The organism is Prevotella sp. HMSC073D09, assembly GCF_001814145.1.
Taxonomy (GTDB): domain Bacteria; phylum Bacteroidota; class Bacteroidia; order Bacteroidales; family Bacteroidaceae; genus Prevotella; species Prevotella conceptionensis.
Genome location: NZ_KV815118.1, coordinates 91711 through 138424 on the forward strand (window position 1 = coordinate 91711; position 46714 = coordinate 138424).

At 47.4% G+C, this 46714-nt stretch carries 29 protein-coding genes and 1 riboswitch; of the genes, 16 read left to right on the forward strand and 13 right to left on the reverse strand.

Annotated elements, in window-relative coordinates; translation table 11 throughout:
* Positions 1–849: 849 nt before the first annotated feature.
* Complete coding sequence (locus HMPREF2955_RS10560) at positions 850–1287, reverse strand: hypothetical protein (RefSeq protein WP_070723384.1); 438 nt, start codon at positions 1285–1287, stop codon at positions 850–852.
* 841 nt (positions 1288–2128) lie between these two features.
* On the opposite strand from HMPREF2955_RS10560, the gene HMPREF2955_RS10565 reads away from it, so the two are divergent.
* The 5 genes from HMPREF2955_RS10565 to HMPREF2955_RS10585 all read left to right on the forward strand — a co-directional run bounded on the left by HMPREF2955_RS10565 (position 2129) and on the right by HMPREF2955_RS10585 (position 11488).
* Positions 2129–4165, forward strand: coding sequence for an Ig-like domain-containing protein (locus HMPREF2955_RS10565; protein ID WP_070723386.1), 2037 nt, complete (start codon positions 2129–2131; stop codon positions 4163–4165).
* A gap of 190 nt (positions 4166–4355) precedes the next feature.
* On the forward strand, positions 4356–5171 hold the full coding sequence (locus tag HMPREF2955_RS10570) for a DUF3108 domain-containing protein (RefSeq protein ID WP_070723388.1): 816 nt from the start codon (positions 4356–4358) through the stop codon (positions 5169–5171).
* A 129-nt stretch (positions 5172–5300) separates the two neighbouring features.
* The gene (gene mutS, locus HMPREF2955_RS10575; RefSeq protein ID WP_070723389.1) at positions 5301–7925 is read left to right on the forward strand and encodes a DNA mismatch repair protein MutS; all 2625 of its coding nucleotides are present in this window, start codon (positions 5301–5303) and stop codon (positions 7923–7925) included.
* A 384-nt stretch (positions 7926–8309) separates the two neighbouring features.
* A complete protein-coding gene (locus tag HMPREF2955_RS10580; protein ID WP_070723391.1) occupies positions 8310–9263 on the forward strand; it encodes a PCMD domain-containing protein in 954 nt (317 codons plus the stop codon).
* A 521-nt stretch (positions 9264–9784) separates the two neighbouring features.
* The gene (locus tag HMPREF2955_RS10585; RefSeq protein ID WP_070723393.1) at positions 9785–11488 is read left to right on the forward strand and encodes a phosphoethanolamine transferase family protein; all 1704 of its coding nucleotides are present in this window, start codon (positions 9785–9787) and stop codon (positions 11486–11488) included.
* A gap of 299 nt (positions 11489–11787) precedes the next feature.
* On the opposite strand, the gene HMPREF2955_RS10590 is transcribed toward HMPREF2955_RS10585, so the two are convergent.
* From HMPREF2955_RS10590 to HMPREF2955_RS10625, 8 genes are all read right to left on the reverse strand, one after another.
* Positions 11788–12792 carry a 2-oxoacid:ferredoxin oxidoreductase subunit beta gene (locus HMPREF2955_RS10590; RefSeq protein ID WP_070723395.1) on the reverse strand — a complete coding sequence of 335 codons (1005 nt, stop codon included), beginning with the start codon at positions 12790–12792 and terminating at the stop codon, positions 11788–11790.
* A 248-nt stretch (positions 12793–13040) separates the two neighbouring features.
* Complete coding sequence (locus tag HMPREF2955_RS10595; protein ID WP_070723397.1) at positions 13041–14888, reverse strand: 2-oxoacid:acceptor oxidoreductase subunit alpha; 1848 nt, start codon at positions 14886–14888, stop codon at positions 13041–13043.
* Positions 14889–15693: 805 nt separating this feature from the next.
* Positions 15694–17268: a RagB/SusD family nutrient uptake outer membrane protein gene (locus tag HMPREF2955_RS10600; protein WP_070723479.1), complete on the reverse strand. Its 1575-nt coding sequence runs from the start codon at positions 17266–17268 to the stop codon at positions 15694–15696.
* A 24-nt stretch (positions 17269–17292) separates the two neighbouring features.
* Positions 17293–20445, reverse strand: coding sequence for a SusC/RagA family TonB-linked outer membrane protein (locus tag HMPREF2955_RS10605; RefSeq protein WP_070723398.1), 3153 nt, complete (start codon positions 20443–20445; stop codon positions 17293–17295).
* A gap of 1542 nt (positions 20446–21987) precedes the next feature.
* Positions 21988–22851 (reverse strand): SIR2 family NAD-dependent protein deacylase, encoded by an 864-nt coding sequence (locus tag HMPREF2955_RS10610; protein ID WP_070723401.1) that lies wholly within the window; start codon positions 22849–22851, stop codon positions 21988–21990.
* The gene (locus HMPREF2955_RS10615; RefSeq protein ID WP_070723403.1) at positions 22826–23572 is read right to left on the reverse strand and encodes a protein-ADP-ribose hydrolase; all 747 of its coding nucleotides are present in this window, start codon (positions 23570–23572) and stop codon (positions 22826–22828) included. The genes HMPREF2955_RS10610 and HMPREF2955_RS10615 overlap by 26 nt, the downstream gene beginning before the upstream one ends.
* Positions 23573–23579: 7 nt before the next feature.
* Positions 23580–24029: a pyridoxamine 5'-phosphate oxidase family protein gene (locus tag HMPREF2955_RS10620; protein ID WP_006952084.1), complete on the reverse strand. Its 450-nt coding sequence runs from the start codon at positions 24027–24029 to the stop codon at positions 23580–23582.
* A gap of 8 nt (positions 24030–24037) precedes the next feature.
* The gene (locus tag HMPREF2955_RS10625; RefSeq protein ID WP_246830124.1) at positions 24038–24844 is read right to left on the reverse strand and encodes a nuclear transport factor 2 family protein; all 807 of its coding nucleotides are present in this window, start codon (positions 24842–24844) and stop codon (positions 24038–24040) included.
* A gap of 226 nt (positions 24845–25070) precedes the next feature.
* Here HMPREF2955_RS10625 and HMPREF2955_RS10630 point away from each other — a divergent pair, with 226 nt between their 5' ends.
* Positions 25071–25430, forward strand: a complete 360-nt coding sequence (locus tag HMPREF2955_RS10630) for a winged helix-turn-helix transcriptional regulator (protein ID WP_070723406.1) — start codon at positions 25071–25073, stop codon at positions 25428–25430.
* Between the two features lie 229 nt (positions 25431–25659).
* Here HMPREF2955_RS10630 and HMPREF2955_RS10635 read toward each other — a convergent pair whose 3' ends face one another.
* Both HMPREF2955_RS10635 and HMPREF2955_RS10640 read right to left on the reverse strand, forming a co-directional pair.
* Positions 25660–26499, reverse strand: coding sequence for a hypothetical protein (locus HMPREF2955_RS10635; RefSeq protein WP_070723481.1), 840 nt, complete (start codon positions 26497–26499; stop codon positions 25660–25662).
* A 286-nt stretch (positions 26500–26785) separates the two neighbouring features.
* Positions 26786–31000 (reverse strand): right-handed parallel beta-helix repeat-containing protein, encoded by a 4215-nt coding sequence (locus tag HMPREF2955_RS10640; protein ID WP_070723409.1) that lies wholly within the window; start codon positions 30998–31000, stop codon positions 26786–26788.
* Positions 31001–31171: 171 nt separating this feature from the next.
* A riboswitch (cobalamin riboswitch) is annotated at positions 31172–31359 on the reverse strand.
* A 304-nt stretch (positions 31360–31663) separates the two neighbouring features.
* On the opposite strand from HMPREF2955_RS10640, the gene HMPREF2955_RS10645 reads away from it, so the two are divergent.
* The 3 genes from HMPREF2955_RS10645 (at position 31664) to HMPREF2955_RS10655 (ending at position 35551) form a co-directional block, all read left to right on the forward strand.
* Complete coding sequence (locus tag HMPREF2955_RS10645) at positions 31664–32584, forward strand: carbohydrate kinase family protein (RefSeq protein ID WP_070723411.1); 921 nt, start codon at positions 31664–31666, stop codon at positions 32582–32584.
* Between the two features lie 219 nt (positions 32585–32803).
* A complete protein-coding gene (locus tag HMPREF2955_RS10650) occupies positions 32804–33991 on the forward strand; it encodes an FprA family A-type flavoprotein (protein ID WP_070723413.1) in 1188 nt (395 codons plus the stop codon).
* Between the two features lie 381 nt (positions 33992–34372).
* Positions 34373–35551, forward strand: coding sequence for a dicarboxylate/amino acid:cation symporter (locus HMPREF2955_RS10655; protein WP_070723415.1), 1179 nt, complete (start codon positions 34373–34375; stop codon positions 35549–35551).
* Between the two features lie 247 nt (positions 35552–35798).
* On the opposite strand, the gene HMPREF2955_RS10660 is transcribed toward HMPREF2955_RS10655, so the two are convergent.
* Positions 35799–36074, reverse strand: coding sequence for a Txe/YoeB family addiction module toxin (locus HMPREF2955_RS10660; protein WP_070723416.1), 276 nt, complete (start codon positions 36072–36074; stop codon positions 35799–35801).
* Entirely contained in the window at positions 36071–36322 is a 252-nt protein-coding gene (locus HMPREF2955_RS10665) for a type II toxin-antitoxin system Phd/YefM family antitoxin (protein ID WP_009230561.1), read from the reverse strand. Before HMPREF2955_RS10665 ends, HMPREF2955_RS10660 begins: the two co-directional genes overlap by 4 nt.
* 1616 nt (positions 36323–37938) lie before the next feature.
* On the opposite strand from HMPREF2955_RS10665, the gene HMPREF2955_RS10670 reads away from it, so the two are divergent.
* The 7 genes from HMPREF2955_RS10670 (at position 37939) to HMPREF2955_RS10700 (ending at position 46263) form a co-directional block, all read left to right on the forward strand.
* A complete protein-coding gene (locus HMPREF2955_RS10670) occupies positions 37939–38115 on the forward strand; it encodes a hypothetical protein (RefSeq protein ID WP_210401312.1) in 177 nt (58 codons plus the stop codon).
* Positions 38112–39494: an MFS transporter gene (locus HMPREF2955_RS10675; protein ID WP_070723418.1), complete on the forward strand. Its 1383-nt coding sequence runs from the start codon at positions 38112–38114 to the stop codon at positions 39492–39494. Before HMPREF2955_RS10670 ends, HMPREF2955_RS10675 begins: the two co-directional genes overlap by 4 nt.
* Positions 39495–39786: 292 nt before the next feature.
* A complete protein-coding gene (locus HMPREF2955_RS10680; RefSeq protein WP_070723420.1) occupies positions 39787–40965 on the forward strand; it encodes a TlpA disulfide reductase family protein in 1179 nt (392 codons plus the stop codon).
* 97 nt (positions 40966–41062) lie between these two features.
* Entirely contained in the window at positions 41063–42340 is a 1278-nt protein-coding gene (locus HMPREF2955_RS10685) for a M16 family metallopeptidase (protein WP_246830126.1), read from the forward strand.
* 87 nt (positions 42341–42427) lie between these two features.
* Positions 42428–43030, forward strand: coding sequence for a non-canonical purine NTP diphosphatase (locus HMPREF2955_RS10690; RefSeq protein WP_070723422.1), 603 nt, complete (start codon positions 42428–42430; stop codon positions 43028–43030).
* Between the two features lie 423 nt (positions 43031–43453).
* Entirely contained in the window at positions 43454–45469 is a 2016-nt protein-coding gene (locus HMPREF2955_RS10695) for a type IX secretion system anionic LPS delivery protein PorZ (protein ID WP_070723424.1), read from the forward strand.
* 215 nt (positions 45470–45684) lie between these two features.
* Positions 45685–46263 carry a DUF417 family protein gene (locus tag HMPREF2955_RS10700; RefSeq protein ID WP_070723484.1) on the forward strand — a complete coding sequence of 193 codons (579 nt, stop codon included), beginning with the start codon at positions 45685–45687 and terminating at the stop codon, positions 46261–46263.
* The last annotated feature ends 451 nt before the right edge of the window (positions 46264–46714 follow it).

Below are 46714 nucleotides of genomic sequence, written 5' to 3' on the forward strand. Positions count from 1 at the left end.
TTCTCGCGAAGGTTTGTTTCGATGCAAAAAGGGGTTGCATGTGAATGTCGGCAAAATGAATATTTATTTAAAGCAACCGCCATTTGCACCAGTTTCGGGGCTATTTACTACAAAATGCAGTGCGTTTTGGTGCTAAACACAGTGTATTTTGGTGCTAAATGCAGTGCGTTTTGCCGCTAAATGCAATGCGTTTTGGTGCTAAACGCAGTACGTTTTGCCGCTAAACGCATGGCAAAATGCTACTAAATGCAAGGCAAAAAGCATAAACATCCACCACAATTGTATAAACAAAACCTTTTAGAACCACGAAACACATGGCCAAAAAGGGCAAAATAGGCATTAAAAAGTGGGGTTTTAGGGGAAAAAAGTGGGTAATTGGAGTTGAAAAAATACGAGTTGGCAACCAAACTAGAAAGGTAAAATGGTGCTAAATGCAGGTTATTGGCTTAAAAATAGACAAAGCGCAAGGCGCAAAAGGGTAGAAAAAACGGCTTTTTACCTACTTTTTAACCAATGTTTTCGCTAGAACGGAACGAGAATTAGGTTCTTCCGTTAAATGGATAGATTTGTACAATAATTAACTTTTACGGGTAAACAGATTCGCCACCTAATAAGGCAACAACAGAAAATATAACTAACTAAAAATGAGGATAGTAGAAATGGCGAGAAATGATATTAAAAATTCATCCTTACTAAAAACAAAATTCCTCATCTACGCATTTAACGGAAGAACCGAGAATTAGAGCGACATTGTAAAACAAAAGATAACAATTTAAGTTTTCGAGTTGATGGTCGAACTTGCTAATCACTACCCTTCCCATATGGAAAGGGGCGTGGGGGGTGGGCCGTTTAATTCCTCCTCACGCTCCCAACCAACAAGCCAATTGCACCGCCCAACATCAGTTTTCCCCAAAGGGGTAAGAACTCTTCGTTGCAAAGCAGGCTGAAAACAATGGCAAATATCGTGGTTAGCACTATGGCAAGGACTAGCGAAAGGGGCTTAATGCGCCATTCTAAACGCACAGGACACCTCTTTAACGCCTGTTCCTCGTTGTCACCAACCCTATGCAGCAAACGTTCTTCCACAGGTTTGTTCTCTAATTGCGCAATCAGTTTCAAGGCTTGTTCCATATCCGTTTCGTAAACCGTTATGGCTATTCCTTGCCCTGGTTGTTCTTTGTTGGCGGTGTTGGGCAACACCATGATATGATGTTCGGCAAGCAATTGGCTTGTCGCCCACGCCTCATAAAAATTGTTGCAAAGCTTTATTGTCACTTTTTCTTTCATAGCCGTTCAACTTAAATACAGATGAAACAATACATTGCAAATGTAATAAATTTCGTTTACACCGCAATATCATGGTGTGTTAAATCACCTATAAAGGGGAAAGGGTGAAAAGGTGAAAAGGTGAAAGGGTGAAAAGATGGCTGCGCCCTTTTAAAGGTGAAAAGGGGAAAGGGTGAAAGGGTGAAAAGATGGCTACGCACTTTTAAGGGTGAAAAGGTAAAAAGGTGAAAGGGGGAAAAGGGGGAAAGGTGAAAAGGTGAAAAGATGGCTAACGCCCTTTTAAAGGTGAAAAGGTGAAAGAATGAAAAGATGGTTGCTCCACCTAGGCATTTGGCTTAACTCCATAACTCCACAACTACTTAACTCCTTAAAGCTAACGCCACCTAAGCATTTGGCTTAACTCCATAACTCCTTAAATGTAACGCCACCTAGGCATTTGGCTTAACTACTTAACTCCTTAACTCCATAACTCCTTAAGCCTTGGCTGTGGGGCATAGCCTGTTTAAAATCCAAATATTCCCTAACAACAAAGCCATATTCCATTTTTTATTACTAACTTTGCCAACGGCCCAATTATGCCGTTTACACAAGGAATACAGGCTAAATGCTGGCATAAGCGGCGTTATGGGCAAACGTTACTCGCAACGGTGCAGGCTTGCTTGCACGCTGTGAGACGCATACACCTACGCATAACAGTAACGACAACAATGCACACGTTGCCCGCACGCCTACATACAACCAAGGTTTAGCCCTTGCATGCAACGAGGCAAAGGCCATATATTAAGGAGTGAACACGACAATAAAGAATGTGCAAACAAGCAACAGCAGGTAAAAGGAAAATATGAAGGAACGCAACAATACGGACAAGGCGCACACCACGCAACGCACAAGCAGACTTAATTGGCAACTGTGCCGTTTCGCCCTGTTGCTATTTACACTTGCATTAGTGGCCGCTTGCGCCCGAATGGGCAACCCCGATGGGGGCTGGTACGACGAAACACCGCCGCGTGTGGTGGGTGCATCGCCTGCCGAAAAAGCCACTGGCGTGAAGACAAGAAAGCTACACATACGCTTTAACGAATTTATCAAGATTGAAAACGCAACGGAGAACGTAGTGGTTTCGCCTCCACAGCTTGAATCGCCCGACATTAAGGCCGGTGGAAAAAGCATCGACATCGAACTGAAAGACTCGCTCAAAGCCAACACCACGTACACGGTGGACTTTTCTGACGCCATTACAGACAACAACGAAGGAAACCCATTGGGAAACTATACATACAGTTTCTCTACGGGCGAACATATCGACACGATGGAGGTGAGCGGGTGGGTTCTTGCCGCCGAAAACCTAGAACCGGTGAAAGGCATACTGGTGGGACTGTACGCTAATCTTGCCGATAGCGCGTTTCGTACGCAACCCATGTTGCGCGTGGCCAAGACCGACGGGCGCGGACACTTTGTTATACGCGGCATCGCACCCGGAAAGTATCGCGTATATGCGCTGCAAGATGTAGACGGCGACTACCACCTCACGCAGAAAGGCGAACAAATGGCCTTTAACCGCGAGGTTATCGTACCTTCGTCGAAACCCGATGTGCGGCAAGACACGCTTTGGCGCGATTCGTTGCGCATCGATTCCATCTCGCGCGTCAGCTATACGCACTTCTTACCCGACAATATCACGCTGCGCGCGTTTACACATGTACAAACCGATCGCTTTTTTACTAAGGCCGAACGAACGCTGCCCGAATGTTTCTCGCTGGTGTTTACGGCTGGCAGCAACGAACTTCCACAGCTGCGCGGACTGAACTTCAACAACGCCGAGCGCGCGTTCATCGTAATGCCCACGGCTAAAAAGGACACCATAACCTATTGGATTAAAGACTCCGCGCTGATTAATCAAGACACGCTGCGCATGCAGATGCAATATTGGAGTACAGACACCACGGGGCAGCTGCGCATGAAACAAGATACGATTGAAATTCTTTCGAAAACGCCTTACGCCAAAAGGCTGAAAGAAAAGCAAAAGAAAGCGGAAGAATGGAAGAAGGCACAAGACAAGGCGCAAAAGAAAGGAGAACCGTTTGAAACGATAATGCGCCCCGAGGCGTTGAAGGTGGAGGTGAAGGTGAACAACAGTATCGCTCCCGACGAGAACGTGCGGATAGACTTGCCAACGCCTTTGCAAAGTCTCGATTCGACAAAAGTACACCTTTACAGCAAGCGCGACACGCTGTGGTATGAGGCGCGTTACAGGCTCAGGGTGCGCGAGGGGGCCGACAGTTTGGCTCCCGTAGGAACCAATCTCTTGCACAAACGATGGTTGGAGCTGCAAGCCGAGTGGAAACCGGGCGTGGAATACAGCTTTGAACTCGACTCTTTGGCGCTCACCGACATCTACGGAACCACGTCGGGCAAGATAAAGCAAGGCTTTAAGGTAAGAGAAGACAAGGAGTTTGCCACGCTCGCCGTTTCGCTTACTGCGCTTACCGACTCTAATGTGGTGGTTCAGTTGCTCAACGGACAAGATGCTGTGGTGAAACAAACACGCGCCTTGGCTGGTACGGCCAACTTCTACTACCTGCAACCCGCAACGTATTACCTGCGTTTGTTCGTAGACCGAAACGGAAACGGTCGCTGGGACACGGGCGATTTCTATCGCGGAGAAGAACCCGAAACGGTGTATTACTTCCCCGAAGAAATAGAATGCAAGGCCAATTGGGATGCCACACGCACCTGGAACCCCACAGCCAAACCGCTGAACGAGCAAAAGCCCGGCAAGATTACCAAGCAAAAGCCCGATAAAGGCAAGAGCATAAAACGCCGAAATAGGGAACGTGCACGTGAATTGGGCATACCCTTACCGCCCGAATTAAAGTAAATGCCTTTGCCCGAAGGTCAAGGACTGAACGCCCCGAACTGCAAATTGCCACACGGCACATGCAGGAAACGGGGCGCAAACACATCATGAAACGTGAAAGCGGGGGAAGGATTAAGAGGCCTTTCACCATATAAATAACCCGCGATGCAAAGCCCAACGGCTGCGCACCGCACATTAAACACCTAACGAGATGAAGAAGATAAAGTTGGCACTGGTGCTGGTTGCGCTGCTGATGGCGGCACACATGCAGGCACAATGCACGTTTCGGAACACCGCTTTTAAGTCGGGCGAATTTCTCACTTACAACCTTTACTACAACTGGAAGTTTATTTGGGTGAAGGCCGGCACGGCATCCATGTCGGTAGTGCAAAGCGTTTACGGCGGCAAGCCCGCCTATCGGGGCAGCCTCATCACGCGTGGAAACAGCAAAGTGGACAATTTTTTCGTACTTCGCGATACGCTCATGTGCTATTCGTCGCTCGATATGGCACCGCTTTACTACCGAAAAGGCGCGCGCGAAGGCAGCAGATACACGGTAGACGAGGTGTTTTACAGCTATCCCGACGGCAGCAAGTGCCACGTTAAACAGCACTGCCAAACCCACGATGGAAACCATCTGTGGGACAATCGCACGCTAGACGAATGCGTGTTCGACATGATGAACATCTTTCTGAGGGCGCGTTCGTTCAACCCCGAAGGCTGGAAAAGTGGCAACGAAATACCTTTTACCGTGGCCGAAGGCGATGGTTTCATCCCTGCCACGCTTAAATATAACGGCAAAACGGTGGTTAAGGCAGACAATGGCGTGAAGTATCGCTGCCTGGATTTGTCCTACATCGAGCGCAAACCCAACAAAAAGCCCAAGGAAATTGCCCGTTTCTTCGTTACCGACGACAGCAACCACGTTCCTGTTCGCATAGACATGAACCTTAAATTCGGCAGTGCCAAGGCCTTTGTAGTGGGCATGAAAGGGCTGCGAAGTGCAGTGTCTTCGACCGAAAAATAAAGAATGCCGGGCTAGGAACAGGGAACAACTAGGCCACAAGAAAACCTAGAAACACGAGGGCAACAAGGCCTTAACCGAACAGCCTGCCTCGCCCCCAAATACGATACAACAAATAAAACCACCCATACAATGGCGCAAAACGATCAGGGGTTAACCCCCATGATGAAGCAATTTTACTCTTTCAAGGCCAAACATCCCGATGCCTTGTTGCTTTTCCGTTGCGGCGACTTCTACGAAACATACAGCGAAGATGCCGTAGAGGCATCGCGCGTGCTGGGAATAACCCTCACCAAACGCAACAACAAAGGCAATAGCGATGCCACAGAGATGGCTGGTTTTCCCCATCATGCGCTCGACACCTATCTGCCTAAGCTTATCAGGGCGGGCAAACGCGTGGCTATATGCGACCAACTGGAAGACCCCAAACTAACGAAAACGCTCGTGAAACGCGGCATAACCGAACTGGTTACGCCAGGAGTGGCAATGGGCGACAACGTACTTAACTATAAGGAAAACAACTTCTTGGCCGCCGTTCACTTTGGAAAAACAGCTTGCGGCGTGGCTTTTCTCGACATTTCTACGGGCGAATTCATCACCGGACAAGGCTCGTTCGACTATGTGGAGAAACTTCTGGGCAGCTTTGCACCCAAGGAAGTGCTGTACGAACGCAACCACAAGAAGGACTTTGAACGCTATTTTGGCAACAAACACATTGTGTTCGAACTGGATGATTGGGTGTTTACCGAACAAACGGCGCGCCAAAAGCTGCTTAAACACTTTGGAACGAAAAACCTAAAAGGCTTTGGAGTTGAGCATGTTCAAAGCGGAGTGGTGGCCGCCGGCGCCATCATGCAGTACTTGGAGATTACGCAACACACCAATATCGGGCACGTAACCTCGCTGGCACTCATAGAAGAAGACCGCTATGTACGACTGGATAAGTTCACCATTCGGTCGCTCGAACTCATACAACCCATGCAAGAAGACGGCGCATCGCTGCTGAATGTGGTGGACCGAACCGTAACGGCTATGGGTGGGCGCTTGCTAAGACGATGGTTGGTGTTTCCACTTAAAGAGGTAAAGCCCATCGAGCAACGCCTCGATGTGGTGGATTACATCTTCCGTTATCCCGAATTTCGCGCCCTACTCGACGAACAACTGCACCGCATTGGCGACCTAGAACGCATCATTTCGAAGGTTGCCGTTGGCCGTGTGTCGCCCCGCGAGATGGTTCAGCTTAAGAATGCGCTGCTAGCCATACAGCCATTGAAGATTGCTTGCTTGGAGGCCGACAATGAAACGATACGCAGGATAGGCGAACAAATGAACCTTTGCGAAAGTTTGCGCGACAGAATTGAAAACGAAATACAACCCGACCCGCCACTGGTTGTGAATCGCGGCAACGTTATTGCCGAGGGGTTTAGTCCTGAACTGGACGAACTGCGCAACATATCGCGTGGCGGACGCGATTTCCTCATCGACATTCAGCAACGCGAAGCCGAGGCAACAGGCATCAGTAGCCTTAAAATTGGCTACAACAACGTGTTTGGTTACTACCTCGAAGTGCGCAACACCTATAAAGATAAGGTACCGGAAGAGTGGGTTAGAAAACAAACTTTGGCCCAAGCCGAACGCTATATCACGCAAGAATTAAAGGAATATGAGGAGCGAATATTGGGTGCCGACGAGAAAATTCAGTCGCTAGAAGAACGTCTTTTCAACGAATTGGTTACGGCTACGCAAGAGTTTATCCCCCAAATACAAATCAATGCCAACGTTGTGGCGCGGCTCGACTGTCTGCTTAGTTTCGCCAAGACCGCCGAAGAGAACCGCTATGTGCGCCCCGTGATTGAAGATAGCGACGTGTTGGATATACGCCAAGGCCGACATCCCGTTATCGAAACGCAGCTACCACTAGGCGAACACTACGTGCCCAACGACATTCAGCTCGACACCGAACGACAACAGATAATCATTATCACCGGTCCGAACATGGCCGGTAAGTCGGCTTTGCTCAGACAAACGGCTCTTATCGTGCTCCTTGCGCAGGTAGGCAGCTTTGTTCCTGCCGAAAGTGCGCGCGTTGGACTGGTAGATAAAATCTTTACGCGCGTGGGGGCGAGCGACAATATTGCGCAAGGCGAGTCTACTTTCATGGTAGAAATGACCGAAGCATCGAACATTCTCAACAATGTTTCGCCCCGTTCGCTGGTTCTTTTCGACGAATTAGGGCGCGGAACATCCACCTACGACGGCATTAGCATTGCTTGGGCCATCGTGGAATACCTGCACGAGCAACCCAAAGCGCGCGCCCGAACGCTCTTTGCCACCCATTATCACGAACTAAATGAAATGGAAAAGAACTTTAAGCGCATTAAGAATTTCAACGTCAGCGTGAAAGAGCTTAACGGAAAGGTTATCTTTATGCGCCGATTAGAACGCGGAGGCAGCGAACATTCGTTTGGTATACACGTGGCCGACATCGCTGGAATGCCCAAAAGCATTGTGAAAAGGGCCAACACCGTGCTTAAACAGCTTGAAAACGACAACGCACAGGTGGGCGGAACCGTGAGTAAGCCCAGTGTTAAGCACTTAGACGAAAGTCGCGAGGGCATGCAACTAAGCTTTTTCCAACTAGACGACCCCGTACTTTCTCAAATTCGCGACGAGATTCTAGGTCTCGACATCAACAACCTCACGCCTATGGAGGCCCTTAATAAGCTGAACGACATAAAGAAGATTGTGGGCGGATAGGGAAAGGTGAAAGGGTGAAAAGGTGAAAAGATTGGGAAAGGTGAAAAGGTGAAAAGGTGAAAAGATGGGGAAAGGTGAAAAAGGTGAAAGGGTGAAAGGGTGAAAAGATGTCAGTATCAGCTGATGAAAAAGCATGTTTAGTTTGGGCTAGAAAAACTAGAATAACTAGAATAACTAGGAATACTAGAACAGCTAGGAATACTAGAATAACTAGAAATGCTAGATAGACTAGCCCACTAGCTTACTAAACCTAATACACGTAACTCCATTAACTCGTTAACATGTAAACTTGTCAACTCGTCAACTTGTAAACCTGCCAACCAACAAAGGCAAAAAGCCAGCCCTTTACATCTTACATAGGGCACAACTAAACAAGAAATCAACATGGATAAAGCAACATTAGTTATCGTCATGGCATCCCTTTTCGTACAGAGCGGGATGGCTCAAGAACGCGAAGAACCCATTCTATACGGCAATATGGACCATTGGGTTACACGTCGCATCACTGAAAGTACCATCATTGGCGGCAACGAAAAAACCCTTTACGAGATTGGACCCGACCGCACACTAACAGGAAACACACCTTATATTAACCTTGGACACTCGCCTTGGGCCACATCTAACGTCATGGCTAAGGTGATGGGCATAACAAAGACAAACCAATCGGTATATCGCGACGCACATGGAAAAGGCTATTGCGCCAAACTAACAACACATATCGAACACGTAAAAGTGCTGGGAATGATTAACATCAGCGTACTTGCAGCAGGGTCGGTGTTTTTAGGCGACGTGCGCGAACCTATTGGCGGAACTAAGGATGGCGAGAAAGCACTAAACTGGGGCATTCCTTACACGCAACGTCCCAAAGCCATACGGTTTGACTATCGAACCGCCCTATCTGCCGAAACCAACCGCATTAAACAAACTGGATTTAGTAAAGCCCAAACCATTGCCGGCCGCGACTGCGCCACGGCTTTGCTTATATTACAGAAAAGAACAGAAGATGCTAATGGTAATGTATCGGCCTTGCGCGTGGGAACAATGGCGGTGGAGTACAACAAAAGTACCAACGGATGGGTGAACAACGCCACTTATCCCGTACATTATGGCGACATACGCAACACATCTGGGTACAACGCCCGACTGATGGGACTTAGAGCCACCGATTATGTGCGCAACAGCAAAGGCAAAAGCGTACCGTTGAAAGAAACGGGATGGGCCGCAGCCAACGAAACGCCAACCCATCTTATCGTCCAATTCTCATCTAGCAACGGCGGAGCATTCATCGGTTCGCCCGGCAACACAATCTGGATAGACAATGTTCGGTTGGTTTTCTGATGTTCGTAAAGGAAGAACACTCGCACGCTCAGTGTCTTTCTCTACAACCAATACACTGACAATCAGCAAGACAATGCCCCACAACTGCTTACAGCGAACACGTCTAAAATGAGTCAAGGGCGGTGTACAAAGCCAGAAACCGACGTTCATGGAAGGCCTCTACAAGAAAATTGTGGCCTGTTTGAACCAAACAAATAAGGAGAAAAGTTGCTGTCGGGGGTGCTGTCGCTACATAAATAAGCTGGAAACACAAGGCTGTAAACTCGATTACCTCATACTCAATGGGTGCTGTCGCTACACAAATAAGCTGGAAATGCAAGTAGCAACCGTACCACCTCAAATGGTATAGCCACGTGGTTAGCCCATGTCTCGGTGTTACTTCGTTTCTCGGTCACGCACCTTTCGCACGTGCTGCACAACTGGGGCACTGGTTATCGACGGACATTTAAGAACAACAGCAACCCCACAACAAAACTACGACATGGGCAACCGTGGGCAGTGGGGCTTTATATTCAACACCAATGAAACCTTTTAAACAAATATGTAGCGGTGCACTTACACCGCAAACCGCGTTTTGGTTGGGCCTCTCCGTATTGGCCTTACCCAATGTTTGCTTGGCTTACACCGAGCCCTTGCCCTTGGTTTCGCGCCTTGTAGGCATAACATTGCCGCTCTCCGTCTACGCCGCCTTACTCACATTGTGGTGCAAACCGGGCCGAACACTGTGGTGGCTCTTTCCCCTGGTGTTCCTTTCTGCCTTCCAAATGGTGCTGCTTTATCTCTACGGCCATTCGGTTATCGCCGTAGACATGTTCCTAAACCTCGTTACCACTAACCCCAACGAGGCCGGCGAACTGCTCAACAACTTGCTGCCAGGAATGGTTTTCGTCATCGTTCTCTATGTGCCAACATTGCTCTTGACGGCCATATCGGGCTTTCGCGGTGGGTGTCTGTCGGCAAATTTCACCCACAAAGTACGCCGTTCGGCAGGCATTTTGGGCATTGTAGGCTTATGCTTAGCAGGCTTTGCGCTTGCCAACGGCTTTCGTCCTTCACTGCATCTCTATCCGCTTAACGTGTTCGAGAACATCCGTTTGGCCATAGTTCGCACTCAAAGGACGGCACACTACCAGCAAACCGCAGCCCAATTTAAGTTCCATGCCACACCCACACACCCCAATTCGGAGCGCGAGATATATGTACTTGTGATTGGCGAAACGGCTCGTGCACCTCAATTTAGGCTCTACGGCTATCCGCGCAATACCACTCCACTGCTCTCTGCCCTACCTTCTCTCTACGCGTTCGACCACGCTTTGAGCCAATCAAACACCACGCACAAGAGCGTTCCCATGCTGCTCTCGCCCGTATCGGCCATCAATTACGACAGCATTTACACGCGCAAAAGCCTCCTGACTGCCTTTCGCGAGGCTGGTTTCCACACCGTGTACCTCTCCAACCAACTGCCCAACCACTCGTTTATCGACTTCTTTGGGCAACAAGCCAACCAATGGCGGTTCATAAAAGAAGGCAAACCCGACACCTACGACGGCTACGACCAACGCCTTCTGCCATTGGTAGACAGTGTGCTGGCCTGCAAACGACAGAAACAACTCATCGTTTTGCACACATACGGGTCGCATTTCGAATACCGCAAGCGTTATCCGCACAACGAAGGTGCATTCTTTCCCGACGAAAACAGCGACGCCAAACCCCAAAATCGCGTTGAGTTGATAAACGCCTACGACAACACCATCTTGCAAACCGACCGCCTTTTGGCTGCGCTTATTAGCCGCATCAGTAGCACAGGCGCATCAGCAGCCCTGTTATATGCATCCGATCATGGCGAAAACATCTTCGACGACGCTCGTCGTTTGTTTCTCCACGCCTCGCCCGTGCCTAGCTATTACGAGTTGCACGTGCCGTTATTGGTGTGGCTTTCGCCGCGTTACGCCCAGTTGCAACCTGCTGTTGTTACAGCCTTACGTACCAATCTGCACCAACCCGTGTCCACTAGCGTAAGCGTTTTCCACACCTTTGCCCACCTTGCAGGCCTGCGTTCGTCCTGGGTCAATGTTCAAAGTTCGGTGGCATCGCCCACCTATCAACCCCAACCTTGGCTCTATCTCGACGACCACAACCGTGCCGTACCGCTCTTACAGATGCTGCGCTCGCCCTTAGACACCAACATTTTGCGGCAGAAAGGCTTTCTTAACAACAAACACTAAGCCTTAATCACAATGTCTTTCGCCAACTACCGCGTAGCGGTTCACCTGCTGAAATAACTATTAGAGCAACGTTAACCCATACGGCTAGCAAGAAAGATGTTGTTTGCTTGCCACAAACGCACGGCACTAACATACGTTATACATGGTTGCTAAGCACAGAATACAGGGCCTAGACACACAAAGCCCCTCTCCAAGGCGAGCGGGAGCAAACATGCCATGCGTAAACAAGGCATGCCACTCCCTTCTCTCCGTGGAGAGGGGGACGGGGGGTGAAACTTCTATTCTGAGGCAGTAGGCTGTTACTTCACCTCCCAAATATCGTTCGTTTCAAGCAGTTCCGTGAAGTTATGATAGGCGGCTTTGGCCTTCACATCCTCAATTTGCTGTTCAACGCAGGCCTCGTAAGTAGGCGATTCAACGTCGCGGATGATGCCTAACGCCACAGGGAACCCCTGTTCGTTGTTCATTAGCGCCAGTTTCATTTGCAGCGTGTGGTCTTCGGCATGTGCATCGTGCACAAGCACATCGTCTAATGTTGCGCCGTTTTCGCCCACTTTCACCACTTTCAGCCCAAACCCTTCTTGTGCCAAGCCATATTCGTTGTTCTCTCCGAAGAGCATTTTCTCGCCATGTTTTAGGTAAATGGCGTTGCTTTTGCGGCCAGGCGACGAGTAAACGGGGTCGTAAATGCCGTCGTTGAAGATAACGCAATGCTGCAAAATCTCGCAAACAGAAGTACCCTTGTGGCGTTGTCCGGCCTTCATCAGCTCCATAACGCCTTGGTTATCGGTAGCCACGGCACGCCCAAAGAAGTTGCCGCGTGCGCCAAATGCCAGTTCGGCAGGGCGGAATGGGTCTTCAACCGTTCCGTAAGGCGACGACTTCGACACAAATCCGCGTGGCGAAGTAGGCGAGTATTGGCCCTTAGTTAGTCCGTAGATGCGGTTATTCAGTAAGATAATGTTAATGTCTACGTTTCTGCGCAGACAGTGAATAAAGTGGTTTCCGCCGATGGCCAGACCGTCGCCGTCGCCGCTTACCTGCCAAATGGTGAGGTATGGGTTAGCAACCTTTGCGCCGGTGGCAATTGCAGCCGCACGTCCGTGTATGGTCTGCATGGCATAAGTCTTCATATAATAAGGCAAACGGCTCGAACAACCGATGCCGGAAATCACTGCTGTTTCGTATGGAGCGATGCCTAAGTCGGCCATCGCCTTCTGCAACGATGCTAAAAAGAAATGATCGCCGCAACCAGGACACCATCTCGGGGTGCCTTGTTTATAATCTTGTGCTGTATAAGTCATAACAGTTGTTTTGTTAGTTGACGAGTTAAAGCCTCACCCCCAACCCCTCTCCAAGGGGAGAGGGGATGGTATGCTTTGTTATTAGGTGGCTAAGATGAAAGAGAAAGTTGGTGGGTTTTGTGGGCTTTGTGGGTTTTTATTCAGTCTTGTTAGACTTGCCCCAGCTATCAGCTTGCTTATAAACCGACAGCCATTAGCAACACAACATACGGCTTAACTCCTTAACTTCTTAACTCCTCGTCGCCATTTTATTCCTCTATAATCTTCTTGAACGCCTCAACCAATTCGGTTACAACAAGCGGTTGTCCCTTCACCTCATTATACTGGTAAGGCACAAATCCGTCTATCTTTCCGCGCAGGTACATGGCAAACTGACCCATGTTTTGTTCGGCCACAACCACCTTTTTGTATTTACGCAGCACCTCTTCGGTGTTGGCGGGCAAGGGATTGATGTATCTGAACTGCGCCAAAGCCACCTTTTTGCCCTGCTTGCGCAAAGCTTTCATCGCCGAGAAAAGGTGTCCGTAGGTGCTACCGAAACCAACGATAAGCAAGTCGGCATCCTCATCGCCCTGCACTTGCACATCGGGCACCTTAATGCCAGCCACCTTTTGTGCGCGCAAATGCACCATGAGGTTGTGGTTTTCGGGCTCGGTAGAGATGCTACCTGTCTTTCCGTCCTTCTCCAATCCGCCTAAAATATGTTCGTAACCAGGCGTTCCGGGGATGGCCCAATAGCGTGCTAGCGTTGCCTCATCGCGGCGATAAGGGGTGTAGTTGCCGCGCATTTCTTCGGTTGCGAAGTGCGGATGGATGTCGGGTAGCTTGTTTATGTCGGGCAATTGCCATGCAGCCGACCCGTTTCCGAGAAATCCGTCGGTGAGAAGTATCACGGGTGTAAGGTATTCCAAAGCTATTTTGGCGGCCACGTAAGCCGAATCGAAACAGTCGGTAGGGCTTGTTGCGGCGATAACTGGCATGGGCGACTCGCCGTTTCTGCCGTACAAAGCCTGCAAAAGGTCGGTTTGTTCGCTCTTCGTTGGCAGTCCAGTAGATGGTCCGCCGCGCTGTACGTCTATTACTACAAGTGGAATTTCGTCGATAACAGCCAAGTTGATGGCCTCGCTTTTCAGGCAGATGCCAGGACCTGAGGTTGATGTGGCGGCCAGCGCACCAGCAAACGACGCGCCGATGGCGCTTGCACAGCCTGCTATTTCGTCTTCGCATTGCACCGTTTTCACGCCCAAGCTCTTGTGTTTGGCTAGTTCGTGCAGGATGTCTGTTGCGGGTGTGATGGGATAAGAGCCTAAGAACAGTTGCAAACCAGCCTTTTCTGCCGCGGCGATAAGTCCGTAAGCCGTGGCCTTATTGCCTGTTATGTCCATGTAACGTCCCTTCGTTTTCACCTTCGACTCGATGCGATAGGTAGCCGGAACCGATGCGTGCGTGTTGTGTCCGTAGTCGTATCCGGCCATCACCACCTTGATATTGCTTTCGGCCACATGCGGTTTCTTGTGGAATTTCTTACGCAAGAAGTCGAAGGCCAGCTCCATATCGCGGTTGAAAAGCCAGCATACGATGCCCAATGCAAACATGTTTCGGCACTTCAACATCGACTTATTGTCCATACCCGTGTCTTTAAGGCACTCTTTCACCATCGTGGTGATGGGGCAAGCCACCACGCAATCGGCATCTATGCCTAGTTCGGTGAGGTAGTCGTCGGTTTTAAACTCAGCTTTTTTAAGGTCTTTCGGGCCAAAGCTATCGGTATCGATGATGATTGTAGCCTGCGGACGGGCGTACTTGTACTGCGTTTTCAGGGCGGCGGCGTTCATCGCAACAAGCACATCGCAGAAGTCGCCGGGCGTAAGCACCTTGTCTTCTCCGATGTGTACCTGATAACCCGACACGCCGTTAAGCGAGCCTTGCGGTGCACGAATGTCTGCCGGGTAATCCGGAAAGGTTGAGATGTCATTACCAACGGTTGCAGAGATGGTCGAGAAGATGTTCCCCGCCAATTGCATTCCGTCACCCGAGTCCCCTGAGAAACGAACCACAACTTGGTCCAATTCTTTCACTTCCAATTCTTCGGACATAATATTAGCACTTATAGATTGTTTATAATTAGAATTGTGGCAAAAGTAAAACAAATAAAAGATAGTTACAAATTTTTGAGCATGAATTTTATTAAATCATTTTGTCGTCAGCGTGTTTTGCAGTGTTAGAAAGTAAGCTATGCCTTTCATTGCGTTGCAGAGATTAAGCAATGAACCGCAATTTATTGCAGATAGTAAGCGGCTTGTTGCCTATCATCCCTTTATGATATTATTTTAATGCCTATATATAAGGCGTCGGGCATTGCATAATTGTGGAATATATATGGGAAAAGATTGACAAGTAAAAGCGGCAACGGATGAACTGGTCACAGAGATTGAACTTGATTTGTCGGTGCTGATTAATCAAATTACCCGACCGAACCAGCCAAATCGTTCAAATGGATTAATCAAATTACCCAACAGAATTGTCCAAATCGCCCAGATTGACTAATCAAATTTCCCAACCGATTTTGCCAAATCGCCCGACAAACCAGTTCGATAAGCTGGTTATCAAACATTTCCAACAAGCCAGAATGGCTTATTCTTCTGCACACAACATAAAGACATCGCCACATCATCAGCGGTTGGGAGAGTGAGTATAAGAACGATATGCAATCATCATAACACCCTTGGAGTGGCCATACAACACAAGTATTGTATCGGTAGATACATGATATACAATCATTACCACACCCTTGGAGTGGCAATACCTGTGGGTGATACACCCCCTCCCAGCCGCAGATTATGTGGCGATGTCTATAAAATACGATGAGGTTATACGATTATACCAGACCCCATTGAGGCCCTATTTGCCGGCGTAACCCTCGTTTTGCGGACGCAATTGCGGGTTGCGTTGCATCTCGTTAAGCGATAGCGGCCACAGCAAATCTGACGATTTAATCACCGCACCCGAACCATTTGTGGCTCCAACGAGGTCCACATAGGTTACCTTTCCTAGCTCGGTGGCCGACACATCTGGGAATTTCTTCGTGCGCAAACAATCATCCCATATTTTATATTCCAATGGGAACTCGCGCAAACGCTCCGTCCAACAAGCCTCAATAAATGCTTCTTTCGACAAAGCCGACAGTTCTGTGGTGAGTTCTGCCTGCGTCTTACCCAGTGCCCTAGCCTGAACCATCGCCAAATATCCAGCAGCCTCAGCTGTAACAGCCCCGCCGCTCTGCACCAAACTCTCGGCTGCATCGAGCAGCGTTTCGGCATAACGGTAGATGTTCCAGTCCTTCGTGCCGCGCCCTGTTTTAAGAACAGCCTCCTCATCAAAGTAATACCAGCACCCACGCGCATCTGCACTGGGCGCAGTCCATACCGAATCGTTGTTCGGGTTCTTATACGTTGTGGCGAAAAACTGCTGTTCTTGTCCGCGCAAGTCGTCTGCCGTGTAGATGTTCAGATAGCGAGCGTTGGGCCCATACACGCGTTCAAAGATGTTATAACTCTTAAATACATTTATAGCCGACGAAGAAAAGGCGTAGGTTGGTCGCCAACTGGTGGTCGATATGTCAGCATCGTACTCCACGGCGTAAAGCACTTCGGGCAGGTCGTCTATGGTTCTCAGCTTGTTATAGGCGCTTTTCAGGGCCTTATCTTCATTTTCTGTGAGCGAGTATTTACCCGAACTGATAATCTGTTTGGCCGTTTCGCTTGCCTGTTGATACTTACCTTGCTGCATATACACCGCCGTAAGTGCCTGCAAAGCCACGTATTTGCTTATGCGATGCCCATTATTCTGCCATGTTTGGTCGGGAAGTGCGGCCACGGCTTCCGTCAAATCCTGTTCGATAAGCGTGTAGATGTCGGCCACAGGCGTGCGTGGCTTTTCCAAATCGGTAACGTTCTCAGAGGGTTGAGTGGGCATTGGCACGTCTCCGAACCACTTTACCAGCATGAAATAGTTGAAGGCGCGGAAGAATTTAGCCTCGCCCAACAACACTTTTCGTGCCTCATCGCTCATAGGTACTTCGGGCATGGCCTTCAAAGCAACGTTAGCAACGTTGATGGCTCCATAGCAACTACCCCAAATACCATCCACAAAACCCGATACATTGTTGGTTTGTTCCTGCCTCGTAAGCGTTCTTGCATACGCACAAACGCGCTCTTGACCTTCGTACGAGTTGCTAAAATAGCCCGTAAGCATACCAGGAATGGTCATGGCCGAACCGAAATAAGCGCTAGCGACCGACGAATGGGCAGTTACTGCCCCCCTACGATATAGTCCATTGATGTTAGAACGAATTTGAGCTTCGGTCTTATTGAAGTCGCGCGAGCTAAGGAGCGACTTGGGTCTTTCCTCCAAGAAGTCGTTACACGAAGCCAATGCCAAGCATGCGCAGGCTGCAAAAATCATTATTTTGTTCATTTCGTGTCTGTTGTTTAGGTTCATTTAAAACGTTACATTAACACCCAGAGTGAATACTCTTGAACGGGGAAGAGAGAAGAAAGCCATGTTTTGACCGAACTTGCTGCCCTGCGACGTCATTTCGGGGTCGTAACCCTTGAAGTCTTTTGAGCAAAGTAAGAAGAGGTTATTGCCACTTAGGTACAGGCGCAGTGCGTTAAGCCCCAACGCTTTCAACGTGGCGGGCGTAAAGGTATAACCCAGTTGCACCATGTTGCAGCGCAGATAAGAGCCGTCTACCACCCAACTGGAATCCACAGTCGTGTCTTGTCCTGCATGACTTTGCGAGTCGTATGGGCTATTGGTCAAGTAAAGCATCTGCTGCATGGTACGTGGATTGGTGCCATTGTAAGCATCATAGAGAATGCTTTTCAGTCCGTTGGTTATTCCAAAGCGGTCGTACACCGAGTGATAGAATTGTTGCATGGTCTGAACGCCCGTAACAAATTGCATTTCAACCGTCAAATCCCAGTTTTTATAGTTAAGGGTGTTGGTCCAGCTACCCGTCCAATCGGGTATTCCCTTACCCAAAATAGACTTTTTTTCTTCGCGTTTGGCTCTACCAACCATCTTTTTTGTGCATCGTCCTGCCGCTTTATCTTCTTCCGTCCACACGCCCAGTCGCTTGTATCCGTAAAAGCTACCCATGCTTTCGCCCACACGTAAGATACCTTCGGGGCCGCCAACCCATTCCAATATTTCGATGTCTTCGTTGTTCTTGCCCAGTTTCAGTATCTTATTCTTGTTGTAATTCAAGTTCAAAATGGAGGTCCAGGTAAAGTCTTTCGTGCGCACGGGATAGGCTGTGAGCATAAAGTCGATACCCGAATTCTTCACTTCGCCGATGTTCTTATATACACTTCCAAAGCCGCTAGAATGCGGAATGGGCGTATCGAGCAACAAGTCGGTGGTGTGCTTGTAATAATAGGAGAAGTCTAGGTTAACGGCATTGTTGAACAATCCGAGGTCGAAACCCACGTCAAATTGTGCCGTTTTTTCCCATTTCAGGTCGGGATTGGCCAACGAACTGATGTAAGCTGCGCCGGCCCGCTTGCCATCGAGCAGCACCGTTCCCGAACCAACGCGGGCCAACGAACGATAAGTTGCGATTTCCGAGTTGCCCGTTAGTCCGTAACTGGTGTGCAGCTTGAGGTTGCTCAGCCACGGATTGCCTTTCAGCCAGCTTTCTTCCGACACAATCCAAGCCAAACCGGCCGAGGGGAAGAAGGCGTACTTATTGTTCTTTCCAAACTTGGAAGAACCGTCGGAGCGTGCAGTAAACGTAGCCGAATAGCGGTCGTTGTAGGTGTAGGCCAAGCGTAAGAAGTACGAATTCATCTTCCACTCGTCGTAGTTAGAGCCTGGCGGGCGCGGATTTTTGCCCGTTCCCATGTTCAAGTCTTCAAACAAGTCGCTCTCAAAGCTTTGTGCCTCCGAGTAGTTGTATCTCGAAGCATACGCTTGCCACGACATACCCAGCATGGCATTCACGCGATGTAAGCCTTTAAGCGTGCGGTTATAGGTAAGGTATGTTTCTTCTTGCCAATACAAGTTGTTGTGTCGGCCGTTGGTTGCCACACCCTGTTCGGTTTGCGAAATGTTGTTCAATTCGCGCGATGCGTATCTCCTTCCTTCCTCTGCGTGCCAGTCGATACCCAGCTGCGTTTTCAAATCAAGCCCTGGCAGAATGTGGAACGTAAATGCAGCGTTACCAAACACCTGCGTGTTATAATACAGGCGTTTCTGCATGTCAAGTATCATTACAGGGTTCGACATGCCTTCAAAACCAAACTTACCCACCATCTCAGAGGGCGAATTAGAGGTGGTATAGCTGCCATCGGGTGTCCTTACAGGCAGCCACGGCAGCATCTCAATCATTGTTCGGCGTGCCTCTTGTCCGCCTCCGCCCTCGTCGGTATGCCTGTCCCACGTGTGGTTCACCATCAAATTAATGCCCGTGGTCAGCCATTTGGTGGGATTGGCATCGTAAGCCAACTTACCGCTTATACGCTTTGTCCACGTATTCTTCATTATTCCTTGGTAGTCGCTGTAATTCAGGAAAGCACCCATCGACGAGGTTTTCGTTCCTTGCTGAATGTTCAGCTGGTGGTTATGCCCAATGGCCGTGCGTGTAGCCTCCTTTTGCCAGTCGGTATCGTATAGCGGATTGCCGTTGGCATCAAAGTATCTGCGGTCGCTAAACCAGTAAGGACGTTCCAATTTCCAGCTGGTTCCTTGGTATTTGTTTTCGTTTTCAAGTCCTTTCATAAAGGCATCGCACCATTCGCGGGCGTTCATCACCTCCATCTTTCGTGCCATGTGGCGTATGCTCACCGAGCCCTGGTAGCTCATTCGGGTGCCTTCCGTGCCCGAAAGTCCGCGTTTGGTTGTTACCATGATAACGCCATTGGCACCGCGAGCGCCATAGATAGCCGTTGCCGAAGCATCTTTCAGCACCTCAATGCTCTCAATGTCGTTGGGGTTCATCATGGCAAAGTCGTTCATCACCACCCCGTCTACCACGTAAAGCGGGTCGGTAGAGGCGTTGATGGTGGCCATACCGCGAATGATAACGCGCGGCGAAGTGGTTCCCTGCTCCGAATTAGAGAAGATGTTAACGCCCGACACCTTACCGCGAAGGTTATCCAGCGCGCCAAAGCTTTGCGCCTTTATCATGTCTGCGCCCTTGGCCACGGCGATAGAGCCCGTAACGTCGCTCTTACGCATCGTGCCATAGCCCACAACAACAATCTCGTCGAGCATGGCTTTGTTCTCTCCCAGGGTCACCAACACATTGTTGTTGTTGCCCACGGTGAGCGTTTGCGTATCGAAACCGATGTACGACACTTGCAACTTGTCGCCTGGTTTGGCATCTACCGAGCATCGGCCGTTAACATCAGTTGCTGCCCCGGCCTTAGTAGACATTACCACAACGCTAGCCCCCACAACGGGTTCGTTGTTTTGGTCTACAACCGTTACCAACACCGTGCCTGCTCTTTGCCCAGCCTGCGATGCGTAAGGTTTCGCAGCAACATTACCTTCGGCATACGTTGGCATGCCATAGGCAAGTGCACACGCCAGCACGCCATATAGCGGTACACGCGTGGTTTTACTTAGTTTTCTTGCTTTTTGGGTCATAGTTATTTATTAATATGGTTGATGTATAGATTGCAATTTCCGTATAAAGTTTCCTTGTTATTCACTATTAGGTCTGTCGCAAATATAGCGAAAATATGCTTATTTGTGGTTACATATCATAAATAAGAACAAAAATGGTAATAAATTTTAACTTATTACGTTTACTAAATCAACGAAATTAAGATTTGTTTAAGGGTTATAATCAACAAATGCAAGGCATCGAAGTATCTTTTAACCACCCACTTAGCAAGTTAACTATGCCGTTAAGCCATTATCAAAAGGCTTTACGGCCAACGCTCTCAATTGCATTCCTTTTTCAATATAGGCAAGAAATTCGGCTTTACTTTTAATATGGCCATAAAGTAAGAGAAGTTCGTTGTCTTGGTGATGCCAACACAAGATAAACCCTACTGGCGTAGACGAAGTATAGCACAAACCAACTCACTGGCTTGTAAACTCACGAAAACCCAACTACTCACTAATTCGTCAACTCACCAACTTAAAAACTTGCCAACCTCACCAACTTAAAAACTTATCAACTCACAACCTCATTAAGCTCACAATCTCACCTAACTTACCAACTTAAAAACTTATCAACGCACAACCTTATCAGCTCACAACCTCACCAATTTAAAACTTATCAACTTAAAAGCTCAAAACCACATTCAACTCACAACCTCACCAACTTAAAACCCCATCAACTCAAAAGCTTAAATTATTATTTTTATTTTTACAAAGCCCCTCTAATTTTCACTCCGTTCTAGCAAAAAAATAGGTCAAAAAGTAGGTAAATGGCCACATTTTCTACTCTTTTTCGCCTTGTGCTTTGTCCATTTTTAGGCATATAACCTGTATTTTGCACCATTTAGCCTTTCTAGTTGGTCGCCAACTCGCAATTTTTCCACTACCAATTACCCGCTTTTTACCCCCAAAAACCCACTTTTTGATGCCCATTTTGCCCCTTTTGGCCCTGTTTTTCATGGCGCAAAAGAATTATATTTATACTATTGCGGTGGATATTTATGCTTTTCGCCTTGCATTTAGCAGCAAAACGCACCGCATTTAGCACCATTTTACCCTGCGTTTTGCACCAAAACGCAGTGCGTTTAGCGGCATTTTACCTTGTGTTTAGCACCAAAACGCAGTGTATTTTGGTGCATATTGCACTGCATTTTGCTGCAAATGACCCAAAATAGGGTGCAAACAACGGTTATTGGTAATAAATATTCATTCTTGCTTATCGGTGTACTAATCCCTTTTTGCACCAAAACAAACCCTCGCGAGAATCGATTTTTTGCGCAAGATAACGATTGGTGAACAGAAAGGGCACTCATAATGTTAAATTTCTTACTATAAACTAGACAAAAACAATTTTACCGCGTGCACGTGCATAGGCAACAGCACGCAATGCACGTACGCTTACTACTATCAGCGCGAGCAGTTGCGGGGCATGCACTAAACCCTAATCGCTCGTTAGGCCGCTTGTCAACTATTTTAGGTTGGTTCCATCGTTTCCTATTCACCTTTCATTACTACACCCAACTACATACTTCTTAGATTGAATAAGCGTTTTACCACAACACCCAGTTCTTCTGTAAAGCAGGTGAAGTTAAATACATTCTCCTGCATCAATTGCGGATAGTCGCGGTTAAAGCGCACGAGTGAGATATTTGAATTACTTGCAGCCATTTGCTCAAAGGGGAAACGAATGATGGATGGCGTGTTGAAACCGACACCAAACTCAAGTAAAAGAAGTTTATGTTCCCATGCCTTTCCTACAAACTCATGATATGCTTCATTTTGGCGGTGCCATCGTTCATCCTCGACAAAAGTATCATCACAGCGCAGGTTGGGACTCATCAGCTCTCCTGTAAGAGGGTGATGAGGGATCAGTTCTGTGGGAACTTTACAGTCTATGGTTGCTGCTAAGGCCTGCTTTACCCAAGATTCATTATAGACAAGCGTCTTCGTACTTCCGTTTCTTGCCTGCAAATAGGCATAGTCTCCTTGTGTCGCAAATATCTTTTCCTTTGCAAATTCAGATTTTTCAAACTGTGCATCAACATTTGTTGTTATAACGAAATACTCTTTTCCCTTGATAAGTTGCAGAATGTTATGATAGAGTTCCGTTCCACCCGTACGAAAACGGGAGAACCAGATGTGCTTTGCCCAATATGCCCATCGTTCTTCTTCGGTCTTGAACGGATAAAAGGATGAGGAATAAAGATCAGTGATGCCATATTGGTCTATCCAAGGTTGAAATTCCCTTTCAAATTCCTTTCCGGCGTAATCCAATCCAGCCGCAGCCGACAGGCCTGCCCCTGCTCCAATCAATATATAATCAGCATCGGCAATAAGCCTGCCTACATGGGCTATTCTTTCAGATAAGCTGTTGGTAAATGTCATAATCAGTATCGGTGAAAACGTTGAATACGATAGTCTTTATGTGTTTCCTTGAAAATTTCTTTATGGTTTTTACGGCTATCTCCGCTGCCAATTTCTGTGGAAAACGAAATACTCCCGTTGAAATACAGCAGAAAGCAATACTCTTCAATCCATGCTCTTCGGCTATCCGAAGACAGGAACGATAGCAGGAGGCGAGCTGTTCCTCTTGTTCTTTTGTTGGTATACCATTGGGAATAATCGGACCAACGGTGTGAATGACATACCGTGCGGGGAGATTAAAGCCTGGCGTTATCTTGGCCTGTCCGGTAGGTTCTTCATGTCCCTGCGCCTGCATCATCTCATTACAGGCACAGCGCAATTGTATGCCGGCAGCAGAGTGAATGGCATTGTCAATACATGAATGAAGAGGAATGAAACAGCCAAGCATCTGACTGTTTGCTGCATTGACGATGGCATCTACTTTGAGTTGGGTTATATCCCCTTTCCATAGTTGTATGCCTTCCTCAGCTATTTCAACGATTCCTTTCTCTTCACGCTGCCTGCTTAGCTCTTCGTCTTGCGCATGGAGCAATTCGCTGGATGGCAAAGACGGTTGCCATACGTTCATCAAAGCCCTCATCAGCTGTTGTTTAAGTGGAAGGGTTCTCGGAATATCTATTTGTTCTCCCGTCTCCTTCAATAGTATTTTAAGTGCATGGTCTATATTCTCTAGTCTATCCATTTATGTTTTATTTCTTTGTAAACCGCTCTCCAACAAATCCTGCACCTTCTGTTCCTTCCAAAAGATTGAAATGACGGAAGACCGGAGGAGTAGGTCGAAGGTCATAATAATCCATTTCCTCTATATTGAAAGAGAAGTAAGCCAGTTTGTCGTAACCGCTGTAAAGCCGCTGCAGAACAGGATTATGCTCGTAAATCCAACGCTTACATTCATCGTCTACATTGAAATTGGCTTTCCCTGCGCAACGCACCGAAACCTGTCCGTGCATGGCGAGAATCTCTATGTGCGGATTCTGTTTCAACTGTTGGTAAACGGCTTTTTGCGATGATGTGGCAAAGTAAAGCGTAGTTGTTTCTTGCCGCATAATCTGAAAGATACGTATTTTGGGCAGGTTGCCCTCGCTCGTGGCGAGGGCAACTTCCTTATGCAGACTTAAAAAGTGGAGTGCTATTTGCATGGCGTAGCTTAATTCAGTCCATTAAACTTTCCATTCTGATGCTTCCATTCGCTTTCAGGCGCAATGGTTTCCATTACATCCCAATGTTCGGCTATCTTTCCATCCTCCACACGGAACAAATCATAATAGCTAGTGGGCTTACCTGCAAATGCTCCCTCACTGACAGCAAGAACGAAATTACCGCAACCAAGAACCTTGTGCAACCTGAAATACTCCATCTTGATGTTCTGCTTTGCCAATGTTTCCAATGCACTGCCAAGTCCGTCCAGTCCGTCTGCAATAGATATATTGTGCTGGATGTAGCTGTTCCCGTTGAAATAAGAAGCCAGACGCTCTGGGTGCTCACCTTTCAGTACGTCAATGACAAAGTTCTTCACCAAAGCCTTGTTCTCTTCTGTCTTATCGAAGTCTGCAAATTCTGTCGTCCCATCAAATGGAGTATGACCAGAGGGATTCTTGCTACCATCATAAGGCATGAGGTTGTCCCAATGTTCCACAATCTTTCCATCTTCAAAACGGAAGATGTCAAAACCTGCTTTTGGACCATAGAAGTTGTAATCAGTCTGAGCAACAACAAAGTCACCATCACCAAAGGCACGTACTGTATTCACCCTTGCCTTCTCCGGGTAGTCTGCCAACCCTGCCAAAGCTGCTCCGAAACCTGCCAGACCATCGCCCACGGTCAAGTTATGTTGTGTGTAGTTATCTGCATTTACATATCCCACAGCAACCGTGTCGCCAGTTTCGATTGCTTTAAGGAGTGCTACTACCTTCTGAACATTCTCGTTCTCTGCAATAAATGTTTTCTTTTCCATTGTCATTTATATTTTAAATTATTGTTTGCTGTTACTTTTGACGATGCAAAGTTAGCACAAACAATCACTGCTTACAAGAAGGCACAAAATGGTGATATACTTACCAAAAAGTAGGAAATAGCAATATATGGAAACTTCCTGAAAACGGCATTAACAAATATTAAGTTGTGAAGAATACGTAACTAGCATTCTTTTCATACCTTTGTTTAATAAAAACATTGAAGCAATGACAAACAAAAATGTTGACCCTGCTTATTTAGCCTGCCCAATCCGACAAGTTATCAGCCGCTTTGGAGACAAATGGTCGATGCTTGTCCTCTATTCGCTTCATAACAGTGAGACTGGCGTGTTACGTTTTAGCGAGTTGCATAAGCACATGACCGATTGCTCGCAGAAAATGCTTTCTTCAACGTTGAAGAATTTGGAACAATATAACTTAATACATCGCGAGGTTTACCCTGTCGTTCCGCCACGTGTGGAATACTCCCTCACAGACACGGGCAAGTCGCTCATGCCTGCCATCAGTTCCCTTATAGACTGGGCAAACCTACACTTTGATGATGTCGTTACAAGGCAAATCTCTTAATAGGAAACCAGATACATATTGAAATGTTCTACATTGATGCTCACCACATGAACTCAAAAACTAACAACCTAAATAACTTATAAACTCACAACTTCAAACAAAAACTCACCAACTCAAAAACTTATAAACTCACATACTTATAAACTCAACCCCATAAATAACGCAAGCAGGGCAGGCGACCTAAGCCCCCTACCCTGCTCCATTTACTCTGCCAACAACAATCTTTTCCTTAGAAAGAAATGTCGATACCGGCCTCAACAACGTTGTAGTCTTTGCGAATAGGCACAATGGGCGCCGTATCGTAGATTATGCGATAAGTGCCACGAAAGCCTACACTGGGCGTTACGTGGTAGGCAAGGTCTACTGCACCGCCAAACCGAGCACTCTTATGGTAACTGTCCGGTCGGGCTTGGTGAATGCCCGTGGCGATAAACTCCCAATGTTCTCCTATCGTATGCTTGAAACTAAGCGACAAATGACTCTTTATATAGCGACTATAAGCATGGAGCGGTGTGCCAACTGGCGGGTCGGGATATTCCCATTTTTCGAACTCATAGAAAAATCCTGCTGTGGCAAACATAAGGAAATGGTCGGTATTTACCAGTCGGTAGCGCGTCTGCAAGCCAGCAGAAACCTTAAAATTCATACCTCTACTGCCTGCCCATTGCGACTCGGTGTAAGGGTAAACCTCAAAGGCATGGGCAAGCAAGTAACGAAACTCTGCATGTACATGACCTCCACTCACGGTAACTTTCTTTCCATAAGCAGAAAATTCCAGCTTGTTGATGAGGTTCACCACGCGGTTTTTGCCAATAAGTAAGTTAAGGTTGGCCGTGTTCTTAAAGGTAAGCACGTTCTCTTTCTCTGTCTTGAAGTCTAGAACGGGCTGCAACGAACCTTGTATAGTCTTTGCACTGTCGATGTTCATCGTTAGGTTTTCCGTGAAAAGCATCTGCGCTTGTACAGGAATTGAGACGATGAAACCCAAAAGCACATAAGTAAACAGCCTTGCGTATGCCACTTTTTCAGGGCTTTGATGAAATAATGATGCAAATAAAGAGGATAGCATTTTGCCTATTCTCTCATTGTAGGGCCGATGCCCCTTCCATGTTTCTCTAATCATATTCTTGTCTTTGTTATCCTTAATTTGTATGTATGTTGTTTGCAAAGGTAAAGATTAAATCCTGAATACTGGCAGCACTTAGGCTGTTTTTAACGGATGACTAAACCCCAAACTTGGGTTAAAGCCCTGTATAACGCAAGCAGGGTAGGCAACCTAAGTCCCCTACCCTGCCCTAATATTGAAATCTTTTGGCGGTGTTAACCGTTCAGTTCAGTTCCCTCATCGCACATCTTTACAGCCTTATGGCCTTGCTCCACTTGCCGTTGTTCCACGTTACGCGAACCACCAACACGCCTTGGGGCAAGTCCGTTACTTGCAAACTGTCGGTGTTGGCAGGCAAAACGTGGCGCGAAAGCAACATACCGCTCGTTGAGAACACCTCGACAACGGCCTGATTGGGCAGTGACGAAAGGCTCAACACGCCCTTGTGTGCACTTAGTTGGATGCCATTGGCCGATGCCGAAGGTGCAACGATGGCCGTAGAAGGCGACTGCCAAGCACGTTCGTAAGCACCAATGAGGGGCGTTGATGTGTTGCGCGGCTGCCCAAGTATGTCGGTCGACACCACGGCAAGGGGCGTGGCGTGGCGCAATTCGGGTTCGGAAAGGGGTTGCAACAATACGTCGGATGCAAACTCCACCTTATTATTATAGGCATATCGCTCGCCCGAAAGAGCCATCCATGCCGAAAGTGTGGCTACGGGTGTGCGCACATCGGCTAGCGATGTGCCGTTGGTGTAAAGGTTGTTGTGGTCTAAACGCAGGCTGGCCAGGTTTTCTTGGCGTGCGCATTGGTAAACGGCACCCTTACCCATGTTGGTAAAAAGGTTGTTGGTTAGGCGTACGTTGTCGGCCATTTTGCCGAGTATGCTCACCGTAATGTCTTTCTCGTTGCCTGCAACGCAAAGGCTGTTGTGGGCCACTAACAGGTTGGCCAGGTCGCCTTTCAAGGTTAAGGCCTTAGAGACATTGCGACTTGGGGGCGTTGTGCCGTGGCTAACCATCACCACATTGTTGACTATCTGCGCCTGCGAAGTGGGCAAACCCGACATGTTGCGCACGTAAATGGCCGTGCAATAGGCTTTTGTGGACAGGTTGATGCGGTTACGGGCAAGGCGAACATCGCCCGAGGCATCGATGTCTACGGCGTTAAAGTCGTTATGGTCGGAGGTTTCGTTCTCTACAATGTTGCCTTCGATGTGGGCATCTGCCTCGCGTGCCACGTATATGGCCTTCGATTCTTGGTTGCGGAAGACGTTGTTGAGGATGCGCCCACCCACTTCTTTGGGCAGTGCCACGGTGCCTGTGCCGCCCAAACGCACGCCCATATAACCGCCTTCGAGTAGCGAACGCCGCAGCGTTAGATGGTCGTTGTTGGCGTTGGCCTGACTTTTGGCGTACATGTTGAGCAGCGTTACCTTCTGTTGTATGTTGGTTGATTGGGGCGCATGCACGTAACAGCTGTCTATCGTTACGTGTCGGCTTTCGTTGCGCAGGTGTATCACACCAGGATAAGTAAGGTCTTCGGTGCTTATTTCGAGTGCTTGCAAGGTGGTATAATCGGCTCCGTCGAAAGTTACCACGCCGTACTCTTTGGCCATTTGGTCGGGGTCGTAACCGCCTTTTTCGAACTTATCGTGGAAGATATGCACGTCGCCGCGCTTGCCAGAGGCCGCTTTGATGGTGAGTGTATTGGCAGGCGACAGGCCAGGTATGTGCGGAATGAGGACGCGCTCGTTGTACTTACCGCTTTCGATGCTGATGGTAACGGGGCCGTCTACCCCATCTCTCAACGCATCTACGGCTGCTTGGATGGTTTTGTAGGTGGCGTTTGGGCCTACGTTAAGCGTTCCGCTGATGCCTTGTGCAACGATGGTGTTGGCTGTTTCAGCGGTTTGTGGCGTAACTTGGGCATTGTTGGCGGTTATATTGGTGAGCGATGCGGTGAGCGTTTGCCCTACTTGCGCCTCGCTTTCCACATCGGCCGCGAGCCAAAAATGGTATTCGCCCTCTTTTTCGATGGTGTAAGTGCCATCGAAGATGCCGTTGTTGCGGGTGTTGGTAGCGAATGTTTGCGTGGTGGCAAAGGCATTGTCTTGCCCAGTTGCATACACCTTATATATATGTATGGGGGCATCGCCTTGCATTTGGGCTTGCATTTGGGTGATGGAGAGCTGGCCATTGTCGCCCTTAACGCTGACAACAACGTGCAGCAAAGGCACATCTGTTTGTCCCTTAAATGCCTTTTCGGGGGCGATGGCGTGGGTTTGCACCTCGCTAACAGCAAGCTTTTGCGGCGTAATGGCCGACACTTCGAGGGCGAAACCCTCGGCTGCAACATACTTGCCCGTGGTATAACGCAGGGTTATGGCACCATCGGCAGAGGTGGAAAGCAGCTTGTCGAAATGGTCGTTGCGGCTGAACGAGAGGTCGGGTTTGTCTTTTTTCTCCGTTCCGAAGTACACTTCCAGCCTGTCGGCAGCAGCTACCTTCCATGTTATCGGCTTTATGGCGATGAGCCTTCCTACGGTTTTGGGTACGAAAGTAATATGTCCGTCGAAGGCTTTACTTTCACTTTTGTCTTTTCCTCCGTCGTCGTATAGTGTCAATGTGGTGTTGTCGGCCACCTCAACACGGCCGTTATCGCCCTTTACTAGTGCGCGTTCGTATTCCACACGGCGCGCTCCATCGGGGTCACCTTGTTGCACGGCGGTTTCGCCTAGCGAGGTTTCAACCTTCATCAAGGCCGCATCCAGTAGCTTTCCTGCTTGTGCATCGTTGGCCACATCGGCGCAAAGCAGCAGCCAGTTGTCGCCTTCGGTAAGGGCAAGGGGAGTAGATAGGGTCATGGTTTGTTGCTGACTAAGGGCGGCTTGCGCGATGGTAGCCATGGGATTGCCGCTAGGAGCGGCATCGGGCGTGTTCTTAGGTTGTGCAAAAAGCTGCAAACCAGCCATTGCAGGCAACGATTGTTTGAGGTTAAGTTGCAGGCTGTTCAGCGTTATGGGCTGCAAATTGCCCTCGGTATGCAGGTTAATCAGCAGCAAGGACTGACGTGTAGCACCCGGCGAAACAGCTGCCGTAGATGCTTGGCGCACGTCTACGCTAGCCAACGACATGGCTTTGGGGATGTATTCGCTTACTTTGGCTACGAAACCTTTGGCCGCATAGTAGCTGTCGTTGGGGTTGAACACGATGGTTAATGCACCATCGGGCGATTGCGAACGTAGCGTTTGGCCGGGTCCGCGCTGTTTGTCGGCGGGCGAAGTAAGTTCCCAAAGCTTGCGCCCTTTCGTTCCTATGCCTTCGTACACAATGAATTTGGCACGCACACCGACGTCGGTACGTGACGAATACACAATATCGAACTTGGAAAAATCTATCTGAACCACATGCCCAGCGTGCAGTGGAGTGAAGGTGGTAATGCGGTCGCGCGAGCCCCCTTCGTAGTAATCGTTGTACGAATTGGTTTTAGACTGAAACGTCAACCCGCCATTTACGCGCTTTTGATGCGTTCCTTCGAGTGCGTAAACCATGTTTTCTACCGCCCGTTCGCCTGTTGGCAGTGGTGCGGGGAGGGCATGTTGACCATCGGAAAGCGCCAGTTGAGCGAGCGAAAGGGCAAGCGTGTTATGGTTTTCGGCCTCGTCTGCCACGTCGCAACCCAACCAAAAGAAGTTGTCGCCCGAACGAAGTGCAGGCTTGGCGGCTATGTTTAGCACCACTTCGCCGTTTTGCACGATGCCATCGGCTATGCGATGGGCGGTTGAAAAGTCGGTGGCCGATGTGCTTTGATATAGCTGAATGGCAGCTATCGGTCCGCTAGCTTTGAGCGTTAAGCCGTTAAGGGTGAGTGCAGGTTCGGTGTTTTCTGTACGAACATTAAAGCCCAACAGCGGTTGAGCCTTGTCGCCAGCGGTCAGCGAGGCATCTTTCATGGGCGAAATGGTTACATCGCGAAAGCGCATCGGTTGAGGAGTGAAAAGACTTACCACGGCTTTAAACCCATTGGAGCGGAAGGCCGTGGTGCTACCAAACTCTACTGTGAGTGCGCCTTGCGGGTTGGTGGCTTTCACAATGGGCGTAGTGCCCTTGGCTATGGTGGCCAGAAGTTGGTCGTCGCGTACCTCCGTGCCATCGTAAACGCGGATAAACTGCTTGTACATGCTACCTTCGAAGATGTCTACCAGCTTGAAATCTACTTGCACTTTCTTGTCCGTAACCTTGGGAATAAAGGTTACGCTGCTTGTTTTTCCGTCCTTAAATTCGGGCGAAGTCTGCCCATTTGGTCCGCCGTCGTCGTAAAAGTCAATTGGCGTTTCATCCACATCAATGGATTTGGGCGTAAGTTCCATGCGCACTTCTCTGTTTTGTGCCGTAGCCACAAGGGGCGAAAAGGCATAAAGAAAGAGGGCGCAAAGAACCATGAAAAGTTGTTTTTGCTTCATAATTATTGTGATGTTAATGTTGATTTACATGTTGTTTGCGCTGCACGCACAGCGAAAGCACAGAGGGCTTTTAATCTGATACAAAGTGAAAAGACATGATTTAACGAAATGAAATGCTACAAAGCACGCCAGCGAAAGCGTGCCGAATGCGCCGAACCTAACCCAAGAGGCCACACGAACGCGTGCAACGGCAGGTATTCTGACTTGTTGCCAGGCAGTAAACGTCTTCCCAAACACCGTGTTCAGTGACCTAGTGTTTACGCCGCCAAGGGCAACTCACAGCAGCCGGACTGTACGGGTTTTTCACCCGTTTCCCTTTTAAACGCCATACTCGACGTACCTGTTGCTGATGCAAAGGTACGAAAAAACATGCGCATTAGCTGCCAACTCCAATCTAATTAGGATGCGGCAAACAATGCCCATAAACAGCACAAGCAACTTATACGCCAAAACACGCATACCCAAATACAAAGCCATGCCCCCTAACAAACGGCATTGCCCCACCCCAACCCTTGGCGTTATGCAAACCACTTACCCATTTTTAGCGCCATCCCACATGCCCAATCAAAAACTTACACAATTGTTTTGTCGTCTGATTAAAAATTCGGATATTTGCATATTGTTTAAATATCAACCCTAAAAAAGAACATTTATCACAGCGTTATGCGGAAAGTAATCGGAGTAGGTGAAACGGTGTTAGACATCGTTTTCAAGCACGAACAGCCCATAGGAGCCTTGCCTGGGGGGTCGGTTTTCAACACTATCGTATCGCTAGGGCGCGTGGGAGCCGACGCAACATTCATCTCGGCCGTAGGAAACGACCGTGTTGGAACCAACGTTATCAGTTTCTTAAAAGACAATGGCGTGCAGGCCGATTACGTAACGAAGTGCGATGAGGGACAAACACCCATCTCGTTGGCCTTCCTGAACGAGCGAAACGATGCCGAATACCTGTTCTATCGCGACAATAAGAAGAACAATCCGGAGTTTGCTTACCCCGACGTGCAGGCCGACGACATCGTTGTGTTCGGTTCTTACTACGCCGTTAGTCCTGCCACACGGCCACAAGTGGTTTCGTTCCTAGAATATGCGCACAACCGCGGGGCCATCATCTACTACGACGTGAACTTCCGTTCGGGCCACCGAACCGACGTGATGCGCATAACGCCCAACTTGTTAGAGAACTACGAGTATGCCGACGTGGTGCGCGGAAGTAGGGAAGACTTCGAGGTGCTTTATCGCCTGTCCGACCCTGCTAAGGTGTACGCTGCCGAGGTTTCTTTCTATTGCAAGCGGTTTGTTTACACCGATGGAGCCAACCCCGTGCAGCTACGTGCCGACGGCGGCTTTTGCGAAAGCTATGCCGTTGGCGACACACAGCCCGTTAGCACCATTGGGGCAGGCGACAATTTCAACGCCGGATTTATCTTCGGCATGCTGAAATTGGGCGTTACAAGGCAACGCCTTATCGACGGATTGACCAAAGAACAATGGAACAAGATAATGAGTTACGCCCTGGCTTTCTCGGCCGAAAGCTGCAAGGGAACGGATAACTATGTGCCGAAAGGTTGGAAACCAGAGTGAAAAAAGCCTCACCCCCAACCCCTCTCCAAGGGGAGAGGGGATGATTAGCATTGCTACTTTGCCTCATCAACCACATAATAAGACAAATGTATCGGTAACTCGTTAACTTGTTAACTAACGAACTCGTCAACTTGTTAACTTGTCAACTCGTTAACTAACGAGCCCGTTAACACGTCAACTAAATACACATATACACTCATAAACTCACAAACTCAGAATATGATAGAAATAGTAAAAGACATCTACTACGTGGGTGTGAACGACCGAAAGAAAGAAAAGTTTGAAGGCCTATGGCCACTTCCCAACGGCGTTTCGTACAACTCGTACCTCATCGTAGACGAAAAAGTGTGCCTCATCGACACGGTGGAAGCCGACTTCTTCGCGCAGTTTATCGAGAATATCCGCGAAGTTATCGGCGACCGTCCCATCGACTATATCGTTACAAACCACATGGAACCCGACCATAGCGGCTCTTTTGCCCTGATGAGGAAGTATTATCCCAACGTGCAAGTGGTGGGAAACAAGAAGTCGTTCGACCTGCTTAAAGGTTTCTATGGCATGGAAGGCTGCGAGTACGAAGTAAAGAACGGCGACCAACTGTCGCTGGGTAAGCACACGTTGAAGTTCTTTTTAACGCCAATGGTGCACTGGCCAGAGACGATGATGACGCTAGACACTTCTAATAACATGCTGTTTTCGGGCGACGCATTCGGTTGTTTCGGCGCACTTAACGGCGGATTGCTCGACAGCGAGATTAATTGCGAACACTTCTGGCTGGAGATGGTGCGCTATTATTCGAACATTGTGGGCAAATACGGCACGCCCGTGCAGAACGCCCTCAAAAAACTAGCCAACGAGAAGATATACTATATCTGCTCTACACACGGACCTGTGTGGCACGAACAGCTGCAAAAGGTGGTGGCAATGTACGACCGCATGAGCAAATACGAGGCCGAAGACGGACTGGTTATCTGCTACGGAACGATGTACGGCAATACAGAACGCATGGCCGAAGTTATAGCTAGGGCAGCCAGTCAGGCCGGTGTGAAGAACATTGTGGTGTATAACGTGTCGAAAACACATCATTCGTACATCATTCGCGACGTGTTCCGCTATCGCGCACTCATCGTGGGAGCACCCACATACAACACCGGACTGTACCACGAAATGGACGTTTTGCTGAGCGAACTGGCTAACCGCGACATCAAAAACCACCTTATCGGCTGGTTTGGAAGTTACGGATGGGCCAGCAAAGCCGTGCAGAAGATTGGCGAATGGAACGAAAACGGCCTGCATTTCGAACCCGTTGGCACGCCCGTTGAAATGAAACAAGCGCTATCAGCAGAAGTAGCCGAGCAGTGTCGCGCACTGGGTAGGGCAATGGCAGAGCGTTTGGCGCAAGGTTAAGTTCTACAACAAACTACGCTAGCCAAGGTGGATTTGGCCATAACAAGCCAAACCCATCGGCCGCGTAGAAGATAACAGCAGGGGGAGATAACTAACTTTTTTGTTGTAAATTGCCACACATAAAGAATGCGTGAGCATTTAAGTTGTGGTCAATTAAAATGCAAAGATGGAGGCGAAAGACCATGATGTCTTAGCCCACTTAGCTAGAACATAGGCGTGAGCCTATAAGCTGAATATCTTGGTTTGGAGGCGTGAGCCTCTTCATTTGAAATTCTCCCCTTGCTTTATCTTTCTTACAGAGCCAGCCATCCTTTTGACAATTTGTTTCACATGCAGCCCAAATACCAACCGGACTGCCCAACTTAAAATATAACATTACCTATGAAAATCGGTTTACTTGGGCGCATTCTCATCGCCATTGCCCTCGGCGTATTGCTAGGAAACATACTAACGCTGCCGTGGGTACGCATATTTATCACCTTCAACAGCATTTTCGGACAATTCTTAGGCTTTATTATCCCCCTCATTATCGTGGGATTGGTTACGCCAGCCATTGCCGAAATTGGCAAGGGAGCAGGCAAATTGCTGCTTATAACCGTGGGCATTGCCTATGCCGACACCGTTATTGCCGCCATATTGAGCTATACAACGGGTTCTACTTTCTTCCCATCGCTCATAGGAAACGGCTCACAGACATTGCAAAACGTGGAGAAATCGGCCGAGATACTACCCTACTTCACCGTGAATATCCCCGCCCCAATAGACGTAATGAGCGCGCTTGTGCTGTCGTTCATCGTGGGTTTGGGCGTTGCCTACGGCAGTCATACGATGTTGCGCGGTGCCATCAGCGAGATGAAGGACATCGTCGTGGGCGTTATCGAGCGCGTTATCATCCCCCTCTTGCCCCTGTATATCTTCGGCATTTTCCTCAACATGACTTTCAGCGGCGACGTAATGCGCATGATGACCGTGTTTGCTAAGATTATTGTCGTTATCTTTGCGCTACACATTTTCGTGCTAATCTATCAGTATCTCATTGCCGGAGCCATCGTTCGTAAAAATCCTTTCCGCCTATTGGCCAACATGTTTCCAGCCTATCTCACGGCCCTTGGCACCTCTTCTTCGGCTGCCACCATCCCCGTGGCCTTAAAGCAGACACTGAAAAACGGCGTATCCGAAGGTGTTGCGGGCTTTGTTATCCCCCTTTGTGCCACGGTTCACCTCTCAGGTTCGGCCATGAAGATAACCGCTTGCGCCTTTACCATTGCCCTACTTGAAGGCTTGCCCACCGATTTTCCCCTCTTTTTGCATTTCATTATGGTGCTGGCCATCTTCATGGTAGCCGCTCCTGGCGTGCCAGGTGGTGCCATTATGGCGTCGCTTGCCCCTTTGGGCAGCATCCTTGGCTTTGGCGAGAACGAACAAGCACTGATGATTGCCCTCTACATTGCTATGGATAGCTTTGGAACTGCTTGTAACGTAACGGGCGACGGAGCCATAGCACTGGTTGTAGACAAGCTTAACCGCAATAAAACGAACGTGGAAGAGAAGGCAGCATAGGAAAAGACAGCTGCTGAAAATGCGTGTAGTAACGCACACTTCTCACCATCCTCGTACTATTCTATATTAAAAATCGCCGCGCATTTACTTGCTTTACGCACTGCATCCTACATCTTGATGCCATGTACAAAGCAAGCAAATGCGCGGCGTTTTTAAGAGTATTCCCTACCCCATATACGAATGTTAGCTCCTGTTTTTGGTCAAAAAAAGCAGTATTAGGTGTTTTCTTTTAAATCAACTTTGTTTTTTACTTATCATCATAATGCCCACCAATAGACAAAACATGCACTTCAACAATTTGTTCGTAAACATCATAAACAACACGATGCTTGCCACTAATACGTCGCGAATAAGTAATACCGTCACCACCCTTTAAGGCTTCTGGATGTCCTATACCTTGCTTAGGGTGTATTATTAGTTCGCTAAGAACTTCCGAAAGCTTTTTAAACAGCTTTGGTGCAGACTTCTTCCACTTTTTTAGCTCTTTCTCAGCATCGGGCGAAAAGCGTAAAACATAGCTCATAGCTTTTCTAAATATGCGTTTAACTCGTCAACAGAACGACAGGTCTTACCTTTCCCTGCCTTAATGTCTTTTCTAGATTTCTCTATTTTAGCTAACAAAGCAGCACTGATGGTAGTTTCATCATCCAACATAGGCACCAACTGGATAGATGGTGTGTTGTTTCTTAGAATAACTACTTTTTCTGTTGCGGCCAAATCAAGATACTTCTTCTGATTTGCCCTAAATTCGCGCGCGGTTATAATGTGCATAACAAAATTGTTTATTGGTGATAATACAAAGATAGCACATTTATAACACACTTACAAAGAAAATTACAAATTAAATAAATGGAAACCGCAAGGATTTTTCGATATAAACCCTTTCTACACTATGCCAATACAACTTTATAGAAGAATGAAAACATACCCTTGTTTGCCTATTATGTTTGTTGATAGCATCCTAGTTATCCCCCGTAGGCTGTGGACAACCCTGTTGATAACCCGTGTAAAAGCCATGTACAACTCCTCACTTATCCACAACTTACAACGCACCCCTAAGGATTGGTGGATAACTAAGAAGTTGTTGTGGCGAAATACAAGCGTTATCAACACTTTTAGAGCAACAAAAGTTATGAACATTTGCACAATGCCCTACCCCACCTTTTTATGTGGAAAACATATATAAAGCCTTAACTTACAACCTAAAAGTGCGTTTGATAACTTGTGCATAACCTTTTCCTAATGTTGATAACCAAAAACACGTTGCGTAAAGAGAAAAGTTATCAACTTATCCACGCCATATCATCACCATCATTTTCTTTCTCTTTTAAAAGAAAGATATAAGATAATATTTGTGTGCGTGTGGATAAATGGTGCGGAATTTTGAATTTTTAAATGGGTAAGCCGATTAGTTGATGAATTATTTGGGTTTGTATTGGAATGAGGTTTCGAGTTAATGAAGTGCTCTTGACTTTAAACCTAAGCGGTGGTTAGTGCCTGTGCAGATTTTGTTTGTTAGTTGAGCATACTGTCTGTGTTATCATGTGCGTGTATATGGGATAATCTTTTTTGTCTGGTTTTGAGCAAAAATTTTAACATTTTGAGTGCCTTTTCTGCTCACCAATGGCTCACCTTGCCGCAAAAAATCGATTCTCGCGAGGGTTTATTTTGATGCAAATAAGGGTTGGCCTGTGCATGCGGCAGAATGAATATTTATTTAAACAATTCCCCTTTTGCACCTATTTTTGTGCGTTTTGGTGCTAAATGCACTGCGTTTTGGTGCTAAATGGAGTGCGTTTTGGTGCAAAATGGAATGCGTTTTGCTGCTAAATGCAAGGTAAAATGGTGCTAAACGCAGTGCAAAATGGTGCTAAATTCAAGCCTAAAAAGCATAAATATCTACTGCAGTTGCATAAATAAAACCTTTTATAGCGATGAAATACATGGCTAGAAAGAGCAAAATGGGCTTAAAAAGTAGGGTTTTAGGGGCTAAAAGTGGGTAATTTGGACGTTAAAAATAATGAGTTGGCAACCAATCTAGAAAGGTAAAATGGTGCAAAACGCAGGTCATCCTCTTGAATATTGACAAAATGTAAGTCGTGAAAGGCTAGAAATAGTATCAATTTACCTACTTTTTAACTGATATTTTCGCTAGAACGGAGTGAAAATTTGAGCGATAATGTAAAATAAAAAATAAGATTTTAATTTTTTGAGTTGATGAGTTTGTGGGTTGATGACTTGATAAGTTCGTGGGTTTGCGATAGCCATACATTGAAGTTGGTTTGGCTAGTAAACGTGTTTTTGTATCTATTTAATTGATTTTCATCTCCATATTTGTGTATATGGCATATATTGTTTATGTTTGCAATGAATTAAAGTTTAGGCTTATGGCAACAACGGCATTACAATCGAAGAAAATAACAATAGACCTTAGCGAAGACACATTTCGCTGGCTTTCCATCATGGCTGCAAACAGGGGGACGAACTTAAAGAGCCTTATTGAGGTACTTTTGGAAAAGGCTGCCGAAGCGTATGATGAAAATTACAAAGAGGCAAGGAAATGAAAAAGTATATCTCACGGATTGTCATAGCTCTCGTAGCTGTGGCTTTCTTCATGGAATACATTGACTCGACCGCCTTGGTGACAGCTCTGCCACTAATGGCCTTAGACTTCGGTGTGGAAAGTGGTAGGATGAGCATCGGGATTACGTCCTATATGATTTCGCTGGCGGTGTTTATCCCTGTAAGCGGCTGGATTGCCGATAGGTATGGCACGCGTTCGGTGTTCGCCTATGCAGTTCTAGGATTTATCGGCACGTCCGTCCTGTGCTCTCTCTGCAACAGTCTAACGCAGTTTGCCTTTGTACGTTTCATACAAGGCATGGCCGGAGCACTAATGGTGCCCGTAGGGCGATTGGCTGTATTAAAAAACTGCGACAAGCGCGATTTGGTAAATGCCATCGCATGGATAACCACTCCAGGGCTTATTGCGCCCGTTGTCGGTCCTCCCATAGGCGGATTTCTTGCCACTTATTTCTCGTGGCACTGGATATTCTTCCTGAATGTTCCGGTAGGGCTACTCGTCTTTGTCCTGGCAATAAGATATATTCCTAAACAGCCGGTAGACAGACAGCGGGGTAAATTAGACATACCTGACTTCTTGTTGAGTGCCTTGTCGCTTTCGGGCATGATGTACAGCCTTGAACTGTTGGGAAACAACGTTTCCAGTTTCGTGCGCCCCCTCATTCTGCTGTTTCTCTGTATACTACTCTTTGCTTTCAATATACGCCGTTCGCTGCACGCCTCATTGCCGCTGATAGACTATTCCGTAATGCGCGTGCCCACTTATTCGGTAACGATTATCTATGGCACACTGTCGATGATGGTTATCGGTGCAGCCCCATTCCTACTGCCGTTACTGTTTCAAGACGGCCTACATTTCAATGCCTTTCATTCCGGTTTGCTACTACTCTCGCTAATGCTGGGCAATCTCACCACCAAACCTTTCACCGTATGGATGATGCATCATTGGCGCATCAAGTATATCCTGTTCCTTAACGCACTGTTGCTTTCGCTGTCAACAGCTGCCTGCGCACTGTTCAAGGCCTCTTCACCCGTCTTCGCCATCATCGTATGCCTCTTTTTGATGGGCTGTTTCCGCTCGGTACAGTTAAGCACTCTTCACACGGTGGCATACATGGACGTACCCCAACAAATGATGTCTTCAGCCAATACGCTTTACAGCACTACCCTTCAGCTCGCCTCCGGATTGGGTATCGGTATAGGTGCATTGGCATTGAGATTTGTAGCATCTACCTCTGCCAATCCTCATTCGCTTGCACATTATCAGCTATCATTTGTACTGATTGCTATCGTGGGACTTATAGCGTTGATTGGATATGGAAAGATGGAACCTGAGGCAGGTAAAATAATCACCAATTAGCTTTTGTTCAGACCGCTCCAGTATGCTTGGCTCTCTGAAAATATCTCAGAAGGCAAGATAATGGTTGCAGAACAAGAAAAGAAGGAGTTTGAAAGCTGGCTTGGAGTATGAAATCTCATTCTCTATTACATTCTAAATTCAGCTTACACGGAAAACTTAAACCTTAGTAAACTGAAAAAATAAGTGGCTTAAAAACTTATAAACTTGCACACTTTAAAAATATCCGCTTAACGGTTTTGTATTTTGATAGGTTTATTTTAACTTTGCAAACAAGTTAATCAACTTGCTAAAAATGAATAATAAAAAACTATCGGGATTATTCTATACCGCTGTTTTGGGTGTAGCCGTTTTGAGCTTGGGTTCGTGTAGCGAAAAAAAGTTCAACATTAACGGAACAATCACCCAGGCAAAAGACTCTGTTCTCTATCTCGAAAACATGAGTCTTAACGGTCCTAAGGCGGTAGATAGCGTTAAGCTAGACGAAAATGGCAACTTTGAGTTTAAGCAGAAGGCGCCCGATGCACCCGAATTTTATCGCTTGCGCATTGCCAACCAAATGGTGAACCTTGCTGTCGACTCTACGGAAAGCATCACCGTGAAGGCCGCTTACCCCACCATGTCGGCCAATTACGAGGTTAGCGGGTCCGAAGAATGCACCAAAATACGCGATTTGGCCTATATGCAGCTAGCCCTGCAAAGGCAGGTTACGGCCATTGCAAACAGTCCTGCGCTGGGCGTAGAGGCAGTAGAAGATAGTGTTACCAAGGTTTTAGAGGTGTATAAGAATAAGGTAAAGCTCAATTATATATTTAAAGAGCCCATGAAGGCTTACGCCTATTACGCCCTTTTCCAAACCATCGTGTTGGGAAATGCCAATATCCTTATCTTCAACCCACGCAGCAGCAAAGACGATGTGAAGGTGTTCGCTGCCGTGGCAACAAGTTGGGACACTTATTTTCCAAAGGCCGAACGCGGACTTAACCTGCACAACATCGCCATCGAAGGGATGAAAAACGTGCGTATTGCAGAAAATAACGCTCGCCAAACCATCAGTGCCGACAAGGTTAAGGTGGCCGGCGTGATAGATATTGCCCTTACCGACAACCACGGACGTGTGAGAAAACTTACCGACTTGAAAGGAAAGGTGGTTCTGTTAGACTTCCAGGCTTTTGCCGCCGAGGGCAGTTTGAAACGCATAATGATGATGCGCGAGATATATAACAAGTATCACGACCGCGGTTTTGAAATCTACCAGGTGTCGTTCGACCCCGAAGAACACTTCTGGAAGACAAAGACAGCCGCGCTGCCTTGGGTAAGTGTGTGGGACGAAAACGGAACGCGTAGTGCCGTATTGGCGCAATACAATGTGCAAACGCTGCCTACCTTCTTCCTCATCGACCGAAACAACACGCTACAAAAGCGTGATGCGCAGATAAAAGACTTAGATGCCGAGATACAGGCATTGTTATAGAATACAGTTTTTTTTCATGTAATATTTATTTTGGTTTATTCGGCGACGTGTGCTTGAGACGAGCGCGCGTCGCCTTTTTTGCTTTTAACATTGAATAATGACCACATCGAGCAAATCTGCCATTCGTATGGATAACAAGTATAATACGGCCACGCTTCCCAATGGTCTTCGTATCATTCACCGCAGTTCTTCGTCGCCCGTGGTTTATTGCGGTTATCGAATTAATGCAGGCACGCGCAACGAATCGGAGGCCGAAATGGGCATGGCACATTTTTGTGAACATGCCTCGTTTAAGGGTACAAGCAAACGAAGTGCCCTTAGTATATTGAATTGTTTGGAAAGTGTTGGCGGCGACATCAACGCATTTACCAACAAGGAGGAAACGGTTTACCATGCTGCCATCCCCAAGGAGCATGCGCCAAGGGCGGTAAAGCTGTTAACCGACATGGTGTTTGATAGTCAATATCCCACCGCCGAGTTGCGAAAAGAAATTGAAGTGATATGCGACGAGATTGAAAGCTACAACGACTCGCCTGCCGAACTGATATACGATGATTTCGAAAACGCTGTTTTTTCGGGTCATCCGCTGGGTAACAACATTCTTGGAAAGGCCTCTTTGCTGCGTACTTACACGTCTGAACACGCCAAAGACTTTACCCGTAGGATGTATCGACCCAACAATATGGTGTTCTTTGCATACGGCGAACTGGATTTTCATTGGCTTGTTAAGTCGTTAAGGCATGCCACTCGGCATTTCCCAAACGCCCTTCCGCATATCGATACGCACGAAGGTGAGTCTCTCCCACCCTATCTACCGAAAAAGATAACACGCCAGATGGACACGCACCAGGCACATGTTATGCTGGGCAATCGTGCTTTCAGCACTTACGACAAGCGTCGTTTGCCCCTTTATTTGGCCAATAACTTGCTTGGTGGTCCGGGTATGAATGCTCGTTTGAACATCGTTTTGCGCGAATGCAATGGCTTGGTGTACAATGTAGAGAGCAATATGGTGAGTTATGCAGACACAGGTGTGTGGTGTGTTTACTTTGGTTGCGACCAAAAGGACCTGCGCCGTTGTCTTCGCTTGGTGAAGAAAGAACTGAATAGGCTTATCGAAAAGCCGCTTTCGGCACGACAACTGGCGGCTGCCAAAAGGCAAATTAAGGGTCAGATATGTGTGGCTTGTGACAATAGGGAGAGTTTCGCGCTGGACTTTGGCAAGAGTTTTCTTCATTTTAATAAGGAGAAACACATTGATAACTTGCTGCAACAGATAGACGACATTACGGCCGAAGAGCTGCAAAGTGTGGCTCGTGAGGTGTTTGCCGAGGATAAACTAACCACGCTGATTTATCAGGGAAGTGGGGGGTAAGATAAATATTGTCGGACTGGTCGGACTGGTCAGACTAATCGGACTGGTCGGACCGGTCAGACCAGTCTGACAAATAAATGAAATGATATGAACACAAACATTGTTTTTGCTACCAACAACGCGCATAAGCTGGAAGAGATACGCCAAATAATGCCTTCCAACCTGCAAGTGCTATCATTAAAAGACATTGGTTGCGATGTAGACATACCCGAAACGGGCTCTACACTGCAAGAAAACGCCCTTATCAAGGCGCAATACGTGTTGGAACACTATGGAATGGCATGCTTTGCCGACGATACAGGACTGGAAGTGTACGCCCTAAACAACGAACCTGGCGTGTATTCGGCACGATATGCAGGTGGCGATGGGCACGATAGCGAGGCTAACATGCACAAATTGCTTTGTCGATTGGCTGACAACACCCATCGCGATGCTCGTTTTCGCACGGTTGTTGCCCTTGTTGCCCCACGTAATAACACGTTGGGCATTAATCAACCCTTGTTTTTTGAAGGCGTTGTAGAGGGACATATCGCCACGGAACGCCACGGAACAGCAGGCTTTGGCTACGACCCGCTGTTTGTTCCCAATGGTTACGACAAAACATTTGCTGAGCTTGGTGCCGACATTAAGAACCAAATTTCGCATCGGGCAAGGGCAGTTGGTAAGCTGGTTGAATTTCTGAAAGGGTAGGGGGTGAGGAGTAAGGTAGTAAGTAGTAAAAGTAGTAAGTAGTAAAAGTAGTAAGTAGTAAAGTAGTAAAAGTAGTAAGTAGTAAAGTAGTAAGGTAGTAAGTAGTAAGGTAGTAAAGTAGTAAGGTGGTAAGTAGTAAGGTGGTAAGTAGTAAGGTGGTAAGTAGTAAAGGTAGTAAAACTAGTAAGTAGTAAAGTAGTAAAGGTTGTGAGGAGTAAAGTAGTAGAGTTTGTAAGGAGTAAGTATTTTTTCACCTTTTCACCTTTTCACCTTTTCACCTTTTCACCTTTTCACCCTTTCACCTTTTCACCTTTTCACCCTTTCACCCTTTCACCCTTTCACCCTTTCACAATATATCAGCCGTTTTTGCGTTATAATCTTATCAACAGATAAACTTATATCGCTTATAAATCATAACCCCACATGCGCAAACCCACTACCATTGGTTTATTTCTCGCCCTATTATTATGTTTCTGTTTGCCTGTTCGTGCCTCCTTATGGCGCAGTTACACGGCATACAGTGATATAACGCAGGTGCAAAAGGCCGGAAACACGCTTTACGTGCTGGCCTCTAAACGGTTGTTTGCCTATAATACGGCCGACCAAAGCATACAAACCTTCGACCGAATAAACGGACTTAGCGACACGCCCATTGCCTTTATTGCATGGAACAACGTGGCTAAACGACTTGTTGTGGTGTACGATAACCAGAATATCGACTTCGTTATGCCCAATGGAGAGGTGCAAAACCTGTCTGATTTATACCATAAAAACATGATGGTGGATAAGACTGTGTTTGGCATTAACACCTATGGCGCAAACACTTACCTTGCAACGGGCTTTGGAATTGTTAAGCTTGATGCCCGAAAAATGCAGATTAATGACACGTATAACCTTGGATTTAAGGTGAATTGGACGCGCATTGAGGGTAACCGTATATGGGCTTACTCGGATGTTGTGGGCTGTTATGCAGCCTCGTTAACGGCTAATCTGAACGACAGAAACAGCTGGACGAGGGTGGGAGAGTACCAACCCAACCCGCAAGCAAAGCCAGACGCCAAGCTACTAGAAACGGCTAAGAAGGCTAACGTGGGCGGACCGCGATACAACAACTTCTATTTCATGAAGTTTACCGCTGGTAAATTGTACACCGTTGGCGGACAATACGCGTCGGGAGGTACGCAAAAGGGTTATCCAGGCTTAGTGCAAGTGTTGGAAAGCAATGGTTCGTGGACTTTCTTTCAAGACGATGTGGCCGCCACTACGGGCATCGCGTTTAACGATATTAACTGTTTAGCCGTAGACCCACTAGACCCTAACCACGTGTTTGTGGGCGGACGACCGGGCTTATACGAGTTTCAAGACGGACGTTTAAAGGCGTATTTCAATCGCGATAACAGCCCTTTGCTGCCTGCTGTGGATAGGGGAGTGGAGTTAGATAATAATTATGTTATTGTAAATGGTGTGGATTTTGATGCACAAGGCAACCTTTGGCTTGTAAATAGTCAAACCAAACGCCAGTCGTTGCTTACCATTCCGCGCGGCAAACCGATGGAAAGCAAACATCAAGAACGCCTGATGGCCGATGGACTTAGCTTGCGAAACATGACGAAAATGCTGGTGGATAGTCGCGGTTGGGTGTGGTTTTGCAACGACCATTGGACCGTTCCAAGTCTTACCTGCTATAAGCCAGCCACGGGCGAATGCACTGTTTACGACACTTTTACCAACCAAGACGGCGTGGCCATACACGTAAATGCAGTTACTTGTGTTGCCGAAGACCGCGAAGGAAACCTCTGGGTGGGCACCAATGCGGCACCACTTTACTTGCAAATACGCAACAATCAGGCCGAAAAACATTTCGTTCAGTTTAAAATTCCGCGTAACGATGGCACCAATAGTGCCGATTATTTGCTTAACGAAGTGCACATAACGCACATTGCTATTGACGGAGCAAACCGCAAATGGATGGGTACATTAAACGATGGTGCCTACCTTATATCGGCCGATAACCTGCAACAAGTGCAACATTTCACCAGTGCCAACAGTGCGTTAAGTTCTGATGTGATTAATAGCATCGCCATAAATCCCACAACAGGCGAGGTGTTTTTTGCCACCGACAATGGGCTTTGCTCTTATCAAGGCGATGCAACCGAACCGCAAACGGGCGACGATAGGCAGGCATACGCCTATCCCAACCCCGTTGAACCTGGCTATAAGGGGCTTATTAGGATAGTAAACCTTTCGCCAAATGCCTATATTAAAATTGTTTCGCCCAACGGAACGCTGGTAAAAGAAGGACGTAGCAACGGCGGAATGTTTACTTGGGATGCCACCGACCTTCGCGGACAGCGCGTTGTAAGCGGCGTTTACGTGGTGTTAGAGGCCACCGAAGAGGGTAAAAGCGGCGTGGCTTGTAAGGTAGCAGTGGTTAACTGATAGTTTTTTTCAATGCCTTTATAGGTATTAGCAATGTTATTTTGCGCTGATGTTCGTGCAAAATCAATTATCTTTGCATAGTTAAAGGGCCTTGTACGTTACAATATGTAATGTTCTGCAAGGTGCGTAAGCGCACTTATGTAGTGGCCTGTGTATGTAAATATTCATTCATTTGCCCATTTATTGGGCATGCGTTTTTAATCGATAAAGTAAGTATGAAAAGTAAAGTAATTGCATTTCTAGAATTGGCGTCTAACTTGCGCCAAACCGGTTTAAACCTCATCCGTGTGGCCATTCTTATCGTGTTTGTGTGGATTGGAGGCTTAAAGTTCACCCATTACGAGGCCGATGGCATCGTTCCTTTTGTTGCAAACAGTCCGTTTATGAGTTTCTTTTATGCAAAAGAAGCACCAGAATACAAGCAATATAAAAACAAAGAGGGCGAATTGGTGTTGAAAAACCGCCAATGGCACGAAGAAAACCGCACTTATGTATTCTCTTACGGACTTGGTTGCCTTATCATGAGCATTGGTATCTTGGTTTTCTTGGGTATGTTCTCACCAAAGATTGGCATTTTCGGCGAACTGCTCTGTATCATTATGACCTTAGGAACGCTGTCTTTCCTCGTAACAACGCCCGAATGTTGGGTACCCGATTTGGGAAGTGGCGAACATGGTTTCCCCTTGCTTTCGGGTGCAGGTAGATTGGTGATTAAAGACACTGTAATACTGGCAGGAGCAGTAACCTTGCTTTCTGATACGGCAGGTAAATTGCTTAAACAGCTTAAAAAATAAGCGGAAACATTTGTTGGTTTATAATAAAAAGCGTTCGAGAACTTAACTCGAACGCTTTTATTATGGGCTTAATTGACGTGTAGTCTTGGTTGATGAGCTGACAAATTAGCAAGTTAACGAGTAGACAAGTGGCTTAGTTAACGGGTTAACAAGTTGACGAGTGTTTCAGTTATAATCGAAACGAATTAGTTTTGGCATTAATTGTGCTATGGGATAGTTAGCATATATCGGGCGTAAGCATCAGTACAAAGCACCTTGTACTGACACTACAAGTGTCTTGTACTAGCACTACAAGCATCTTGTATTCACGCTACAAGTGTCTTGTACTCACACTACAAGCATCTTGTATATGTATTATCCCCTAAAAAGGCCCTGCTTGTAAGGAGTTAAGGAGTTAAGCCAAATGCCTATGTGGCGCAGCCATTTTTTCACTCTTTCACCTTTTCACCCT

What these genes read in the sequence shown, in the direction of transcription:
- HMPREF2955_RS10660 (WP_070723416.1), bottom strand. Translation starts at nt 36,074, where the DNA reads ATGAGCTATGTTTTACGCTTTTCGCCCGATGCTGAGAAAGAGCTAAAA.
- HMPREF2955_RS10570 (WP_070723388.1), top strand. Translation starts at nt 4,356, where the DNA reads ATGAAGAAGATAAAGTTGGCACTGGTGCTGGTTGCGCTGCTGATGGCG.
- HMPREF2955_RS10620 (WP_006952084.1), bottom strand. Translation starts at nt 24,029, where the DNA reads ATGCAAATAGCACTCCACTTTTTAAGTCTGCATAAGGAAGTTGCCCTC.
- HMPREF2955_RS10665 (WP_009230561.1), bottom strand. Translation starts at nt 36,322, where the DNA reads ATGCACATTATAACCGCGCGCGAATTTAGGGCAAATCAGAAGAAGTAT.
- HMPREF2955_RS10600 (WP_070723479.1), bottom strand. Translation starts at nt 17,268, where the DNA reads ATGAACAAAATAATGATTTTTGCAGCCTGCGCATGCTTGGCATTGGCT.
- HMPREF2955_RS10565 (WP_070723386.1), top strand. Translation starts at nt 2,129, where the DNA reads ATGAAGGAACGCAACAATACGGACAAGGCGCACACCACGCAACGCACA.
- HMPREF2955_RS10635 (WP_070723481.1), bottom strand. Translation starts at nt 26,499, where the DNA reads ATGCTATCCTCTTTATTTGCATCATTATTTCATCAAAGCCCTGAAAAA.
- HMPREF2955_RS10585 (WP_070723393.1), top strand. Translation starts at nt 9,785, where the DNA reads ATGAAACCTTTTAAACAAATATGTAGCGGTGCACTTACACCGCAAACC.
- HMPREF2955_RS10670 (WP_210401312.1), top strand. Translation starts at nt 37,939, where the DNA reads ATGGCAACAACGGCATTACAATCGAAGAAAATAACAATAGACCTTAGC.
- HMPREF2955_RS10615 (WP_070723403.1), bottom strand. Translation starts at nt 23,572, where the DNA reads ATGGATAGACTAGAGAATATAGACCATGCACTTAAAATACTATTGAAG.
- HMPREF2955_RS10700 (WP_070723484.1), top strand. Translation starts at nt 45,685, where the DNA reads ATGAAAAGTAAAGTAATTGCATTTCTAGAATTGGCGTCTAACTTGCGC.
- HMPREF2955_RS10630 (WP_070723406.1), top strand. Translation starts at nt 25,071, where the DNA reads ATGACAAACAAAAATGTTGACCCTGCTTATTTAGCCTGCCCAATCCGA.
- HMPREF2955_RS10685 (WP_246830126.1), top strand. Translation starts at nt 41,063, where the DNA reads ATGACCACATCGAGCAAATCTGCCATTCGTATGGATAACAAGTATAAT.
- HMPREF2955_RS10650 (WP_070723413.1), top strand. Translation starts at nt 32,804, where the DNA reads ATGATAGAAATAGTAAAAGACATCTACTACGTGGGTGTGAACGACCGA.
- HMPREF2955_RS10560 (WP_070723384.1), bottom strand. Translation starts at nt 1,287, where the DNA reads ATGAAAGAAAAAGTGACAATAAAGCTTTGCAACAATTTTTATGAGGCG.
- HMPREF2955_RS10605 (WP_070723398.1), bottom strand. Translation starts at nt 20,445, where the DNA reads ATGACCCAAAAAGCAAGAAAACTAAGTAAAACCACGCGTGTACCGCTA.
- HMPREF2955_RS10625 (WP_246830124.1), bottom strand. Translation starts at nt 24,844, where the DNA reads ATGGAAAAGAAAACATTTATTGCAGAGAACGAGAATGTTCAGAAGGTA.
- HMPREF2955_RS10690 (WP_070723422.1), top strand. Translation starts at nt 42,428, where the DNA reads ATGAACACAAACATTGTTTTTGCTACCAACAACGCGCATAAGCTGGAA.
- HMPREF2955_RS10610 (WP_070723401.1), bottom strand. Translation starts at nt 22,851, where the DNA reads ATGACATTTACCAACAGCTTATCTGAAAGAATAGCCCATGTAGGCAGG.
- HMPREF2955_RS10580 (WP_070723391.1), top strand. Translation starts at nt 8,310, where the DNA reads ATGGATAAAGCAACATTAGTTATCGTCATGGCATCCCTTTTCGTACAG.
- HMPREF2955_RS10645 (WP_070723411.1), top strand. Translation starts at nt 31,664, where the DNA reads ATGCGGAAAGTAATCGGAGTAGGTGAAACGGTGTTAGACATCGTTTTC.
- HMPREF2955_RS10595 (WP_070723397.1), bottom strand. Translation starts at nt 14,888, where the DNA reads ATGTCCGAAGAATTGGAAGTGAAAGAATTGGACCAAGTTGTGGTTCGT.
- HMPREF2955_RS10675 (WP_070723418.1), top strand. Translation starts at nt 38,112, where the DNA reads ATGAAAAAGTATATCTCACGGATTGTCATAGCTCTCGTAGCTGTGGCT.
- HMPREF2955_RS10695 (WP_070723424.1), top strand. Translation starts at nt 43,454, where the DNA reads ATGCGCAAACCCACTACCATTGGTTTATTTCTCGCCCTATTATTATGT.
- HMPREF2955_RS10640 (WP_070723409.1), bottom strand. Translation starts at nt 31,000, where the DNA reads ATGAAGCAAAAACAACTTTTCATGGTTCTTTGCGCCCTCTTTCTTTAT.
- HMPREF2955_RS10590 (WP_070723395.1), bottom strand. Translation starts at nt 12,792, where the DNA reads ATGACTTATACAGCACAAGATTATAAACAAGGCACCCCGAGATGGTGT.
- HMPREF2955_RS10655 (WP_070723415.1), top strand. Translation starts at nt 34,373, where the DNA reads ATGAAAATCGGTTTACTTGGGCGCATTCTCATCGCCATTGCCCTCGGC.
- mutS (WP_070723389.1), top strand. Translation starts at nt 5,301, where the DNA reads ATGGCGCAAAACGATCAGGGGTTAACCCCCATGATGAAGCAATTTTAC.
- HMPREF2955_RS10680 (WP_070723420.1), top strand. Translation starts at nt 39,787, where the DNA reads ATGAATAATAAAAAACTATCGGGATTATTCTATACCGCTGTTTTGGGT.